General features: G+C 71.0%; 50 protein-coding genes and 2 tRNA genes (1 of these 52 only partly in view). 18 read left to right on the top strand and 34 right to left on the bottom strand.

Annotated features, from left to right (window positions below):
• From ACGFI1_RS43305 to ACGFI1_RS43250, 12 genes are all read right to left on the bottom strand, one after another.
• On the bottom strand, positions 1-2,230 hold the 5' portion of the coding sequence (locus ACGFI1_RS43305; protein WP_392793476.1) for an Rne/Rng family ribonuclease. 983 nt of this gene lie to the left of the window's left edge; the window shows 2,230 of its 3,213 coding nt (coding positions 1-2,230); it begins with the start codon at positions 2,228-2,230; its stop codon lies beyond the left edge, outside the window.
• A 207-nt stretch (positions 2,231-2,437) separates the two neighbouring features.
• Complete coding sequence (locus ACGFI1_RS43300; RefSeq protein WP_386875280.1) at positions 2,438-3,295, bottom strand: TIGR03936 family radical SAM-associated protein; 858 nt, start codon at positions 3,293-3,295, stop codon at positions 2,438-2,440.
• 190 nt (positions 3,296-3,485) lie between these two features.
• Positions 3,486-5,408 carry a TIGR03960 family B12-binding radical SAM protein gene (locus ACGFI1_RS43295; RefSeq protein WP_392733951.1) on the bottom strand — a complete coding sequence of 641 codons (1,923 nt, stop codon included), beginning with the start codon at positions 5,406-5,408 and terminating at the stop codon, positions 3,486-3,488.
• Positions 5,409-5,514: 106 nt separating this feature from the next.
• Positions 5,515-6,699, bottom strand: a complete 1,185-nt coding sequence (gene rodA / locus ACGFI1_RS43290; RefSeq protein WP_386875276.1) for a rod shape-determining protein RodA — start codon at positions 6,697-6,699, stop codon at positions 5,515-5,517.
• Positions 6,696-8,768 (bottom strand): penicillin-binding protein 2, encoded by a 2,073-nt coding sequence (mrdA, locus tag ACGFI1_RS43285; protein WP_386875275.1) that lies wholly within the window; start codon positions 8,766-8,768, stop codon positions 6,696-6,698. Before mrdA ends, rodA begins: the two co-directional genes overlap by 4 nt.
• Positions 8,765-9,364, bottom strand: a complete 600-nt coding sequence (gene mreD / locus ACGFI1_RS43280; RefSeq protein WP_138641146.1) for a rod shape-determining protein MreD — start codon at positions 9,362-9,364, stop codon at positions 8,765-8,767. The genes mrdA and mreD overlap by 4 nt, the downstream gene beginning before the upstream one ends.
• Before the next feature lie 3 nt (positions 9,365-9,367).
• The gene (gene mreC, locus ACGFI1_RS43275) at positions 9,368-10,381 is read right to left on the bottom strand and encodes a rod shape-determining protein MreC (RefSeq protein WP_392793475.1); all 1,014 of its coding nucleotides are present in this window, start codon (positions 10,379-10,381) and stop codon (positions 9,368-9,370) included.
• A gap of 83 nt (positions 10,382-10,464) precedes the next feature.
• The gene (locus ACGFI1_RS43270; protein ID WP_067794123.1) at positions 10,465-11,499 is read right to left on the bottom strand and encodes a rod shape-determining protein; all 1,035 of its coding nucleotides are present in this window, start codon (positions 11,497-11,499) and stop codon (positions 10,465-10,467) included.
• A gap of 196 nt (positions 11,500-11,695) precedes the next feature.
• Positions 11,696-12,106 carry a nucleoside-diphosphate kinase gene (ndk, locus tag ACGFI1_RS43265; protein WP_138642067.1) on the bottom strand — a complete coding sequence of 137 codons (411 nt, stop codon included), beginning with the start codon at positions 12,104-12,106 and terminating at the stop codon, positions 11,696-11,698.
• A 47-nt stretch (positions 12,107-12,153) separates the two neighbouring features.
• Positions 12,154-13,680: a hypothetical protein gene (locus ACGFI1_RS43260; protein WP_392793473.1), complete on the bottom strand. Its 1,527-nt coding sequence runs from the start codon at positions 13,678-13,680 to the stop codon at positions 12,154-12,156.
• A 128-nt stretch (positions 13,681-13,808) separates the two neighbouring features.
• Positions 13,809-14,153, bottom strand: coding sequence for a DUF4233 domain-containing protein (locus ACGFI1_RS43255; protein ID WP_138641300.1), 345 nt, complete (start codon positions 14,151-14,153; stop codon positions 13,809-13,811).
• Positions 14,150-15,523, bottom strand: coding sequence for a bifunctional folylpolyglutamate synthase/dihydrofolate synthase (locus ACGFI1_RS43250; RefSeq protein WP_392793484.1), 1,374 nt, complete (start codon positions 15,521-15,523; stop codon positions 14,150-14,152). Before ACGFI1_RS43250 ends, ACGFI1_RS43255 begins: the two co-directional genes overlap by 4 nt.
• Before the next feature lie 111 nt (positions 15,524-15,634).
• Here ACGFI1_RS43250 and ACGFI1_RS43245 point away from each other — a divergent pair, with 111 nt between their 5' ends.
• Positions 15,635-16,831 (top strand): hypothetical protein, encoded by a 1,197-nt coding sequence (locus tag ACGFI1_RS43245; RefSeq protein ID WP_392793472.1) that lies wholly within the window; start codon positions 15,635-15,637, stop codon positions 16,829-16,831.
• Here the strand turns inward: ACGFI1_RS43245 and ACGFI1_RS43240 are convergent.
• Positions 16,803-17,753, bottom strand: coding sequence for a hypothetical protein (locus ACGFI1_RS43240; RefSeq protein WP_392793470.1), 951 nt, complete (start codon positions 17,751-17,753; stop codon positions 16,803-16,805). The two genes, ACGFI1_RS43245 and ACGFI1_RS43240, sit on opposite strands and share 29 nt — an antisense overlap.
• Before the next feature lie 427 nt (positions 17,754-18,180).
• Positions 18,181-20,802 (bottom strand): valine--tRNA ligase, encoded by a 2,622-nt coding sequence (locus ACGFI1_RS43235; protein ID WP_392793468.1) that lies wholly within the window; start codon positions 20,800-20,802, stop codon positions 18,181-18,183.
• A gap of 256 nt (positions 20,803-21,058) precedes the next feature.
• On the opposite strand from ACGFI1_RS43235, the gene ACGFI1_RS43230 reads away from it, so the two are divergent.
• From ACGFI1_RS43230 to ACGFI1_RS43220, 3 genes are all read left to right on the top strand, one after another.
• Positions 21,059-21,724 carry a hypothetical protein gene (locus ACGFI1_RS43230; RefSeq protein WP_392793466.1) on the top strand — a complete coding sequence of 222 codons (666 nt, stop codon included), beginning with the start codon at positions 21,059-21,061 and terminating at the stop codon, positions 21,722-21,724.
• Between the two features lie 174 nt (positions 21,725-21,898).
• The gene (locus ACGFI1_RS43225; protein WP_138640817.1) at positions 21,899-22,699 is read left to right on the top strand and encodes a sensor histidine kinase; all 801 of its coding nucleotides are present in this window, start codon (positions 21,899-21,901) and stop codon (positions 22,697-22,699) included.
• Positions 22,700-23,356, top strand: coding sequence for a response regulator transcription factor (locus ACGFI1_RS43220; RefSeq protein ID WP_301178154.1), 657 nt, complete (start codon positions 22,700-22,702; stop codon positions 23,354-23,356).
• A gap of 201 nt (positions 23,357-23,557) precedes the next feature.
• Here the strand turns inward: ACGFI1_RS43220 and clpX are convergent, their stop codons facing one another.
• The 4 genes from clpX to tig form a co-directional block, all read right to left on the bottom strand.
• Positions 23,558-24,832, bottom strand: coding sequence for an ATP-dependent Clp protease ATP-binding subunit ClpX (gene clpX, locus ACGFI1_RS43215; protein WP_138640819.1), 1,275 nt, complete (start codon positions 24,830-24,832; stop codon positions 23,558-23,560).
• A 173-nt stretch (positions 24,833-25,005) separates the two neighbouring features.
• Entirely contained in the window at positions 25,006-25,689 is a 684-nt protein-coding gene (locus tag ACGFI1_RS43210) for an ATP-dependent Clp protease proteolytic subunit (RefSeq protein WP_138640820.1), read from the bottom strand.
• A 28-nt stretch (positions 25,690-25,717) separates the two neighbouring features.
• Positions 25,718-26,350: a ClpP family protease gene (locus tag ACGFI1_RS43205; RefSeq protein ID WP_138640823.1), complete on the bottom strand. Its 633-nt coding sequence runs from the start codon at positions 26,348-26,350 to the stop codon at positions 25,718-25,720.
• Positions 26,351-26,638: 288 nt separating this feature from the next.
• The gene (gene tig / locus ACGFI1_RS43200; protein ID WP_392793465.1) at positions 26,639-28,114 is read right to left on the bottom strand and encodes a trigger factor; all 1,476 of its coding nucleotides are present in this window, start codon (positions 28,112-28,114) and stop codon (positions 26,639-26,641) included.
• Between the two features lie 228 nt (positions 28,115-28,342).
• On the opposite strand from tig, the gene ACGFI1_RS43195 reads away from it, so the two are divergent.
• On the top strand, positions 28,343-29,554 hold the full coding sequence (locus ACGFI1_RS43195; protein ID WP_392793463.1) for a hypothetical protein: 1,212 nt from the start codon (positions 28,343-28,345) through the stop codon (positions 29,552-29,554).
• Between the two features lie 86 nt (positions 29,555-29,640).
• Here ACGFI1_RS43195 and ACGFI1_RS43190 read toward each other — a convergent pair whose 3' ends face one another.
• Positions 29,641-32,142 carry a Tex family protein gene (locus ACGFI1_RS43190; protein WP_392793462.1) on the bottom strand — a complete coding sequence of 834 codons (2,502 nt, stop codon included), beginning with the start codon at positions 32,140-32,142 and terminating at the stop codon, positions 29,641-29,643.
• A gap of 265 nt (positions 32,143-32,407) precedes the next feature.
• On the opposite strand from ACGFI1_RS43190, the gene ACGFI1_RS43185 reads away from it, so the two are divergent.
• Both ACGFI1_RS43185 and ACGFI1_RS43180 read left to right on the top strand, forming a co-directional pair.
• On the top strand, positions 32,408-33,715 hold the full coding sequence (locus ACGFI1_RS43185; protein WP_392793461.1) for a sensor histidine kinase: 1,308 nt from the start codon (positions 32,408-32,410) through the stop codon (positions 33,713-33,715).
• Positions 33,667-34,311 carry a LuxR C-terminal-related transcriptional regulator gene (locus tag ACGFI1_RS43180; protein ID WP_138632831.1) on the top strand — a complete coding sequence of 215 codons (645 nt, stop codon included), beginning with the start codon at positions 33,667-33,669 and terminating at the stop codon, positions 34,309-34,311. Before ACGFI1_RS43185 ends, ACGFI1_RS43180 begins: the two co-directional genes overlap by 49 nt.
• A 19-nt stretch (positions 34,312-34,330) precedes the next feature.
• On the opposite strand, the gene ACGFI1_RS43175 is transcribed toward ACGFI1_RS43180, so the two are convergent.
• On the bottom strand, positions 34,331-34,747 hold the full coding sequence (locus ACGFI1_RS43175; RefSeq protein WP_392793460.1) for a cupin domain-containing protein: 417 nt from the start codon (positions 34,745-34,747) through the stop codon (positions 34,331-34,333).
• 62 nt (positions 34,748-34,809) lie between these two features.
• Between ACGFI1_RS43175 and ACGFI1_RS43170 the strand changes: the two genes are divergently transcribed.
• A complete protein-coding gene (locus tag ACGFI1_RS43170) occupies positions 34,810-35,325 on the top strand; it encodes a MarR family winged helix-turn-helix transcriptional regulator (protein WP_392793458.1) in 516 nt (171 codons plus the stop codon).
• 192 nt (positions 35,326-35,517) lie between these two features.
• Complete coding sequence (locus ACGFI1_RS43165) at positions 35,518-37,350, top strand: glycosyl hydrolase family 18 protein (protein WP_364550219.1); 1,833 nt, start codon at positions 35,518-35,520, stop codon at positions 37,348-37,350.
• 131 nt (positions 37,351-37,481) lie between these two features.
• Here the strand turns inward: ACGFI1_RS43165 and ACGFI1_RS43160 are convergent, their stop codons facing one another.
• Complete coding sequence (locus tag ACGFI1_RS43160) at positions 37,482-38,294, bottom strand: SDR family oxidoreductase (RefSeq protein WP_392793457.1); 813 nt, start codon at positions 38,292-38,294, stop codon at positions 37,482-37,484.
• A gap of 84 nt (positions 38,295-38,378) precedes the next feature.
• Here ACGFI1_RS43160 and ACGFI1_RS43155 point away from each other — a divergent pair, with 84 nt between their 5' ends.
• Together ACGFI1_RS43155 and ACGFI1_RS43150 are read left to right on the top strand one after the other, a co-directional pair.
• A complete protein-coding gene (locus ACGFI1_RS43155; protein WP_392793456.1) occupies positions 38,379-38,993 on the top strand; it encodes a TetR family transcriptional regulator in 615 nt (204 codons plus the stop codon).
• On the top strand, positions 38,990-39,676 hold the full coding sequence (locus ACGFI1_RS43150) for an HAD family hydrolase (RefSeq protein WP_392793455.1): 687 nt from the start codon (positions 38,990-38,992) through the stop codon (positions 39,674-39,676). The genes ACGFI1_RS43155 and ACGFI1_RS43150 overlap by 4 nt, the downstream gene beginning before the upstream one ends.
• A gap of 9 nt (positions 39,677-39,685) precedes the next feature.
• On the opposite strand, the gene ACGFI1_RS43145 is transcribed toward ACGFI1_RS43150, so the two are convergent.
• Complete coding sequence (locus ACGFI1_RS43145; RefSeq protein ID WP_138632810.1) at positions 39,686-40,267, bottom strand: YceI family protein; 582 nt, start codon at positions 40,265-40,267, stop codon at positions 39,686-39,688.
• Positions 40,268-40,388: 121 nt separating this feature from the next.
• On the opposite strand from ACGFI1_RS43145, the gene ACGFI1_RS43140 reads away from it, so the two are divergent.
• A complete protein-coding gene (locus ACGFI1_RS43140) occupies positions 40,389-40,787 on the top strand; it encodes a winged helix-turn-helix transcriptional regulator (RefSeq protein WP_387072977.1) in 399 nt (132 codons plus the stop codon).
• Here the strand turns inward: ACGFI1_RS43140 and ACGFI1_RS43135 are convergent.
• Entirely contained in the window at positions 40,721-41,188 is a 468-nt protein-coding gene (locus ACGFI1_RS43135; protein ID WP_392793454.1) for a hypothetical protein, read from the bottom strand. The genes ACGFI1_RS43140 and ACGFI1_RS43135 overlap by 67 nt on opposite strands.
• A gap of 203 nt (positions 41,189-41,391) precedes the next feature.
• Here ACGFI1_RS43135 and alaS point away from each other — a divergent pair, with 203 nt between their 5' ends.
• The 3 genes from alaS to ACGFI1_RS43120 all read left to right on the top strand — a co-directional run bounded on the left by alaS (position 41,392) and on the right by ACGFI1_RS43120 (position 44,298).
• Complete coding sequence (gene alaS, locus ACGFI1_RS43130; RefSeq protein ID WP_392793452.1) at positions 41,392-43,989, top strand: alanine--tRNA ligase; 2,598 nt, start codon at positions 41,392-41,394, stop codon at positions 43,987-43,989.
• Positions 43,990-44,052: 63 nt separating this feature from the next.
• Positions 44,053-44,126: transfer RNA gene (locus ACGFI1_RS43125), tRNA-Pro, on the top strand.
• Positions 44,127-44,227: 101 nt separating this feature from the next.
• Positions 44,228-44,298, top strand: a tRNA-Gly gene (locus ACGFI1_RS43120).
• A 243-nt stretch (positions 44,299-44,541) separates the two neighbouring features.
• Here ACGFI1_RS43120 and ACGFI1_RS43115 read toward each other — a convergent pair.
• The 8 genes from ACGFI1_RS43115 to ACGFI1_RS43080 all read right to left on the bottom strand — a co-directional run bounded on the left by ACGFI1_RS43115 (position 44,542) and on the right by ACGFI1_RS43080 (position 52,427).
• Positions 44,542-44,739 (bottom strand): helix-turn-helix domain-containing protein, encoded by a 198-nt coding sequence (locus ACGFI1_RS43115; protein WP_392793483.1) that lies wholly within the window; start codon positions 44,737-44,739, stop codon positions 44,542-44,544.
• A 5-nt stretch (positions 44,740-44,744) separates the two neighbouring features.
• Positions 44,745-45,290, bottom strand: coding sequence for a hypothetical protein (locus tag ACGFI1_RS43110; RefSeq protein WP_392793450.1), 546 nt, complete (start codon positions 45,288-45,290; stop codon positions 44,745-44,747).
• Between the two features lie 195 nt (positions 45,291-45,485).
• On the bottom strand, positions 45,486-47,033 hold the full coding sequence (locus tag ACGFI1_RS43105) for a relaxase/mobilization nuclease domain-containing protein (protein ID WP_392793448.1): 1,548 nt from the start codon (positions 47,031-47,033) through the stop codon (positions 45,486-45,488).
• Complete coding sequence (locus tag ACGFI1_RS43100; RefSeq protein ID WP_392793446.1) at positions 47,030-47,449, bottom strand: plasmid mobilization protein; 420 nt, start codon at positions 47,447-47,449, stop codon at positions 47,030-47,032. Before ACGFI1_RS43100 ends, ACGFI1_RS43105 begins: the two co-directional genes overlap by 4 nt.
• A gap of 994 nt (positions 47,450-48,443) precedes the next feature.
• Positions 48,444-49,658 carry a Shedu anti-phage system protein SduA domain-containing protein gene (locus ACGFI1_RS43095; RefSeq protein ID WP_392793445.1) on the bottom strand — a complete coding sequence of 405 codons (1,215 nt, stop codon included), beginning with the start codon at positions 49,656-49,658 and terminating at the stop codon, positions 48,444-48,446.
• Between the two features lie 163 nt (positions 49,659-49,821).
• Positions 49,822-50,580, bottom strand: coding sequence for a hypothetical protein (locus ACGFI1_RS43090; protein ID WP_392793443.1), 759 nt, complete (start codon positions 50,578-50,580; stop codon positions 49,822-49,824).
• A 3-nt stretch (positions 50,581-50,583) separates the two neighbouring features.
• Positions 50,584-50,754 carry a hypothetical protein gene (locus tag ACGFI1_RS43085; RefSeq protein ID WP_392793441.1) on the bottom strand — a complete coding sequence of 57 codons (171 nt, stop codon included), beginning with the start codon at positions 50,752-50,754 and terminating at the stop codon, positions 50,584-50,586.
• Positions 50,755-50,969: 215 nt separating this feature from the next.
• Positions 50,970-52,427: a tyrosine-type recombinase/integrase gene (locus ACGFI1_RS43080; protein ID WP_392793439.1), complete on the bottom strand. Its 1,458-nt coding sequence runs from the start codon at positions 52,425-52,427 to the stop codon at positions 50,970-50,972.
• Positions 52,428-52,935: 508 nt separating this feature from the next.
• Between ACGFI1_RS43080 and ACGFI1_RS43075 the strand changes: the two genes are divergently transcribed.
• Entirely contained in the window at positions 52,936-53,100 is a 165-nt protein-coding gene (locus ACGFI1_RS43075; protein ID WP_392733871.1) for a hypothetical protein, read from the top strand.
• A 102-nt stretch (positions 53,101-53,202) separates the two neighbouring features.
• Here the strand turns inward: ACGFI1_RS43075 and ACGFI1_RS43070 are convergent, their stop codons facing one another.
• Positions 53,203-53,949 (bottom strand): TetR/AcrR family transcriptional regulator, encoded by a 747-nt coding sequence (locus ACGFI1_RS43070; protein WP_392793437.1) that lies wholly within the window; start codon positions 53,947-53,949, stop codon positions 53,203-53,205.
• 110 nt (positions 53,950-54,059) lie between these two features.
• Between ACGFI1_RS43070 and ACGFI1_RS43065 the strand changes: the two genes are divergently transcribed.
• A complete protein-coding gene (locus ACGFI1_RS43065) occupies positions 54,060-55,139 on the top strand; it encodes an alpha/beta fold hydrolase (RefSeq protein WP_392793435.1) in 1,080 nt (359 codons plus the stop codon).
• 140 nt (positions 55,140-55,279) lie between these two features.
• A complete protein-coding gene (locus tag ACGFI1_RS43060) occupies positions 55,280-55,483 on the top strand; it encodes a hypothetical protein (RefSeq protein ID WP_392793433.1) in 204 nt (67 codons plus the stop codon).
• Positions 55,484-55,812: 329 nt separating this feature from the next.
• Here the strand turns inward: ACGFI1_RS43060 and ACGFI1_RS43055 are convergent, their stop codons facing one another.
• Entirely contained in the window at positions 55,813-56,064 is a 252-nt protein-coding gene (locus tag ACGFI1_RS43055; protein ID WP_392793432.1) for a hypothetical protein, read from the bottom strand.
• A 552-nt stretch (positions 56,065-56,616) separates the two neighbouring features.
• Positions 56,617-56,808 carry a DUF397 domain-containing protein gene (locus tag ACGFI1_RS43050; RefSeq protein ID WP_392793431.1) on the bottom strand — a complete coding sequence of 64 codons (192 nt, stop codon included), beginning with the start codon at positions 56,806-56,808 and terminating at the stop codon, positions 56,617-56,619.
• Positions 56,809-57,045 lie beyond the last annotated feature (237 nt).

Genomic DNA, 57,045 nt, shown 5'->3' with positions numbered 1-57,045 from the left:
CCTTGGCGATCTGCTCGTCGATGCGGAACGCCGACAGGGCGTCCTGGTCGCCCGTCCAGCGCTCGACGCGGTCGGCGAGGTGCGGGGCCACGTACTCGACGTACTCGGAGACGGTGTCCCACGCCTCGGCGCCGGACACGACCAGCTTGGAGAAGTCCTCGTTGAAGATGTCGCGCACGACCCGGATCGTCAGGTCGGGCTCGCCGTAGAGCAGCGACGGCGCCGAGGCCGTCTTCACCTTCTTCTGGATGCTCTCCCACTGGGCCGCCAGGCGCGACACGTCGCGGGAGAGCTCCTCCTCCGTGGCGCCCTCCGCGGCGGTGCGGACGATCACGCCGGCGTTGTCCGGCATGACCTTCTTCAGGATCGACTTGAGGCGGCTGCGCTCCTTGTCGGGGAGCTTGCGGCTGATGCCGGTCATCGAGCCGTCCGGCACGTACACGAGGTAGCGGCCGGGCAGCGAGACCTGGCTGGTGAGCCGGGCGCCCTTGTGGCCGAGCGGGTCCTTGGTGACCTGGACGAGCACCGACTGGCCCGACTTCAGCGCCGACTCGATGCGGCGCGGCTGGCCCTCCAGCCCGGAGGCGTCCCAGTTGACCTCGCCCGCGTACAGGACGGCGTTGCGGCCCTTGCCGATGTCGACGAACGCCGCCTCCATAGACGGCAGGACGTTCTGGACCTTGCCCAGGTAGACGTTGCCCACGTACGACTGGTGCGTTGCGCGGTTGACGTAGTGCTCGACGAGGACGTCGTCCTCCAGGACGGCGATCTGGGTGCGCTCGCCCTCCTGCCGGACGACCATGACCCGCTCGACCGACTCGCGGCGGGCCAGGAACTCCGCCTCGGTGATCACCGGCGGGCGGCGGCGGCCCTGCTCGCGGCCCTCGCGGCGGCGCTGCTTCTTGGCCTCCAGCCGGGTCGAGCCCCGCACGGACCGCACCTCGTCCTCGGCGGCGGCGCGCTCCTCGCGGGCCGTGCGGACGTGCACGACGGTGTTCGGCGGGTCGTCGGTGTCGGCGCCGTTCTCGCCGTCGGTGCCGGAGCGGCGCCTGCGGCGGCGCCGGCGGCGGCTGGTGCCGGACTGGGCGTCGCCGTCGTCCTCGTCGTCGGCCTCCTGCTCGGCCTCCTCCGCCTTGGGCTCCTTGTCCGCGTCCTTCTTGGCGGCGTCCTTCTTGGCCGCCTTGCTCGACCTGGTGCTCTTGGCGGCCTTGCCGGACTTGGGCTGCTCGTCCTTGGCCGGCTCCTCGGCCTCGGCCTCCTCGGCCGGCGCCTCGTCGTCGGCGCCGTCCCTGCCCCGGCCGCGGCCCCGGCCGCCGCGGCGGCGGCGCCGCCGGGACGGGCGGTCCTCGGAGTCGTCCTCGTCGGCCGGGCCGTGGTCGTGATCGTGGTCGTCGTCGCCGGTGTCGCGCTCGGCGGCCGGCTGCTCCGGCTCGTCCTTGGGACGGGCGGGCGCCTCGGCCTTCGGCTGCGGCGGCTGGAAGACGACCATGGGGGGCTGGAACGTGACGCCGGGGATGCCGACGCCGCTCGCGGGCTCGGTCTCCGACACCTGCTCGGGGGTGACCTCGGCGCCCGCGACCGGCACGGCGGGGATCTCCGGCACCGGCGGGACGGCGGGCGGCTCGGCGGCCGCGGCCGTGCGGCGGCGGGCACGGGTGCGCGTGCGGGGGGCGGGGGCCTCCTCGGCGTCCGCCTCGGGCTCGGGGGAGGTCTCGGGGGAGGTCTCGGCGCCGGTCATGGGGACGGGCGCGGGCGTCTCGGCGGCGGCCTTGGCGCCGCGGGCGCGGGTACGGGTGCGGGTGGCCCGCTTCGGCGGCTCGGGCGCCTCCTCGGCGGCCGGCTCCGCGGTCTCGGGCTCAGGCGCGGCCTCGGGCTCGGGCGCGGCCTGGGTCTCGGGCGCGGTCTCCTCGGCCGCGGGCTCCGCGACCTCGGCCCCGGCTTCGGTCTCCTTCGCCTCGGCCTCCGCCGTCTCGGCCTCCGCCGTCTCGGCCTCCGCAGTCTCGGCCTCTTCGGCCTCCTCGGTCTCGGCTTCGCCGGCCTCGGCGGCGGGGGGCTCCGCGGGGGCGTCGTCCACCTCGGGCGGCGGGCCGGCGGGCCGGCTCGCCCGGCGCGGGCGCGAGGTCACGCCCGTGCCCTGCTCCGCCGCACTCCCGTTCGCGCCGCTCGCGGTCTCGGTCGTCTCTTCTTCGGTGCCGTCGGCCGCGGCCGAATCGACTTCGTTCTCAAGCATCCGGGCAATCTCCCGTCAGGCTCCCGGGCGCGTCCGCCCGTCCCGCCCGGGGGCGGATCGGTGCGGTGCGCCGCGCGGGAGCACCTCGTCAGTCATCGGCGTCGTCATGGCCGGACGGTGGTCCGGCCGCGACGACGAAGTCGTCGGGGGCGCGCCAGCCGTACCCTGCGGAACCGGTTCCGTGCTCCCACGGCTTCGGTCCCCCGGTCAGGCGCTGACGGCATCCTCGCTCGCGGCGTCCCCGGGCTGCGGCCGCACAGGGCCGCGGGCCGTCTCGGCGTCGTCGCCGGACGGCAGGCCGGTCTCCCGGTCGGGATCCAGGGGATCCGCGAGGCCACCGGTGTCCGCGTCGAGGGGCCCCTGCGCCAGCCTGGTCACCAGCGGCGGTGACGGCGGCGCGAGGTCGGCGACCTGGCGCAGTCCGGTGAGGATGTCGTCGGGTCGTACGGCCGGTGTGGAATGCCGAACAACCATTCGAAGTATCGCACAAGGGGCATCCGCCGCCTCCGCGGCGCGCCGGTCCAGCTCACACGCGGACACGGCGGCGCGCACGTCGAAACGGCGCCGTCCCTTCTTGGTGAGGCGTTCCACCTCGATGACCGGGGCGGCCATGAAGGCGGCCACGGCGGCGGCGGCGTCGCCCTCGGGCACGCCGTCCAGCCTGATCCGCCATTCGGACGCCTGGAGCCGATCGGCGAACGCGCCCGGCTTGACCGGTGCGTCGCCGCGGCCCGCCCGGACCGGCACGACATCGACGATGTCGAGCCCGGGGGGCAGAGCCGCGTCCAGATCGGCCCGGACCCGCGCAGGATCGCGGGTCTCGGTGAGCCCGATCTCGAGGTATTCGGCCTCACTGGCCACCCCTGTCGCCGCCGCACCCGCGTACGAGATCTTCGGGTGGGGGGTGAATCCGCCGCTGAACGCGACAGGGATCCCGGCGCGCCTGACGGCGCGTTCCACGGCCCGGGAAATGTCGCGGTGGCTCGTGAACCGCAGCCTGCCCCGCTTGGCGTAGCGGACGCGCAGTCGCTGGGTCACGGGGGCCGGCGCCGGACCCTCCGGCATGGGTGCCAGGGTTCTGGTCCTTCCTACTCGTGTCGAGTCGAAAAACTAGGTCTCCCTATAGAGTACGGGTCCCCGAGCATCGTTCGGCCAAGCGCGGGTGCCGCGAGGCCCGGACCGCCGCTGCTCAGGCCGATCCCGCAACCGCTTCCGGACACCCGGACTCCCGCGCGGGTCGCCGCCCGGGGCCTCCTCAGACCACGGAGAGCGGGAGCAGCTTCTTGCCGGTGGGGCCGATCTGGATCTCGGTGCCCATCGTGGGGCACACGCCGCAGTCGTAGCAGGGCGTCCAGCGGCAGTCCTCGACCTCGGTCTCGTCGACGGCGTCCTGCCAGTCCTGCCAGAGCCACTCGCGGTCGAGCCCGGCGTCGAGGTGGTCCCAGGGCAGGACCTCGACCTCGTCGCGCTCCCGGACGGTGTACCAGGCGAGGTCGACCGGCTCGCCGGCGAACGCCTCCTCGGCGCAGGACGTCCAGCGCTCGTAGGAGAAGTGCTCGCTCCAGCCGTCGAAGCGGCCGCCGTCCTCCCAGACGGCGCGGATGACCTTGCCGACCCGCCGGTCGCCGCGCGACAGCAGGCCCTCGATGATGGACGGCTGCCCGTCGTGGTAGCGCAGGCCGATGGCGCGGCCGTACTCCTTGTCGCCGCGCAGGGCGTCCTTGAGGGCGTGCAGGCGCCGGTCGACGGTCTCGTGGTCGCACTGCGCGGCCCACTGGAACGGGGTGTGCGGCTTGGGCACGAACCCGCCGATGGACACGGTGCAGCGGATGTCCTTGCGGCCGGTGGCCTCCCGCCCGGCCTGGATGACCCGCTTGGCCATGCCGGCGATCGCGAGGACGTCCTCGTCCTCCTCGGTGGGCAGACCGCACATGAAGTACAGCTTCACCTGCCGCCAGCCGTTCTCGTAGGCGGTGCTGACGGTGCGGATCAGGTCGTCCTCGGTGACCATCTTGTTGATCACCTTGCGCATCCGCTCGGAGCCGCCCTCCGGCGCGAACGTCAGGCCGGAGCGCCGGCCGCCGCGGGAGAACTCGTTGGCGAGCGTGATGTTGAAGGCGTCCACCCGGGTGGACGGCAGCGACAGCGAGGTGTTGGTGCCCTCGTAGCGGTCGGCGAGGCCCTTGGCGACGTCGCCGATCTCGCTGTGGTCGGCGCTGGACAGGCTGAGCAGCCCGACCTCCTGGAAGCCGGACTCCTTCAGGCCCTGCTCCACCATGTTGCCGATCGTGGTGATCGACCGCTCCCGCACCGGGCGGGTGATCATCCCGGCCTGGCAGAACCGGCAGCCGCGGGTGCAGCCGCGGAAGATCTCCACGCTGAACCGCTCGTGCACGGTCTCGGCGAGCGGGACGAGCGGCTTCTTCGGGTAGGGCCACTGGTCGAGGTCCATGACGGTGTGCTTCTCGATCCGCCACGGGACGCCCGGGCGGTTCGGCGCGACCCGCTGGATGCGGCCGTCGGGCAGGTACGTCACGTCGTAGAAGCGGGGCACGTACACGCCGCCGGTCGCGGCGAGCCGCATGAGCAGCTCGTCCCGGCCGCCGGGGGCGCCCTCGGCCTTCCACTCGCGGATGATCTCGGTGATGCCGAGCGCGATCTCCTCGCCGTCGCCGAGCACGGCGGCGTCGACGAAGTCGGCGATCGGCTCGGGGTTGAACGCCGCGTGCCCGCCCGCGATCACGATCGGGTGGTCGTCGCCGCGGTCGGCGGCCTCCAGCGGGATGCCCGCGAGGTCGAGCGCCGTGAGCAGGTTGGTGTAGCCGAGCTCGGTGGAGAACGACACGCCGAGCACGTCGAACGCGGCGACCGGGCGGTGCGCGTCGACCGTGAACTGCGGGATGCCGTGCTCGCGCATGACGGCCTCCATGTCGGGCCAGACCGAGTAGGTCCGCTCCGCGAGGACGCCGTCGCGCTCGTTCAGGATCTCGTAAAGGATCTGGACGCCCTGGTTCGGCTGGCCGACCTCGTAGGCGTCGGGGTACATCAGCGCCCAGCGGACGTCCGCCTCGTCCCAGTCCTTGAGCTGGGAGTTCAGCTCGCCGCCAACGTACTGAATCGGCTTCTGCACGCTCGGGAGCAGCGGCTCCAGGCGCGGGAAGAGCGACTCGACCGGCATGACGGAATCCTCCGTGCTGGGGACGTGGGGATGAGCGTCCAGCCTACGCGTTGGCGGCGCCCTAATCGAACGCGCCGACGATCAGCCGGACCTCTGCCGACCGAGGCTAGTCGAACGCCCTGCGGCGCACGTGGACGGCCTGCAGCAGACCGAACGCGATCATGTTGGCGAAGGTGGCGGACCCGCCGTAGGACACGAACGGCAGCGGCAGCCCGGTGATCGGCATGATCCCGATCGTCATGCCGATGTTCTCGAACGCCTGGAACCCGAGCCAGCACACGACGCCCGTCGCGACGAGCGTGCCGAACAGGTCGGCGGCCTGGGTGGCGATGCGCAGCCCGCGCCACAGCACCACGCCGAGCAGCGCGACGATGATCGCGGCGCCGACGAAGCCGAGCTCCTCCCCCGCGACCGTGAAGATGAAGTCGGTCTGCTGCTCGGGGACGAAGTGGCCGCCGGTCTGCTCGCCCTGGAACAGACCCTTGCCGAACGCGCCGCCCGACCCGATCGCGATCCGGGCCTGCTGGGCGTTGTAGCCGGCGCCGCGCGGGTCGGCCTCCGGGTTCATAAACGCGGTGAACCGGGCGATCTGGTAGTCCTGCAGCAGGCCGAAGAAGAACACGGCGGCGGCCGCGGCGACCCCGCCGCCGACGAGCCCGAACAGCCAGCGCTTCTGCGCCCCGGAGATCGCCAGCATGCCGAGCACGACCGCGATGAACACCAGCGTGGTGCCGAGGTCCGGCTGGAGCATGATCAGCACGCCGGGCAGCCCGGCGAGGGCGAGCGCGAGCAGCACGTCCCGGCGGCCCGGCCCGATCTCGCCGTCGCGCGGCTCGCCGAGGATCATCGCGAGCAGCACCACGAGCCCGACCTTCGCGAACTCCGACGGCTGCACCTGGAACCCGCCGCCGAGCACGATCCACGAGTGCGACCCGTTGATCGTCGAGCCGAGCGGGGTCAGCACGACGAGCAGCCCGACGCACGCCACCCCGTACAGGATGGGGACGTAGGCGCGCAGGAGCCGGTAGTCGAGGACGGTGACGACGCCGCCGAGCACGAACCCGATGATCAGGTTCAGCACGTGCCGCTTGAGGAAGCTCTCGGGGTCCTTGCCCTGCTCGGTGAGCAGGTGGAACGTGGCCGAGCGCACCAGCAGCGCGCCGACCAGCGACAGGGCCAGCACGGCGAGGAACAGCGGCCAGTCGAGGCGGCGCAGCCCGGCCAGGCGGGTCTGCCACGTCCGCCGCGCGGCGTACGCCTCGACGCTCCCGACCCCGGAACCGGTGATCACGGGGCGGCTCCCGTGTTCGGCGTCTTCGGCAGCTCGGACGGGAGCTTGCCATCATTGAGCAGCGGCTTCTTGTCCTTCGTCCCGTACATGGCCTCCCAGATCTCGCGGACGGCCGGGGCCGACGTCGAGGCGCCGAAGCCACCCTGCGAGACCATCGCGACGACCGCGAAGCGCGGGTCCTTCACCGGGCCGAACGAGGCGAACCAGGAGGAGTCCTGCTTGCCGTAGACCTCCGCGGTACCGGTCTTGCCGCCCACGTCGACGCGCTTGAAGTCGAACCCGTTGAAAGCGCCCGCCGCGGTGCCGTCCTTGGTCACGTCGGCGAGGGCGTCGCGGATGTACTTCAGCACCTTCGGGTCGACCGGCAGCTTCTTCGGCTCCGGGGCCTCGATCCGGCGGACGACCGTGCCGTCCGGCCGCACGACCGCGACCCCGAGCCGCGGCACGACGAGCTTGCCGCCGTTGGCGACCGCCGCGTACGCGCGGACCAGCTGGAGCGGCGTCACGAGGACGTTGCCCTGCCCGACCGAGAAGTTCGCCGCGTCACCGGGCCGCCACACGTACCCCTCGGTGCAGTTCTCCGTCGCGACCGCCTTCAGGTAGGCGGCGCGCGCCGGGTCGGTCTTCGCGACCTGCGGGTAGCCCTCCTTGGCGCCCTTGCAGTTGCCGGCCTTGGTGGCCTCCCAGTAGTCCTTCTTCCACTTGCGGTCCGGGATGCGGCCGCTGCTCTCGCTGGGGAGGTCGATGCCGGTCCTGGTCCCGAAGCCGTACTCGCGGGCCATGTCCACCATCGAGTCGGTGACGTTCTTCTTCGGGTGCATGCCGCCGTCGCGCTGCCACTCCAGGTAGGCGAACCGGTAGAACACCGTGTCGCACGACTTCACCAGCGCGGTGTGCAGCGTCATCGGGCCGTACCCGGTGCCTCCGGCGTTGCTGAACGCGCGGTTCCCGACGTTGTAGGAGCCGGGGCACGGGTAGATGCCCTTCAGGCTGGCCCCCTCCTTCACGGCGGCGGACACCGAGGAGATCTTGAAGGTGGAGCCGGGGGCGAACTGGCCCTGGGTGACCCGGGAGATCAGCGGCTCGCCGTTCTTCTTGCCGAGCAGCGCGTCGTACTTCTCCTGCGAGATGCCGCCGGTCCAGATCGACGGGTCGTAGGTCGGGTAGCTGGCCATCGCGACCATGCGGCCGGTGCGGACGTCCATCACGACCGCGGCGCCGGCGTCGGCCGGGTGGCCGCCCCTGCGCGCGTTGTCGATCGCGTGCTTGAGCGCCTTCTCCGCCGCGCCCTGCACCCCGGCGTCGATACTGGTGACGAGGTTGTTGCCGGCCACCGCCTGCTGCTCCTCCGCGGTGCCGGTGACGCGCCCCTGGCTGTCGACGAGGACCCGGCGGAACCCGGGCTCGCCGCTCAGCACCGCGTCGTACTGCGCCTCCAGCCCGGCGCGCCCGACGAGGTCGACGCCGCTGTACCCGGTGACCTTCAGGCCCTTGCGCTTGTCCAGCTCCTCCTGCGTGACGGGCTGGAGGTAGCCGAGGACCTGCGCGGCGCTCGCCCCGTCCGGCTCCGGGTACTCGCGGACGGCCTGGATCTGCGCGGTGACGCCGGGGAAGTCCTCCTGCCGCTCCATGATCTGGAGGGCGCGCTTCGGGTCGACGTGGTCCTCGACGGGGATCGGCTGGTACGGGGAGCCGGGCCAGCAGGGCCGCTTGACGGTCGGCGAGCACAGCCGGATCCGCTTGGACATCTCGTCGTGGCTCGTCCCGAGGACGGCGGCGAGCCGCTTCAGGACGGCCTCGCCGCCGTCCTTCTGCCGCGACAGCGTGGTGCGGTTGACCGACACGACGAGCGCGCTGCGGTTGCGGACGAGCGGCTTGCCCCGGTCGTCCATGATCACGCCGCGGACGGCGGGGACGACGATGTCGCGGGTGCGGTTCTGGGCGGCGATGCCCCGGTAGTGCTCGCCCTCCAGCACCTGCAGCGTCCACATGCGACCGACCAGGACGAGCAGCAGCGCGCCGACGAGCACGTACAGGACGACGAGGCGGAAATGGGTCCTGGGGTTCACAGGGCCCCGCCCCGCCCGGACATCGCGCGGTACCGGGCGGCGGGCACGGCGAGGCCGTCGCCGCGCGACCGCTCGCCGCTCTCGTAGCGTCTGGTGGCGCGCAGCACCGCCCAGACGACGAACGGGCTGGCGATGATGTCGTAGAGGACCTGCAGCGGGACCATGCGCGACACGGTCCCCCACTCGGCGCGCGGGTCGCCGAGGATCATCCCGGTCGCCGCGTACAGCACGGTCCCGGCGAGGGCGCCGGCGGCGACGGCGAAGAACGGGACGACGGACTGGCGGTCCATCTCGGCGGACGCGACGCCGCACAGGTAGCCGATGAGGCAGTAGACGAGCGCGTACCGGCCGATGGTGTGGTCGGCGGGCGGGATGATGTCGGCGGCGAGGCCGGCGAGGAACCCGGTGACCATGCCGGTCATCGACCCGGCGACCAGCGCCAGCGCCACGACGGCCAGCAGCACCAGGTCGGGCTGCACGCCGCCGGGCAGCGGCAGCCGGTTCGCCACCGACACCTGCAGGATCAGCGTCACGGCGATCACCACCGCGGCCACCGCGCTGCGGCCGGCCGGCGACGCCTCGGGTGGGTTCAGCAACGTTCAGTCCCCCGCGCTCGGTTCTGTGGACGGGCTCGCGGAGCCGCTCGGCCGCGCGTCGCCGCTCTCGCGCGCCTTCGGGCTCTTGGTCGCCTTCGGGCTCTTGCTGGGGGGCGGGGTGGGGGTCACCGGCGGTTTCGGCTTCGGCGGGAGCACCGCGTCCCGCGGGTCGGTCTTCGGCGGGGCGACCACGACGGCGACGACGTCCAGGCTGGTGAACTTCACGAACGGCCGGACGTAGGCGGTGCGGGTCAGCCCGCTGGTGGACTTCTCGATGCGGGCGACCTCGCCGATCGGGACGCCGGGCACGTACGGGCGCTGGCCCTGCGACCCGAGCGTCACGATCCGCTGGCCGACCTGGATCGGCGCGGAGGCGTCCAGCAGCTGGAAGCGCAGCGGCGTGGCGCCGCCCCCGCCGAGGCCGCGGCGGCCCCGGCCCTGGGTGATGCCGATCTCCTTGGACGCCTCCAGCCGGGAGCCGATGGAGGAGGTCTGGTCGGTGGCGAGCAGCACGGTCGAGGTCGCGGGCCCGACCCGGGTGACCCGGCCGACGAGCCCGGCGGCGCTGATCACGGTCATGTCGGGCTTGATGCCGCTGCGGCTGCCGACGTCGATGGTGACGGTGTCCTCGAAGCCCTGCCCGGCGGAGATCACCTGCGCGGCGTGGATCGTGTAGCCGCCCATTCCCGCGGTGCCGAGCAGCCGCTGCAGCTGCGCGGACCGCTCCGTGTCGAGCCGGGCGGAGCGCAGCTGCTCGCGCAGCCGCTGGTTCTGCCGCGCCAGCTGGTCGGCGCGGCGCCGCTCGCCGGGCGCGTCGGTGATCGTGTCGAAGGTGTCGCCCACCGGGCGGACGACGGACGCGGACGCCCGCTCGACCGGCCCGAACACGCTCGCGCCCAGGTCGCGCAGTCCGCGCAGCGGCGACTGCGCGCCACCGCGGTAGTCCACAGTGATCATCGTGAGCGCCACGACGAGCAGCCCGCCGAGCACCATGCGGGTGCGCCGGGTGTCCTTCACGCACCGACCTCCGGTTTCCTCAGTCCCCCGGGTGCACTGCCAATGGCGGGCGAACCCGTCCTACGGCGGGCGGACCCGTCCGATCAATGCCGCGGCTCCGGCACGAGGACCTGGCGGAGCGACTCGAAGTCCTCGACGCACTTGCCGGTGCCGAGCACCACCGAGTCGAGCGGGTTGTCCACCAGGTGGATGGGCATCCCGGTCTCCTCGCGGAGCCGTTCGTCGAGGTTCTTCAGCAGCGCGCCGCCGCCGGTGAGCGCGATCCCGCGGTCCATGATGTCGCCCGACAGCTCGGGCGGGCACTTGTCCAGCGTGGTCTTCACCGCGTCCACCACGGCGTTGACCGGTTCCTCGATCGCCCGCCGCACCTCCTCGGCGGAGATCACGACGGTCTTCGGCAGCCCGCTCACGAGGTCGCGGCCCCGGATCTCGGCGTGCGGCTCCTCGTCGCCGCCGGGATAGGCCGAACCGATGGCCATCTTGATCTCCTCGGCGGTCCGTTCCCCGAGCATCAGCGAGTATTCCTTCTTGGAGAAGGAGATCACCGCCTGGTCGAGTTCGTCGCCGCCGACGCGGACGGACTGGCTGGTGACGATGCCGCCGAGGGAGATGATCGCGACCTCGGTGGTGCCGCCTCCTATGTCGACGACCATGTTGCCGGTCGGCTCGTAGACGGGCAGCCCGGCGCCGATCGCGGCGGCCATCGGCTCCTCGATGATGTACACGCGGCGGGCGCCGGCCTGGTAGCCGGCCTCCTTCACCGCGCGCTGCTCCACCCCGGTGATCCCGCTCGGCACGGCCACCACGATCCGCGGCTTGGCGAAGTGCCGGCGCTTGTGGACCTTCTGGATGAAGTAGCGCAGCATGCGCTCGGTGACGTCGAAGTCGGCGATGACGCCGTCCTTCAGCGGGCGGACGGCCACGATGTTGCCGGGCGTGCGGCCGATCATCCGCTTCGCCTCGATGCCCACCGCGACGATCTTTCCGGTGTTGGTATTGATCGCCACCACGGAGGGTTCGTTCAGGACGATGCCACGCCCGCGCACGTACACCAGTGTGTTGGCGGTACCAAGATCGACGGCCATGTCCCGGCCAAGAAACGACAGCTTGTTACCCATGAAGAAAGGGAGCCCTTCATGATTGACGGGCGTGTATAGCGGCGCGTCCATCGTAACGTGCGCCCCCGTCCGCGGGCAGTCACCCCGCCGCCGCGCGTCGCGGAAAAAACGCGTCCTGACCAGCTCGGTTTTCGCTAAAGAAGACGCGGGCCGGAAGATCCGGCCCGCGCTCGAACGGCGCCCTCGCTGGCGCCTCTCAGCCCAGTTCGGGGAAGAAGAGCTTGATCTCGCGCTCGGCGGAGTAGGTGGAGTCGGAGCCGTGCACGATGTTCTCGCCGATCTCCAGGGCGAAGTCGCCGCGGATGGTCCCGGGGGCGGCGCTGACCGGGTCGGTGGCGCCGGCCAGCGAGCGGAACGCCTCGATGGCGCGCGGGCCCTCGACGACCATGGCGACGAGCGGGCCGCCGGTGATGAACTCGACCAGCTCGCCGAAGAACGGCTTGCTCGCGTGCTCCTCATAGTGGGACTCGGCGGTCTCGCGGGCGAGGGTGCGCAGTTCCAGCGCGACGAGCTTCAGGCCCTTGCGCTCGATCCGGGAGATGACCTCGCCGATGACACCGCGGCGGACGCCGTCGGGCTTGACCAGGACGAGAGTGCGCTCGGACACGAGTGGTTCTCCTTGCGGAATTTTCGGTTTCGGTAAGCGCGCGAATACTACCCGCCCCGCGGGCCGGAAGCGGCATTACGGCGGCGCGCCGCCGCGACGGCGGTGGCGGCGGCGAGCGGCACGGCCGCCATTCCGGCGGCGATGAGCCAGTCGTGGTAGCCGGCCAGCAGGGCGTGGACCTGCTCGGCGCCGGTCGCCGGACGGGCCCGTCCCAGCCGCGCCGCCTGCAGGGACAGGACGAGGAGCTGCCCGGCGAGCACGGCGGGGAAGCACAGCGACAGGCCGAACAGGGCCGCGCCGGGTGCCGCGCCGCGCAGCGAGGCGGCGAGGGCCAGCCCGGCGCCGGCGCCGAGCGGGACGAGCGGGATCAGCAGCGCCCACTGCCCGCCGGGCCCCGCGCCGATGTCGACGGCGAGGCCGAGCGGAAGTGCCAGGACCAGCAGCAGGAACCCGGCGGGCACCGCGCCGCGGGCGGACGCGCGGGTCGCGGCGAGCGCGGCGGCCAACGCGGCGGCGGCCGCCGCGGCGAACGGGAGCAGCGGGACGCCGGCGCCGCGCGCGTGGGCGGTGGCGGCGGCGAGGCCGGCCAGCGGCGCGGCGACCGGGTAGCCGAGCAGGCCGACGGCGATCATGGCGATGGCGCAGCCGTGCGGGCTGCCCGCCGGAGCGCGCCGCCCGGCGGCGGCGGCGAGCCCGAGCAGGGCGGGCACGGCGAGGCCCGCGAGCACGACCCGCGCGCCGGGCGACCATTCGTGGGCGGCGGCGACGGCGAGGAACCCGAAACCGGCCGCCGGGGCCAGCGGCAGGAGGAGCAGGCTGCGTTCGCCGTGCCCGCCCGTGGGCAGCGCCCACCGGACGCGGCCTCGCAGGAGCGGGCGCAGTAGCGCGGCGCCGACGGCGGCGACGGCGAACCAGGGGAACGGCGCGAGGGCGGCACGCCAGCCGGCTCCCACCGCGCCGACTGGGCCGGGGGCGGCCGCCAGCGCCAGCGGCATCGCCAGGACGAGCATGCCCGCGAGCACGCCCGCCCAGACGGCGGTGAGTCGCCGGTCGCGGCGCTCCAAGACGAGCACGAGCGAGGCGGGCAGGACGATGCCGGCACCGGCGCCCTGGGCCGTGCGGGCCAAGGCGATCAGCGGCAGCGACGGGACCGCGCGGGCGGCGCCGAGACCGGCCAGCAGCACGGCCAGGCCGGTCGCGAGGACCGTCCACGCGGGGAACCGGCGGGCGGCCGCGGCGGCGAGCGGCACGGCGAGCAGCAGCGCGGGCAGCGACAGGCCGGTGGCCTGCAGCAGCCGGGGGACGCCGGAGTCGCCGAGGCCGAGGTCGCCCAGCGCGGCGGGCAGCACGTCCGCGGAGGCGTCGGGCACGGTCAGCACGGCGGCGGGCAGCGCGGTGCCGGTCAGCAGCAGCGCGCCGAGCCCCGCCAGCCTGCGGCGCCCCGCGCGTTCGGCGGGGGCACCGGCCGCGGCGGGGGCACCGGGCGCGGCACCGGGCGCGGCGGGGTGCTCGGCCGTCAGGGGCGGGGCGGGAGGCGGGTGCGCTGCGTCGCCGGACAGTGCGTTGCCGGACACGGCCTGCTCCTTCGGAGGTCGTCATCCGCCGCAGCGCGCATTTCCGAAAAAGGAAGGATGTCCAAATTGGGACGATTAATCTAATTCGCGGTATTCGGCGGGATGAGTGGCTGCCGTCCCCGCAGAACTTAGCGCGGCTGCGCGCTCGCCGCCTTGCGTCCCAGCCAAATGGCCGTCCACCAGAGCGCCCCGAAAACGACGCCGAGGAAGAACATGACCGGCACCATGAACCCGGTCGCGATGAGCAGCACCTGCAGCACGGTGCCCGCCGGAACCGCCCACGGGCGGCGCAGCAGCCCCGCCAGCACCAGGCAGGCGAGCGCGAGGCTCCCGCACACGCCGCCGGCGACCGCGCCGTCCACGTCCAGCACCGCCACGGCCACCGGGATCGCCAGCGCGATCACGATCGCCTCGCAGGCCAGCACGGTGGCGAACAGCCTGCGCGCCGGGTTGTCCGCGACCTGGGTGCTCATGACCGTCCCTCCGCGACGCGCAGCAGTGTGCGGGCGTCGCCCGCGGTGACCACCGACCCGGTGATCAGAACTCCGGCGCCCCGGTACTCGCCGGTCTCCTCGGCGAGGCCGATCGCCCGGTCGATCGCGTCGTCCAGCCGCTCGGCGACATGGACGCGCTCGGGGCCGAAGATGCCCTCGGCGATCTCGGCCAGCTCCTCGGGCGGCATCGAGCGCGGCGAGGAGTTGCGGGTCACCACCAGCTCGGTCAGCACGGGTTCGAGCTGGTCCAGCACGCCCGCGACGTCCTTGTCGGCGGAGATGGCGAGCACCCCGGCGAGCCGGGTGAAGCCGAACGACTCGGTGACGGTCTGCACCGTCGCTGCCATCCCGGCCGGGTTGTGCGCGGCGTCCAGCAGGACGGTCGGGCCCGTCCGCGCGACCTCCAGCCGGCCCGGCGAGGCCGACTGGGCGAAGCCGCTGCGCACCAGCGACGGGTCGAGCTGCCCCTCCTCGCCGCCGAGGTAGGCCTCGCCCGCCGCGATGCGGGTCGCGGCCTCCAGGTTGGCCTCCCCGCGGGTCGGCGCGCCGCCCGCGAACGCCTCCACGGCGGCCAGGGCCGTCGCGGCGTTGCCCGCCTGGTGCTCGCCGAACAGCGGCAGGAAGATCTCGTCGTAGACGCCGTGCAGGCCCTGGAGCCGGAGTTGCTGGCCGCCGACCGCGACGTCGCGGCTCAGCACCCCGTACTCGATGCCCTCGCGCGCCGCGGTCGCGCCGATCTCCGCGACCCGGCGCAGCAGCACCTCGGCCGCCTCGACCGGCTGCTGCGCCAGCACCGCGACCGCGCCCGGCTTGATGATCCCGGCCTTCTCGCCGGCGATCTCCTCCAGCGTGTCGCCGAGGTAGCGGGTGTGGTCGAGCCCGATCGGGGTGAGCACGGCGACCACGCCGTCCGCGACGTTCGTGGCGTCCCAGGCGCCGCCCATGCCGGTCTCGACCACGGCCACGTCGACCGGCGCGTCCGCGAACGCGGCGAACGCCATCGCGGTCAGCACCTCGAAGAACGACAGCCGGGACGGGTGCTTGCCGTCGACCAGCTCGACGTAGGGCAGGACGTCCTCGAAGGCCGCGACGAAGCGCTCCTCGCCGATCGGCTCCCCGTCGATCGCGATGCGCTCGCGCAGCGTGGTCAGCTCGGGGCTGGTGTACAGGCCGGTCCGCAGGCCGCGCTCGCGCAGCAGCGCCTCGATGAGCCGGGCGGTGCTGGTCTTGCCGTTCGTCCCGGCGATGTGGATCACCGGGTACGCGCGGTGCGGCTCCCCCAGGACGTCGACCAGGTCGCGGACGCGGTCGAGGGTGGGGTCGATCTCCCACTCGACCCCGCGCGCCATGATCGCGGCGACGGTCGCCCGGTAGCCGGCCGGTTCGGTTCGCTGACTCACGGCTCGAGCCTACTCGGCGGCGCGCCGCACTCCGTCCGGGCCCACACTGGAGGAGTGGACGTGTTCTTCCGGGAATGGGAGCGCCGCGCTCCGGGCGAGACCCGCGACGTCGAGCGGGCCCGCGCCCTCGCCGGGGCCCTGGGCGTCCTGGGCCCGTCCGCGCCCGTCCTGACGGTCGTCGGCTCCAAGGGGAAGGGCACGGCGGCGACTTATGCCTCGGCCTTTCTCGCCGCCGCCGGCTTTCGCGTGTGCACCGTCACCAGCCCCGGCCTCCGCACCGATCGCGACCGGATCCGGATCGACGGACGCGCCGTTTCCAGCGAGGAACTGGCCATTCTCGCTGCCGACCTCGATACGGCCGTCCGCGCGCTCCCGCCGCCCTCGGACGGGTACCTCTCGCCGTCCGGGCTCTTCCTGCTCGCCGGCGTCCTGCACGCGCGCCGGGCGGGCGCGGACGCGCTCGTCCTGGAGGCCGGCATGGGCGGGCGGTCGGACGAGGTCGCCCTGTTCCCGCCGGACGTCGCCGCGATCACCCCGGTCTTCCTGGAGCACGCCGGCGTCCTCGGCGACACCGAGGCCGAGATCGCCCGCGAGAAGCTCGGCGTGGCGGCGCCGGGGACGGTCGTGCTGTCGGCGCCGCAGTCCGCACCGGTCGCCGAGGTGCTGCGGGGCGTGGAGGTCGTCGGCCCCGGCGGCGCGGGCCTGCCCGCCGACCTGCTGCCCGCCGGCCTCGGACGCGCCGGAGCCGAACTCGGCGTCGCCGCCGCCCGCCGCCTGCCGGGCGCCGCCGAACCCCCGGCGGCGGCGCTGCGCGAGGTGCTGGCGTCGGTCGTCCTCCCCGGGCGGATGTCCCGGCACGCGGTGCCGGGGTCCGCGACGGAGGTGCTCGTCGACGCCGCCATCGACGGCGCCGGGGTCACCGCCGCGCTGGCCGCCGCGCGGGACGCCTGGGGCACGGTCGACCACGCCGTCGTCTGCCTCCCCGACCACAAGGACCTGGACGGCGCCGTCGCCGCGCTGGTCGGCCTGCCCGTGACGTTCGTCCGGCTGCCGCTGCCGCACCTGCGCTTCACCCGCCCGCTACCGGACGGCTGGGACGTCGTCGACGCCGACGCGATCACGCCGGAGTCGCTGGCGACGCTCGGGCACCGCGTCGCCGTCCTCGGCACCGGCTACTTCACCGGGCGCGTGCTGGACGTCCTCGGCGCCGACACCGAGCGGCTCTTCGTCACTTCGGCTTCTCGACGTCCTTCCTGATGCGCCCCATCACGTCGGTCATCAGCGGGAACTGCGGGTTCACCGTCGGACGGTTCGCCGCGACGATGCCGTAAGAGTCCCGGGTCGCCCACGCGCAGTAGGTGTGGGTCTCGGCCAGCACGGCGAACGTGCCGCAGAACGCCTTCGCGCCCTTGCCGCCCAACGGGACGTCCTGGCCCCAGATGAACGTGGTGGGACGCGTCTTGCGCAGGAACGCCGCCGGATCGCCGACCGCGCCCGTCCCGCCCATGAACAGGACGTTCAGCTTTCGCACTGGCTCCGCGGTGTAGACGGCCGTGCCGTGCTGCGCGGCCGGGACGCCGCCCGCCTCGACGGCGCGCGCGACGAACGGGTACGCCGCGCTCGCCTGCGGCGCCGTCAGCGCGTCCTTGTGCAGCCCGCCGGCCGCCGCGCCCGCCGTGATCACCTTCTTGGGCGCGGGGAGCGCCGCCGTGGGCGCGTCCTGCACGCCGCCGCCGCCCGTCCGGAACGCCAGCGCCCCCGCCATCAGCGCGACCCCGGCGACCACGGCGGCGCCGGCGACGAGCAGCAGCCGGGGGACGCGCCGCCGCCGTCCGGCGGCCGGTGCGGCGGGGACGGGCGGCAGCGGGCCGGTGCCGTCCCTGACCACCGGATGGCCGCCGGTACCGACGGCGGGATGCCCACCGGTGCCCACGGCGGGGTGCCCGCCGGTGCCGACCACGGGATGCCCGCCGGTGCCCACCCGCGGGAAGGCGCCCGAACCGCCCACCATCGGGTGCCCGCCCGTGCCCAGCGACGACAGCGGCCCCGTCCCGCCGGAGTCGGCCGACCACCACGGGCGCTTCCCGCCCCAAGGCGCCGGATCGGCGCCCCCTTGCGCGACTCCTTCGGCGCCGCCCCGAGCCGAGTCCGCCTCATCGCCGGACATGTAGTCCGGCATGCCGGGCTGGCCCTCGGCGGGGGGAACACCCGCACCCCCCTCAGAGACCGGCCGGTCCGGCTCCCTACGCTCCGCATGCGCTCCGCTCCGGGAACCGGACTGACCCTCAGTGGGGGAAACCCCCACACCCCCCTCAGAGAGCAGCCGGTCCGGCTCCCTACGCTCCGCATGCGCTCCGCTCCGGGAACCGGACTGACCCACTGTGGGGGGAACCCCCACACCCCCCTCAGAGAGCAGCCGGTCCGGCTCCCTACGCTCCGCTTGCGCTCCGCTCCGGGAACCGGACCAGCGGGGTGACTCCGCCATTGCACTCCTGATGGTTCACCTAGCACCAAAAGCCCGCAGGCCCACCCGGATCGTAACGGCGGCGGGCCCGCCGCGCCGACGGTTCGCGCGGTCGCGTCCGTTCGCTTCCGGGGTTCGCGCGTCAGCCCGCGGGCAGCGCCGCCAGCTGCGACTCCAGCCGGGTGATGTCGGCCTCCGCCTGGGCGAGCCGGTCGCGGTTCTTCGCGACGACGGCCTCGGGCGCCTTCGCCATGAACGCCTCGTTGCCGAGCTTGCGCCGCGCCTGCTCGACCTCCTTGCGGGCGGCCGCGAGGTCCTTCTCCAGGCGCTTGCGCTCGGCGGCGACGTCGATCGCGCCGGCGGTGTCGAGCCGTACCGCGACGCCCTCGACGGGCAGGGACGCGGTCGCGGCGAACCCGTCGCCGGGCGCGGTGAGGCGCAACAGCGCGCGCACGCCCTCCTCGTGCGCGGCCAGCGGCGACCCGCCCCACTCCAGCGCCGCCGCGACCCGCTGGCCCGGCTTCAGGCCCTGGTCGGCGCGGAACCGGCGGACCTCCGTCACGAGCCGCTGCAGCGACTCGATCTCGGCCTCGGCCGCCCGGTCGGCGCGGGCGGGCTCGGCGGCCGGCCACGGCGCGGTGACGATCGTGCCGCCGCCGGTCAGGGACGTCCACAGCTCCTCGGTCACGAACGGGATGACCGGGTGCAGCAGCCGCAGCAGCTTGTCGAGGACCTCGCCGAGGACGCGCCGCGTCGCCTCGGCCCGCTCGTCGGCGAGCTGCACCTTGGCGAGCTCCACGTACCAGTCGCAGACCTCGTCCCACGCGAAGTGGTAGAGCGCCTCGCACGCCTTCGCGAAGTCGTAGGACTCCAGGTGCTCGTCGACCTCGGCGATGACCGTCTGGAGGCGCGACAGGATCCACGCGTCGACGGTCGTCACCTCGGCGGGCATGTCGCCGCGGACGTGCGCGCCGTTGATGAGCGCGAACCGCGTCGCGTTCCACAGCTTGTTGCAGAAGTTGCGCGAGCCCTGCGCCCACTGCTCGGCCACCGGGACGTCGCCGCCCGGGTTCGCGCCGCGCAGCAGCGTGAAGCGGGTCGCGTCGGCGCCGTACGCGTCCACCCAGTCGAGCGGGTCGATGACGTTCCCGAACGACTTGGACATCTTCTTGCCGTACTGGTCGCGGACCATGCCGTGCAGGGCGATGGTGTGGAACGGCTGGACGCCGTCCATCGCGTACAGGCCGAACATCATCATGCGGGCGACCCAGAAGAACAGGATGTCGTAGCCCGTCACCAGCACCGACGTCGGGTAGAACCGCTGCAGCTCGGGCGTCTTGTCAGGCCAGCCGAGCGTGGAGAACGGCCACAGCGCCGAGGAGAACCAGGTGTCGAGGACGTCGCCGTCCTGCGTCCAGCCGGCGGGCGGCTCCTCGTCCGGGCCCGGGCACGCGACCTCGCCGTCCGGCCCGTACCAGACCGGGATGCGGTGCCCCCACCACAGCTGCCGGCTGATGCACCAGTCGTGCATGTTGTCGACCCACTCGAAGTAGCGGGACGCCATCTCCGGCGGGTGGATCGCCACGCGGCCGTCGCGGACGGCGTCGCCGGCGGCCCGCGCCAGCGACTCCACCTTCACGAACCACTGCAGCGACACGCGCGGCTCGACGACCGTGGAGCAGCGCTGGCAGTGCCCGACCGAGTGCTTGTAGGGGCGGACCTCCTGGACGATCCGGCCCTGCTCGCGCAGCGCCGCGACGACCGCCGGGCGCGCCTCGAACCGGTCGAGGCCCTCGAACGGGCCGGACGCGGTGACGACGCCGCGCTCGTCCATCACCGACATCGACGCCAGGTCGTGCCGGCGGCCGATCTCGAAGTCGTTCGGGTCGTGCGCCGGGGTCACCTTGACCGCGCCCGTCCCGAATGCGGGGTCCACGTGCGCGTCCGCGACGACCGGGATGCGGCGGCCGGTCAGCGGAAGCTCGATCTCCCGCCCGACCATGTGCGCGTAGCGCTCGTCGTCCGGGTGGACGGCCACGGCGGTGTCGCCGAGCATCGTCTCCGCCCGGGTGGTCGCGACGACCAGCTCGTCCTCGCCGGAGCCGTACCGGATCGAGACCAGCTCGCCGTCGACCTCCTCGTGCTCGACCTCGATGTCCGACAGGGCCGTCAGGCAGCGCGGGCACCAGTTGATGATGCGCTCAGCGCGGTAGATCAGGCCGTCGTCGAACAGCCGCTTGAAGATCGTCCGGACGGCGCGGGCGCGGTCGTCGTCCATCGTGAACGCCTCGCGCGTCCAGTCGACGCTGTCGCCGAGCCGGCGCATCTGCCCGAGGATCCGGCCGCCGGACTCGGCCTTCCACTGCCAGACCCGCTCGACGAACGCCTCGCGGCCGAGGTCGTGGCGCGACAGGCCCTCCTTGGCCAGCTCGCGCTCCACCACGTTCTGGGTGGCGATGCCGGCATGGTCCATGCCCGGCACCCACACCGCCTCGTGGCCCTGCATGCGCCGCCGCCGGACGAGGGTGTCCTGGATGGAGTGGTCGAGGGCGTGCCCCATGTGCAGCGAACCGGTGACGTTCGGCGGCGGGATCACGATCGAGTACGCGGGACGCTCCGGCGCGCGCTCGGGGTCGGCGGTGAACAGCCCCGCCGATACCCACCGCTCGTAGAGCCGGCCCTCTACATCGGCCGGTCGGTACTGGGTGGGCAGGTCGACGTCCGCGGCGGCCCCCTGGCCGCGCTCACTGCTGGGCTGTGTCACGGCTGACGATTCTACGGGGACGACAGGGGTGAGGCGCCCCGGGGACGTGCGCGTGTGCGCGACAATCGGCACCGGCGAGCACCCCGCCGAGCCGCCTCGCCGTTCCGGCTCCTGGAAAGGACTCAAGTTGAGCGGTTGGAACCCCCCTCCCCCGCCCGGCGGCGCCCCTCAAGGTCAGCCCGTCCCCCCGCCTCCCGGCGCCCCGGTTCCGCCCGGCGGCGGCGTTCCCCCGGGCCCGCCCATGCCCGGTACGCCCATGCCCGGTGGGCCGGTGCCGCCCGGCGGGCCCTTCCCGGGGGCGCCCTACGGGCCGCCGCGGCGCCGCGGGGGCGGCGGCAAGGCCCTCGGCTGCCTGATCGGGGGCTTCGTCGTGTTCCTCCTACTGTGCGCGGGCGGGTACGGCATCTACCTGCAGCAGACGTCCCACACGCTGACCGCGCCGTCGTCGGCCGGCGGCATGAGCCGCGACACCGCCACCGAGGCCAAGGCCGACGACGCCGTGAACCGGCTGAGCCGGATCCTCAGCGACGCGAGCGACTACAAGGTCCACCGGACCGTCAGCGCGGTGTACGGCCTCGGCAAGGAGAAGTACCTGTTCGTCGGGGGCACCGGCGACCACCGGCTGAAGTACCCCGAGCAGGACTTCAACAGCGCCGTCAGCAGCGCTTTCACCGGCATCGACAACACGGTCTACTCGCCCAGCACGGTGAAGCTGTCGGACGCGGGCGGTGACGGCGTCGGCCTGTCCACCACCATCCAGGTCTCGATCATCACCTCCGCGGGGACGCGGAACACCACCGGCTACATGGCGTCCTGGTCCACCCGGACCACCATGGGCATCGTCATGCAGATCGGCGAGCCGTCCGAGAGCATCGACCTTCCGAGCGTCATGCGCCGCATCCGCGCGGACGTGGAGGACTGAGCACGGATCCGGATGACTGAGCGCGGGCGCGGAGGAGCGGGCCGCCTCCCCGTCCGTCCGGCTGAGAGCGTTTTCCCGCCGAGGTCGGGACACAGGTCACCTGACACCGGGTCGCCCCGCCCGAAAAGGTGGTGCCCTGAGGTCCGCGACACCGGGCGGAGAGAGAGGGACGGGATGCGAGCGGTACTGGCACGCGCCGCCGTGCTGGCCGGCGCGTTCACAGCGGGGGCCGTGGCGGCACGTGCCGCGACCATCCCTCACCTCCGCCGGCTCACCGCGGACCTGCAGCGCTCCCGGGAGCGGATCCTCGCCAGCCGGGAGGAGGAGCGGCGGCGGCTGCGGCACGACCTGCACGACGGGCTCGGGCCGACCCTCGCCAGCCTCGCCATGTCGCTGGACGCCGCCCGCATCACGCTCGCCTGCGAGCCGGAGCGGGCCGACCCGCTGCTCGCCGACGTCCGGGACCGGCTGGCCAGCGCCGTCGGCGAGATCCGCGACCTCGCGCACGGGCTGCGGCCGCCCGCGCTGGACGACCTCGGCCTCGTCGCCGCCATCGAGTCGTTCGCGGACGGCTGCTGCGAGCGGGTCGACGTCCGGTTCGACGGCGAGCCCGCCGGGCTGCCCGCCGCGGTGGAGGTGGCCGCGTACCGGATCGCGCAGGAGGCGCTGACGAACGTCCGGCTGCACGCGCCGGCGAGCTGCGCGTCCGTCCGGCTGAAGCGCGACACCGACCTGCACCTGGTGGTGGCCGACAGCGGGCCCGGGCTGACCGACGCCGCGCGCGGCGGCGGCCGGCCGCGGCCCGCGCGGGGCCTCGCCGCGATGCGGGAGTGGGCCGCCGAGGTCGGCGGCAGCTGCGAGATCACCTCCCGCAGCGGCGGCGGCACCCTCGTCGCGGTCCGGCTGCCGCTCGGCGCCGCGGAGACCGCCGCCGGGTATCATCAACGTCCCTCGGTCGGGAGAAAGCGGGCGTAGATGTCGGAGACCATCCGGGTCCTCATCACCGACGACCACCCGGTGTTCCGGCAGGGCCTGAAGGGCCTCCTGCAGGCGCTGGGCGTCGAGGTCGTCGGCGAGGCCGAGAACGGGCCGGAGGCCGTGCGGATGGCGGCCGAACTGCAGCCCGACGTCGTCGTGATGGACCTGCACATGCCCGGCGGCAACGGCATCGAGGCCACCCGCACCATCACCCGCACGAGCCCGCGCATCGGCGTCCTGGTGCTCACCATGTTCCGCGACGACGACTCGGTGTTCGCGGCGATGCGCGCCGGCGCCCGCGGCTACCTGCTGAAGGAGTCGGGCGCCGAGGAGATCGCGCGCGCCGTCCGGGCGGTCGCGGCGGGCGAGGCCATCTACGGCCCGGAGATCGCGCGCCGCGTGCTCACCTACTTCACCGACATGCCCGACCCGCGGCAGGCCGCGTTCCCGCAGCTGACCGAGCGGGAGCGGGAGGTCCTCGAACTGATCGCGCAGGCCCGCAGCAACGCCGAGATCGCCGCGACGCTCTTCCTCAGCCAGAAGACCGTCCGCAACCACGTCTCGAACATCTTCATGAAGCTGCACGTCGCCGACCGCGCCCAGGCCATCGTCCTCGCCCGCGAGGCCGGGCTCGGCGAGTCCGCCCCCCGCTGAACCCCGCGCGCCGGGACGAGTCGTCCGCGCACCGCCGCATTCCAAGGCACGGCCGCCCGAGCGTCCGTGCCTCCGGTGCCCGTGCCTCCGGTGTTCGTGCCTCAGGTATCCGTGCGTCCGGGTCCGGGCCGTCGCCCCCGGAAAGGCGGAACGCCCCCGGTCGGTGTGACCGGGGGCGTCCCTGGGTGTCTCTCGCTCGCCCTACGCGCTCTTCTCGCGCGGTTCGCGCTTGGGGCGGTCGCGCGGGACGAGGGTCGGGTTGACGTGCTCCAGCACGGCCTCCCGGGTGATCACGACGCGGGCGACGTCCTGCCGGCTCGGGACCTCGTACATCACGGAGAGGAGGACCTCCTCCATGATGGCGCGCAGGCCGCGGGCGCCGGTGCCGCGGAGGATGGCCTGGTCGGCGATCGCCTCCAGGGCGTCGTCGGTGAACTCCAGGTCGACCCCGTCGAGTTCGAAGAGGCGGTGGTACTGGCGCACCAGCGCGTTCTTCGGCTCGGTGAGGATGTTGATCAGGGCCTCGCGGTCCAGGTTGTGCACGGAGGTGATCACCGGGAGCCGGCCGATGAACTCGGGGATCATCCCGAACTTCAGCAGGTCCTCCGGCATCACGTCGCCGAGCACGGCCGACGACTCCTCGAAGTCGGACTTGGAGCGGATCTGCGCGCCGAACCCCATGCCCTGCTTGCCGACCCGGGACTCGACGATCTTCTCCAGCCCGGCGAAGGCGCCACCGCAGATGAACAGCACGTTCGTGGTGTCGATCTGGATGAACTCCTGGTGCGGGTGCTTGCGGCCGCCCTGCGGCGGGACGCTCGCGGTGGTGCCCTCCAGGATCTTCAGCAGCGCCTGCTGGACGCCCTCACCCGAGACGTCCCGGGTGATCGACGGGTTCTCGCTCTTGCGCGCGACCTTGTCGACCTCGTCGATGTAGATGATCCCGGTCTCGGCCTTCTTCACGTCGTAGTCGGCCGCCTGGATCAGTTTGAGGAGGATGTTCTCGACGTCCTCCCCGACGTATCCGGCCTCCGTCAGCGCCGTTGCGTCCGCGATCGCGAACGGGACGTTGAGGAGTTTGGCGAGCGTCTGCGCGAGTAGCGTCTTGCCGGATCCGGTGGGGCCGAGCAGCAGGATGTTCGACTTGCCGATCTCGACCGGGTCGTCTCTGCCGCTGTCACCCGACTGGATTCGCTTGTAGTGGTTGTAGACGGCGACGGAGAGCGCCTTCTTCGCCGTCTCCTGCCCGATCACGTAGGAGTCGAGGAACTCGTAGATCTCCCGCGGCTTGGGCAGGTTGTCCCACTTGAGGTCGGAGGTCTCGGAGAGCTCCTCCTCGATGATCTCGTTGCAGAGATCGATGCACTCGTCGCAGATGTACACGCCCGGACCCGCGATGAGCTTCTTGACCTGCTTCTGGCTCTTCCCGCAGAACGAGCACTTGAGCAGGTCACCACCGTCGCCGATGCGTGCCACCCAACTGTCTCCTTTTCGTGGGGCCGCCCGCCTTGGAGGATGCGGCGCAGCTCGGTTGCGTCCCGAAGGCTCTCGACGTTGGACTCGACGTTACCGCCTCCGACGGACTTGGAAAGCCCCTCGCCCGGAAGTGTGGCGCCCGGGCTCGGGGACTCTCCCGTCCTTGTGCCGTCTCAGGACGACACTACCTCGGCTTTCCGCTTCCTGCTGGCGAAGACGTCGTCGATGAGGCCGTAGTCCTTGGCCTCGTCCGCCGTCAGGATCTTGTCGCGCTCGATGTCGTGGCGCACTTCGTCGATGCTCCGGCCGCTGTGCTCGGCCAGGATGCTCTCCAGCAGCTCGCGGATCCGCATGATCTCGCGCGCCTGGATCTCTATGTCGCTCGACTGCCCGTAGGTGCCCTCGGTCGCGGGCTGGTGGATCAGTATCCGCGAGTTGGGCAGCGCGGCCCGCTTGCCGGGCGTGCCGGCGGCGAGCAGCACCGCGGCGGCCGACGCGGCCTGCCCGATGCAGACCGTCTGGATGTCCGGCTTGACGAACTGCATCGTGTCGTAGATCGCCGTCATGGCGGTGAAGGACCCGCCCGGCGAGTTGATGTAGATGCTGATGTCGCGGTCCGGGTCGATGGACTCCAGCGTGATCAGCTGGGCCATCACGTCGTTCGCGGAGGCGTCGTCGATCTGCACGCCGAGGAAGATGATGCGCTCCTCGAACAGCTTGTTGTACGGGTTCATCTCCTTGACCCCGTACGTGGTGCGCTCGACGAACGACGGAATGATGTAGCGGTTGTCGACCGGCATCGGGCCGGCGCCCGGCCGGACGATATCGGCGAAACCGGGACGGTACAGGTCGCTCATGGTGGGCCTCCGATCAGTGGTCAGGTCGTCAGGAGACGGTGCCCTCGGAGGGCACCTGGGTGGCACTGAGCACCACGTGGTCGACGAACCCGTAGTCCTTCGCCTCGTCGGCGGTGAACCAGCGGTCCCGGTCGGAGTCGCGCTCGATCTGGTCGAGCGCCTGGCCCGTGTGCACGGCGATCTTCTCGGCGAGCGTCTTCTTCACGTAGAGCATCTGCTCGGCCTGGATCTTGATGTCGGAGGCCGTGCCGCCGATGCCGCCGGACGGCTGGTGCATCATGATCCGCGCGTGCGGCAGGGCGTAGCGCTTGCCGCGGGTTCCGGCGCACAGCAGGAACTGCCCCATCGACGCGGCGAGGCCCATGCCCACCGTGACGATGTCGTTCGGGACGTACTGCATGATGTCGTAGATCGCCATGCCGGCGGTGACGGAGCCACCTGGCGAGTTGATGTAGAGCGTGATGTCGCGGCGGCCGTCCTCGGCCGACAGCAGCAGGAGCTCGGCGCAGATGCGGTTGGCGATGTCGTCGTCGACCTGCTGGCCGAGGAAGACGATGCGCTCGCGCAGCAGCCGCTGGAACAGCTGGTCGCCCAGAGGCAGCAGGGGCGCCTCGGCGACCCGTGCCTGGATCCGCGACGACTCGTCGAAAGTCGGAGGCATGCTCACCGGGTGTTCCTCCGGTCCTTTTAATCGGTTCGGATGCTTGGACATTAACGCGCTCCCGGGCCCGCTTAAGCCCGGGGGGCCGCCTTTTCGCCAGGGGCGTACCCGCGTGCGGCCGGATGTCCCGCGCGTTCCGGACGATCTTCGCCAACGCGGCGCCCCGTCCCCGGCCGGAACGGGACACGCCCCGCACCCGGTGGTCGGGTGCGGGGCGTGTCCGCGGTGCGCCGGGGACGTCCCGGAGGCGTGCGGCCGCCCCGGAGCGGGGCGAAGCCGTCAGAAGCCTCAGGCGTCCTTGTCCTTGGCGTCCTTCTCGTCCTGCGCCTCGGCGGCCGGGGCCTCCTCAGCGGCGGCCTCAGCGGTCTCCGCGGGCGCCTCCTCCGCGGCGGCGGCGTCCTCGCCCTCCTCCTCGGCCTGGACGGTCTCGCCCGTCTCGCCGTTCAGCTCGCGCTGCACGGCCTCGACGTCGATCTCGTTGCCCGACTCGTCCTTGACGGTGACGTGCTCGACGACGAGGTTCAGCGCCTTGCTGCGCAGCACCTCGGAGACGATCGCCGGAAGCTGGTTGTTCTGCGTCAGGTACTCGGCGAGCTGCTGCGGCTGCACGCCCATCTGCATCGCCTGCGTGACGACGTACTCGCTCAGCTCCTCGTTCTCGACGCCCAGCTCCTCCTGGACGGCGAGCTGGTCGAGGACGAACCCGCCCTTGACCGCGAGGCGGGCGGCGTCGGCGACCTCGGCGTCGAACTCCTCGGCGGACTTCTCCTCGTCCTTGAGGTAGTCCTCCTTGGTCATGCCGGCCATCTGGAGTTGCTGCTCCAGCTGCTGGTTGCGGCGGCCGATCTCCTCTTCCACGACCTTCTCGGGAAGCGGGATGTCGACCTTCTCCAGCAGCGCCTCGAGGGCCTTGTCGCGCGCCTCGGACAGCTGCTGCAGCTTCACCTGCCGGCCGAGCCGGGTCCGGACGTCCTCGCGCAGCTCCTCGATGGTGTCGAACTCGCTGGCGAGCTGGGCGAACTCGTCGTCCAGGTCGGGCAGGTTCTTCACCTTGACGCTCTGCACGGTGACGGTGATCTCGGCCTCCTCGCCGGCGTGCTCGCCGCCGACCAGGGTGCCGGTGAACGTCGCGTCCTCGCCGGCGGCCAGGCCGGTCAGCGCCTCGTCCAGCCCCTCGATGGCCGAGTTGCTGCCGACCTCGTAGGAGTAGCCGGTGGTGGAGGCGTCCTCGATCTCCTCGCCGTCGATGCGGGCGACCAGGTCGATGGAGGCGAAGTCGCCCTCCTCGGCGGCGCGCTCGGCATTGGTGAGGGAGGCGAACCGCTCGCGCAGGTTGCCGAGGGTCTCCTCGACCTGCTCGTCGGTGACCTCGGCGTCGTCCACCACGACCTCGAGGCCGTCGTAGTCGGGCACCTCGAACTTCGGCCGGATGTCGACCTCGGCGGTGAACGCGAACTGGGTGCCGTCGTCCAGCTCGGTCACCTCGACGTCGGGCTGGCCGAGCACGAAGATCTCGGTCTCCTCGACGGCGCGGCCGTACAGCTCCGGAAGGGCGTCGTTGACGGCCTCCTGCAGGACCGCACCCCGGCCGACGTACTTGTCGATCAGCGGGGCGGGGACCTTGCCGGGCCGGAAGCCCTTGATCCGCACCTGCTGCGAGATCTCCTTGTACGCCTTGTCGAGGTTCGGCTTGAGCTCGTCGAACGGAACCTCGACGGTGAGCTTGACCCGGGTGGGGGTCAGCTCCTCGACATCGGTCTTCACTGGGGTTGGTCTCCTTGATCGGGCGCTGTCTCGGCCGCGGCGTTCGACGCGTGCTCAACTCGAGGGGCGCGGCCACGCCGAAAGCCGGCTCCGCGCCTTCGCGCGCTCAAGTGTATGGGGTCACGGCGCCGGCTGCGGACATCGGAGGCCCGCAACACCGGCGAACACCTGTCAACGATGCCGCACAGGCAGTGACATACGTGCCCCGAACCTCCATACTCGTCCGGGATGAACGGGATAGCCGCGGCCTTCAGTGCGACCGGTCTCTACTACCTCGGGTTCGCCGTGTTCAAGCTGGCGGCGGACCGGATGCCCGCGCTGCGGGGCAACCGCATCCCGCACATGATCTGGACGATCGTGAGCAACTGGATCTTCCTGATCGCGCTCTCGGTCGTGCTCGGCGGGCTCACCCTGCAGATCATCGCCCTCCGGAACCTGCCGCTGTCCACCGCCGTGCCGATCTTCATGTCCGGCATCGTCCCGCTGCTGCTGATCGCGCTCGTGTTCTTCGGCGAGCGGCTCACCGCGCGCGAGTGGCTGAGCCTGCTGCTGACCGGCGCGGCGATCCTGCTGCTGACCGCGTCCCTGAGCGGGGACGAGCCGATCGGCTCGGCGGACGCCCCGCTGTGGAAGATCGCGGTCGTGGTGGCCCCGGCGGTGGCGGTGCCCGTGCTCATCCTGGTCCTCGGCGACTACCGGCCGGACGGCCGGCACGCCCGCCCGGTCACCGGCATCGCCTACGGGCTCAGCGCCGGCTTCCCGGTCGGCACCGCCGAGCTGGCGATCAAGGGGTGGAGCGACGACCCGCACGCCGCCGGAGCCGGCATCCTCGCGACGCCGTGGCCGTACCTGACGGTGGTGGCGGCCGGCATCGGGTTCGGGATCATGGTGACGGCGTTCCAGCGCTGCCGGGTCTCGATCGTGGCGACGGTCATGACGGTCGCCGCCAAGTCCTACCTGCTGGCGATGGGCTCGTTCATGTACGGGGAGCCGTGGCCGCAGGACGCCGCCCGCTCGGCGATGCGGCTCGGCGCGCTGGCGCTGGGCGCGGTCGCCGTCCTGCAGTTCCCCCGGCACCGGCCGGTCGAGGAGGAGCCGGACGGGGCGTCCGGCGGGGCCGCGGCCCGGGAGGACGCGGCCGCCGCGCGCGACCCGTTCGGCGGGGCGGCGGTCGGCGGCCCGGTGCTGGGCGGGCCGGTGCTGGGCGGGCCGCGGCTCGGCGAGGTGTACGGGGCTCCGGTGCCGCCGCCGCGCTCCCCCTACGCGCAGGACCCGCTCGGCCAGGGCCCGTACAACCCGCCGGAGGGATACGAGCGGCCGGAGGCGCAGGCCCCGCAGGAAGGACCCTCGCGGGAGGGAGCGCCGCCGCGCCGGCCGATCCGTCCGCAGAGCCCGACCGAGACCGGGTCAGACGGGCGCTGGCGCGGCTTCAACGAGTGAGCCCCCGGCCCGCCCGCGCCGGTGGGCGGCCTGTTCCGGACGCGACGGTCCCCGGCCTCCGCTGAGAGGCCGGGGACCGGTTCGTCTCAGCGGCGCTTGGAGTCGCCGCCCGGGAGGCCCTTGTCGAGGCCGGCCCGGCGGAGGGCGTCGGCCATGGCGCCGCCGCCTCCCTGGCCGCCGCGCTGGTTCTGACCGCCGCGGCCCTGCCCGCCGCGCCCGCCGCCGCGCTGGTTCTGGCCGCCGCGGTTCTGCCGCCCGCCGCCGTCGCGCTGCTGCTCCCGGCCCTGCCGCGGGCCGCCCTGGCGCCCGCCGCCCTGCTTGGCGCCGCCGCCCTGCTTACCGCCGCCCTGCTTGCCACCACCGGACTTGCCGCCACCGGGCTCGTCGTCCAGGCGGAGGGTGAGCGAGATGCGCTTGCGCTGCAGGTCGACGTCCAGGACTTTCACGCGGACGATGTCGCCGGGCTTGGCGACGTCGCGCGGGTCCTCGACGAACTTGTCGGACATCGCGGAGATGTGCACGAGCCCGTCCTGGTGGACGCCGACGTCGACGAACGCGCCGAACGCGGCGACGTTGGTGACGACGCCCTCCAGCAGCATCCCGGGTTCGAGGTCGGAGAGCTTGTCGACGCCCTCCTTGAACACGGCGGTCTTGAACGCCGGGCGGGGGTCGCGGCCGGGCTTCTCCAGCTCGGCGAGGATGTCGGTGACGGTCGGCAGCCCGAACGTGTCGTCGACGAAGTCGCCGGGCTTGAGCGCGCGCAGCGCGGCGGTGTTGCCGATGAGGCCCTTGATGTCATCGCCGGCCGCGTCCAGGATCCGGCGGACGACGGGGTACGCCTCCGGGTGCACGCTGGAGGCGTCCAGCGGGTCGTCGCCGCCGGGGATGCGCAGGAAGCCCGCGCACTGCTCGAACGCCTTCGGCCCGAGGCGGGGCACCTCCTTCAGCCCGGCGCGGCTGCGGAACGGCCCGTTGGCGTCGCGGTGCGCGACGATGTTCTCCGCGAGGCCCTCGCCGATGCCGGACACGCGGGTGAGCAGCGGCGCGGACGCGGTGTTGACGTCCACCCCGACGGCGTTCACGCAGTCCTCGACGACGGCGTCCAGGGAGCGGGACAGCTTCACCTCGGAGACGTCGTGCTGGTACTGGCCGACGCCGATCGACTTGGGGTCGATCTTGACCAGCTCGGCGAGCGGGTCCTGCAGCCGGCGGGCGATGGACACCGCGCCGCGCAGCGAGACGTCCATGCCGGGCAGCTCGCGGCCCGCGTACTCCGACGCCGAGTACACCGACGCGCCCGCCTCCGACACCATGATCTTGGTGAGCCCGAGGTCGGGGTGCCGGGCGATCAGCTCGGCGGCGAGCTTGTCGGTCTCCCGCGACGCGGTGCCGTTGCCGATCGAGACGAGGTCGACCTTGTGCTCGCGGGCGAGCCGCGCGAGCGTCTCGATCGACTCGTCCCACTTGCGGCGCGGCTCGTGCGGGTAGATCGTGTCGGTCGCGACGACCTTGCCGGTGGCGTCCACGACGGCGACCTTGACGCCGGTGCGCAGGCCCGGGTCCAGGCCCATGGTGGCGCGGGTGCCGGCGGGCGCGGCGAGCAGCAGGTCGCGCAGGTTGGCGGCGAACACGCGGACCGCCTCGTCCTCGGCCTCCTGCCGCAGCCGGGTGCGCAGGTCGATGCCGAGGTGGACGAGGATCCGGGTGCGCCAGGCCCAGCGGACGGCGTCGGCCAGCCACGGGTCGCCGGGGCGGCCCTGGTCGGAGATCTGGAACCGGCGCGCGATCTCCGCCTCGTAGGAGCTGCGCGGCGCGGAGTCGTCGGCCTCCTCGGGCTCCAGGTCGAGGTCGAGGACCTCTTCCTTCTCGCCGCGGAACAGCGCGAGGACGCGGTGCGAGGGCAGCTTGGCGAACGGCTCGGCGAACTCGAAGTAGTCGGAGAACTTGGCGCCGCTCTCCTCCTTGCCCTCGCGGACCCGGGAGACCATCCGGCCCTGGTTCCACATGCGCTCGCGGAGCGCGCCGATGAGGTCGGCGTCCTCGGCGAAGCGCTCGACGAGGATCGCGCGGGCGCCCTCCAGCGCGGCGGCCGCGTCCGCGACGCCCTTCTCGGCGTCGACGTAGCCGGCGGCCTCGGCGTGCGGGTCGCGGGACGGGTCGCCCAGCAGCGTCTCGGCGAGCGGTTCGAGGCCGGCCTCGCGGGCGATCTGCGCCTTGGTGCGCCGCTTGGGCTTGTACGGGAGGTAGATGTCCTCCAGCCGCGCCTTGGACTCGGCGGCCATGATCTGGGCGCGGAGCTCGTCGGTGAGCTTGCCCTGCGACTCGACCGACTCCAGGATGGCGGCGCGCCGCTCGTCCAGCTCGCGCAGGTAGCGCAGCCGCTCCTCCACGGCGCGGAGCTGCGCGTCGTCGAGCGTTCCGGTGGCCTCCTTGCGGTACCGGGCGATGAACGGGACGGTCGCCCCGCCGTCGAGCAAGTCCACCGCGACCCGCACCTGCCCCTCGCGGACGCCGATCTCCTCGGCGATGCGCTGGGTGATGGTCGGCGTGGTCTGGCCGGTGGACGTCTGGCTGATGGTCGCTGTCACAGCTTGGATTCGCTTTCTCCCCTGGGTGTCGCCTGTGCATTGTCCAGGGAACGGGGCCGGTTGTCTTGTCACCGCTCGAATGACGGACCGGTCGGCGACCGGCCGTCCCGCTCACTCCGCCAGAGGGTAGGGCTAACTCCCCCATGATCCGCCCCGGTTCGGGGGCTTAGGCCCACTGGGCGGCGGGGCGTCCGGCGACACAATGGTGGGACCGGGAGCCCGGCGCGGCGGGCTGCCCCAGGACCTCGGATCCCTTGGAGGACGGGTGGACGGCAGGAAGCGCCTCATCGACCGGATGAGGGAGATCGCCCGGGGGACGTTCCTCAACGTCCTCCGCTCGGTGGTCCAGATCGTCCTGGCCTACACGGTGAACCTCCCGCTGTTCATCCTCGCCGTGCTGGCGATCGCCTTCATCCCGCTGGGGGTGGGGATCGTGCTGGCGCCGGCGGTGCTGCTGGCGATCCGGGCGGTGGCGAACCTGCAGCGGACCCTGGCCGCGGACTGGCAGGGCGTGTCGATCCCGGAGCCGTACCGGCCGGAGCCGGCCGGGGCGTCCGGTCCGATCGGGCGCTTGAAGTGGGTGCTCGGCGATCCGGCGACGTGGCGGGACCTGCTGTGGTCGCTGCTGAACGTGCCGGTCGCGCTCGTGCTCGGGGTGCTGGCCGGGGGCATGACGGTGTACGGGCTTGAGGGCTTGTTCGTGGCGTGGTGGGTCGCGCTGCTGACGAACTACGGCTGGGGCCCGTTCTGGATGCTCGACGACTTCGGCGTGGTCGGGTACGTGGGGACGGCCGTCGGCGGCGCCCTTCTGCTGGTGCTGTCGGTTCCGGCGGGCGGGGCGATCTTGAAGGCGCACGCGCAGTTCAGCCGGTCGCTGCTGGCGCCGACGCGGAGCGCGCTGGCGGAGCGCGTGCGGCGGCTGACCGAGACGCGGGCGGAGACGGTGGACGCCTCGGCCGCCGAGCTGCGCCGCATCGAGCGGGACCTGCACGACGGCGCGCAGGCCCGGCTGGTCGCGCTGAGCATGAACATCGGCCTGGCCGAGGAGATGATGAAGCACGACCCGGAGACCGCGCAGCAGCTGCTCGCGGAGGCGCGGGAGGCGAGCGGGACGGCGCTGACGGAGCTGCGCGACCTGGTGCGCGGCATCCACCCGCCGGTGCTGGCCGAGCGCGGGCTGGACGGGGCGGTGCGGGCGCTGGCGCTGACCCTGCCGCTGCCCGTGGACGTCCACGTCGACCTGCCGGGCCGCGCCGATGCGCCGGTCGAGTCGGCGGCGTACTTCGCGGTCGCGGAGATGCTCGCCAACGTCGTCAAGCACTCCGCCGCGCGGCGGGCCTGGATCCAGGTCGAGCACTCCGGCGGCCGGCTGCTGATGATCGTCGGGGACGACGGGACGGGCGGCGCCGACCCCGCCGCCGGCAGCGGGATGCGCGGTATCGAGCGCAGGCTCGCGGCGTTCGATGGGACGATGGCGGTGACGAGCCCGCCCGGCGGGCCGACCGTCGTCACCATGGAGCTGCCGTGCGCGTTGTCATCGCCGAAGATCTCGCCCTCCTCCGGGACGGGCTGATCCGCCTGCTCGGCGCGTTCGGCTTCGAGGTCGTCGAGGCGGTGGACAACGGGCCGTCGCTGCTGCGGGCGCTGACCGCGCACCGCCCGGACGTCGCGGTGGTGGACGTGCGGCTCCCGCCGACGTTCACCGACGAGGGGCTGCGGGCGGCGCTGGAGGCCCGCAAGGAGATCCCCGGCCTGCCGGTGCTGGTGCTGTCGCAGCACGTGGAGCAGCTGTACGCGCGGGAGCTGCTGTCCGACAGCAGCGGCGGCATCGGCTACCTGCTGAAGGACCGCGTGTCCGACGTCAAGGTGTTCGTGGAGGCGGTGCGCCGGGTCGCGGACGGCGGCACCGCCCTCGACCCGGACGTGGTGGCGCAGCTGCTCACCCGGCACGCCCGCGAGGAGCCGCTGCAGCGGCTGACTCCGCGCGAGCGCGAGGTGCTCGGGCTGATGGCGGAGGGGCGCTCGAACGCCGCCATCGCGGCGAAGCTGTTCGTCACCGAGAAGGCGATCAGCAAGCACACCAACAGCATCTTCGGCAAGCTCGGGCTGCCGCCGTCCGAGGACGACAACCGCCGGGTGCTGGCCGTCCTCGCCTACCTGGGCGCCTGAGCCTCCCCCTCGGCGCGGGCTACCGGGCCCACGGCGGGACGATCCGCTCGGCGCCCTGCGGGGCGATCGCGCACTTGGTGTCGTCCACCAGCTCGTCGGGGTCGTAGGCGAGGCAGCCGGCGTGGGCGGCGACGACCGCGGTGAAGCCGGTGTCGCCGGTCGTCATCTGCCGGGGCACGTCGGCCGCGAGGACGATGGTGTCGCCCGGCCCGGCCTCCATCGTGCGGCCGTCGAGGTCGATGGTCGCGGCGCCGTCCAGGAACGTCCACACCTGTTCGGTGTCGAAGGCGTGCAGCGGGCCGGTCCTGCCGGGGAGCATGTCGACGCGCCAGACGGCGATGCCCTCGGTGCCGCCCTGGGTGGGCGTCGCGAACGTGGTCATGGTGCCGTTCGGCGTCTCGGTGCGGCGGCCGTCGGCGTTGCGGATGAGCGTCACGGGTCCTGATCCCCTAGATTTGGACAACATGGTTGTCCATATAGTCAACGAGGTTGTCTTTCATGTCAAGCGACGGCACGGCACCTGACGGTGTGGCATCCGGCGGCGGGCCCCCGGACGCGCCCGGCTTCGAGCTTCCGCTGCGGCTCTTCCTCGCCTTCCGCGTGATCGTCGACGAGGTGCACGCCGAACTGGCGCGCGAGGGGCATCCCGAACTGCGCCCGATGCACGGCTTCGTCTTCCAGGCCATCGGCCCGGACGGCACGACGGCCGTGGAGCTCGGCCACCGGCTCGGGGTGTCCAAGCAGGCCGCGGGCAAGATGGTCACGTCGCTGGAACGCGCCGGGTACGTCGAGCGCGGCACCGACCCGCGGGACGCCCGGCGCAAGATCGTCCGGCTGACCGCGCGCGGGATCGACTCGCTCGACCGCTCCGCGCTGGCCTTCGAGCGGATCCGGGCCGACTGGGTCCGGGCGCTCGGCGCGGACCGCGTCCGGGCCCTGGAGCACGACCTGCGCCGCATGACCCCCGCCGACCTGTGGCGGCTCGACATGCCGGGCTGGTTCGGATCCGGCTGAACTTTTTCGCGGTCGGTGACCGTACGGGTCCAGGCAGTCGCTTAGACCACTCGCGGCGGGGCCCGCGGGGTTGCCGCAGGCCCTTGAACGCGCCGTTCCGCCCGGTTACCATCCTCCCAATTCTTAGGAAACTTTCCTAAGAGTTGAGCGGGGATTCCTGTTTGATTCGGGGGCCGGACCGAACGGAGAATCATGTCAAGACCGGGCGGACGGCGGGCCATCGCGCTCGCCGGCGCAGCGACACTGGCGGTGGCCACCGCCCTGCTCACGGCGCCACCGGCGTCGTCGGCGGGGACCGTCACCGCCACCTGCAAGAAGGGTTCCGACTGGGGCACCGGCTTCGACGGGACCTGCACCATCACCAACGGGAGCGGCGCCGCCGTCACCGGCTGGAAGCTCGAAGCGGACCTGCCGTCCGGGACGTCCATCGGCAACGTGTGGAACGCGACCAAGACCGTCTCCGGGAACCACTACACCTTCACCAACGCGGGCTGGAACGGCACGATCGCGGCCGGCGCCACCGCCAGCTTCGGGTTCGGCGGCAGCGGCTCCGGGTGGTTCACCAACTGCACGGTCAACGGCGCGTCCTGCGACGGCTCGGGCAACCCCGGCGACGACACCGAGGCCCCGACCGCCCCGTCCGGCCTCACGGTCACCGGCAAGACCGCCACCAGCGTGACGCTGTCCTGGACCGCCTCGACCGACAACGTCGGCGTGAAGGGCTACGACGTCTACAACGGCAACACCAAGGCCGCCTCGACGACCGGCACGAGCACCACCGTCGGCGGGCTGTCCGCCAAGACCGCCTACACCTTCAGCGTCAAGGCCACGGACGCCGCCGGGAACACCTCCCCCGCCTCGGCCTCCGTGTCGGTCACCACCGACGACGGCGGCGGCGGCAACCCCGGCGCCGGCGACAAGGTCATCGGCTACTTCGCCGAGTGGGGCGTCTACCAGCGGAACTACCACGTCAAGAACATCCAGACGAGCGGCTCCGCCGACAAGCTGACCCACATCAACTACGCGTTCGGCAACGTCACCGGCGGCCGGTGCGCGATCGGCGACTCCTACGCCGACTACGAGAAGGCCTACACCGCCGACCAGAGCGTCGACGGCGTCGCCGACACCTGGGACCAGCCGCTGCGCGGCAGCTTCAACCAGCTCCGCAAGCTGAAGAAGCTGCACCCGAACCTGAAGATCCTCTGGTCGTTCGGCGGCTGGACGTGGTCCGGCGGCTTCACCCAGGCCGCGCAGAACCCGGCCGCGTTCGCCGAGTCCTGCTACAACCTGGTCGAGGACCCGCGCTGGGCCGACGTGTTCGACGGCATCGACATCGACTGGGAGTACCCGAACGCCTGCGGGCTGACCTGCGACACCAGCGGGCCGGACGCGTTCAAGAAGCTGATGAGCGCGGTGCGGGCCAAGTTCGGCTCCGGCAACCTCGTGACGGCCGCGATCACCGCCGACGCCAGTGACGGCGGCAAGATGGACGTGACCGACTACGCGGGCGCCGCCCAGTACGTCGACTGGTACAACCCGATGACCTACGACTACTTCGGCGCCTGGGACGCCAAGGGACCGACGGCGCCGCACTCGCCGCTCACGTCCTACCCGGGCATCCCGCACGCCGGGTTCAACTCCACCGACACCATCGCCAAGCTCCGGGCCAAGGGCGTCCCGGCGAGCAAGCTGCTGCTCGGCATCGGCTTCTACGGCCGCGGCTGGACGGGCGTCACCCAGTCCGAGCCCGGCGGCACCGCCACCGGCGCCGCGCCCGGCACCTACGAGGCCGGCATCGAGGACTACAAGGTCCTCAAGGGCAAGTGCCCCGCCACCGGCACCGTCGCCGGCACGGCCTACGCCAAGTGCGGCAGCGAGTGGTGGAGCTACGACACCCCGTCCACCATCCGGGGGAAGATGTCCTTCGCCAAGGACCAGGGCCTGGCGGGCGCCTTCTTCTGGGAGCTCAGCGGCGACACCGCGAACGGCGAGCTGATCGCCGCGATGCGCGGCGGACTCGGCTGAGCGCGATGAGCCGTCTCGGCTGAGCTGTTCGCAGGAAGGGGTACTCCCAGCCCCTCAGCAGGCCGAGACATCCGGGCCCCCGACCAGACGGACGCCGGTCGGGGGCCCGCCCCTTTTCCTGTGGGGCGAGTTCAGGCGAGGGACTGGCCGCCGTCCACCGTGAGGACCTCGCCGCTCATGTAGGGGTTGGCCATCAGGAACACGGCGGCGGAGGCGGCCTCCTCGGCCGTCCCGAACCGTCCGAGCGGCATGGCGGCGCCCGCCTCGGCGATCGCCGCGTCGCCCTCCGCGCCGTCGGCTCCGTAGCGGCTGCGCAGCAGGGGCGTGTCGATGGCGCCGTAGCGGATCGCGTTGGCCCGCAGCCGGGCCGGCGCCAGCTCGACCGCCAGCGCGCGGGCGAGCGTCTCGACGGCGCCGGCCGCCGCGACCGGCGCGGCCATGCCCGGACGCGGGCGGGCCACGAGGATGCCCGAACTGAGCGTGATCGAGCCGCCCGGCTCCATGCGGGGGACGGCGGCGCGCACGATGTCGAGGACCGCCCCCACCGGTGCCGCGACGGCGTCCCGCGCGGCGTCCCGGCCGAGTTCGGTGACCGGGCCGATTCCCGCGGGGTGCCCGGCCGTCATCAGGACGTGGTCGACGGCGCCGGCGCGTGCGAACACCTCCTCCATCGCGTCATCGTCGGTGACATCGGCGGGCATCCCGTGCACCTCGGCGGGGGCGCCGGTTCCGGCGGCGGTCACGCGGGCGACGGCGGACTCCAGCCGCTCCTCGTCGCGGCCGACGAGCAGGATGCGCGCGCCGACCGAGGCGAGCAGCCCGGCGGCGGCCAGGCCGATGCCCGAGCTGCCGCCGAGGACCACCGCCGTCCGTCCGGCCAGGCTCGACGGGAGCGGCGAGCGGACGGGGACGGGCGCCGGTACGGGTGCGGCGGTCGTGGCCATGGGATCCTCCTAAATAAACCATCTGGTTGTTTTAGTGTGATCCCGCGGCCGGGCCCAAGTCAACCGGATGGTTTAATTGCGGCCATGGGCTACGACGCCGAGGCGACCCGCCGGCGGATCTTCGAGGCCGCCGCCGCCGAGTTCGCCGCGCGCGGGCTCGCGGGCGCCCGGATCGAGCGCATCGCCACCGAGGCGCGGGCCAACAAGCAGGCCATCTACCTCTACTTCGGCAGCAAGGAGAAGCTTTTCGGCGCCGTGGTGCGGGCCGCGATGGAGGAGATCGGGAAGACGACCGAGATCGATCCCGCCCGCCTGACCGAGTCCGTGGGCCGGCTCTTCGACTGGTACCAGGAGCATCCGGAGCTGATCAGGCTCCTGCTCTGGGAGGCACTGGAGACGCGGGGCGAGGTCCAGGGCGAGGACGAGCGGCGCGAGGCGTTCCGGCGGAAGGCCGACCGCTTCGCCGGCGCGGCCGGCGGCAGCGCGGAGCCGGGCGCCGGCTCGCCGGAGGTCGGGGACCTGATGTTCACCGTCTTCGGCCTCATCGCGTGGAACTTCGCCGTCCCGCAGCTGCGGCGGCTGATCCTGGACGAGGACGACGAGGCCGCCGCCCTGGCGCGCCGCCGCGCGGCCGTCCTGGAGGCGGCCCGCGTCCTCGCCGCAGCGCACGGGTCCGGCGGGGGCGGTACAACGCGATGATCAGCGCGGTGCTGTTCGACCTCGACGAGACGCTCCTCGACCACGAAGGCGCGGCGGGCGAGGCGGTCGCCCGCCTGTTCCCGGACGTGGACGAGGAGTGGCTCGTCCGGCGCTGGCACGAACTGACCGAGGAGGCCGTCGACCGGTACCTGGCGGGCGAGCTGGACTTCACCGGCCAGCGCCGCGCCCGGATCCTCCGGCTCGCCCCGGAGCTGGGTCTCGGCGACTGGGACGACGCCCGCGCCGACGCCTGGATCGCCCGGTACGTGGCGCTGTACGAGGCGGCGTGGCGCCCGTTCCCCGAGGCGCGGCGCGTCCTGGACGTCCTGGCGGCCCGCGGCCTGCGGCTCGGCGTGATCACGAACGGGGACGCCGAGCAGCAGCGCAAGAAGATACGCGCGATCGGCCTGGCGGACGTCCTGCCGTACGTCGTGGCGTCCAGCGAGGCCGGCTCCGCCAAGCCGGACCCCGCGATCTTCCGGACGGCCTGCGCGGGCCTCGGCGTCCCCCCGGAGTGCGCCGCCTACGTCGGGGACCGGCTCGTCACGGACGCGCAGGGCGCCGCCGCGGCCGGGCTCACGGGCGTGTGGCTCGACCGCGCCGGCGGCCCCGCGCCGGGCGAGCCGCCCGTCCCGCGCATCACGACGCTGGAGGCGCTGCCCCGGCTGCTCGCCGGCCGCTGACGCCGGGGGTCAGCCGGTCTGCAGGACGGCCTCGATCTCCAGGATGATCTGGACCTTCTCCCCCAGCCCGAGGCCGCCGCCGCCCGGGACCTTGGCGGTGTCGCCGACCCCGAACTCCAGGCGGCTGATCTCGCCCGTCGCGGTGAACCCGGCGCGGGCGCCCTTGAACGGGTCGTCCTCCCGGAACGGGTCCGGGCCGAACCCCTCGATCTCCAGCCGCAGCGGGACCTGCCTGGTCAGGCCGCGCAGCGTCAGCTCGCCGTCCAGGACGAAGCCGTCGCCGTCCCGCCGCACCCCCGTGGAGCGGTAGGTCATCGCTGGGTACTTCGCGACGTCCAGGAAGTCGGCGGACCGGACGTGCTCGTCCCGCGTGGCGTTGCCGGTGTCGACGGAGGAGAGGTCGATGGTCGCGGTCACCGACGAGTCCAGCGGGTCGTCGCCGGTCACGATCGTCCCCTCGAACGTGCCGAACCGGCCGCGGACCTTGCTGACCATCAGGTGCCTGATCGTGAAGCCGACGCCGGAGTGGAGGGGGTCGATGGCCCAGGTGCCGGCGACGTAGCCGGGGACCTCGACAAGCTCGGCGGTCATGGTGTCTCCTAGGTTATGAATGGTAAGGCGGTTCCGATCGGTAACCGCTCCCATAGTGCGGAGACCCCCGCGGTCGGCACAAGAAGGCACTTTTTTCTGCCCCGGTAACCTGGAGGGAACCATGGAGCACCACCCGGACCAGTGCCGGGCCCGCGAGATCCTCGACCGGGTCGGCGACAAGTGGTCGCTGCAGGTGATCGCGCTGCTCGGCGAGGGGACCAAGCGGTTCACCGAGCTCAAGCGCGAGATCGAGGGCATCAGCCAGCGGATGCTCACCGTCACGCTGCGCGGCCTCGAACGCGACGGCATCGTCACGCGGACCGTGTACCCCGTCGTGCCGCCCCGTGTGGAGTACTCCCTCACCTCGCTCGGCGCCACCCTGATGGACGCGGCCGAGACCCTCGTCATGTGGGCGGCGACCCACATCGACCAGATCGACAGCGCACGCGCCGACTACGACGCACGCGCCGCCGCGGAGGCGTCCCTCGTGAGATCCGCGTCGCAGAACACGCAGACGTAGTGCTCGTCTTTCACGACGTTGAGCTCCCCGCATTCGGCGCAATGCCGGAAAACGAACAAGGCCGTGAATCCCTCGGGCCGCTGAAACCCCGCGCGGTCCAGCGCGGCGGCGACGGCGGGCCAGGATTCCTCCCCCGGGCAATACCCGGTCGACTGGTTGCTGACCTCGGTGACCACCGCGCCATCGAAGGCGATCTCACCCGCTGCCAGGACGTCGCGTCCGCCGGCGCACACCACGTGCTCACTGCGGCGCGGCGCAATGCGCAGAACCCCGTCGAGAGTGACGACAAAGGTGAACGGCTCGTCCTGGGCTTCCACGTCGGAAGCCGACCTGACGGGCTCACCCGCCGTTCCGGAACGGACCAGCGCCCGCAACTCCGGCGGCCCCACATAGGCGTACACATCGCCACCGTAGGATCGTCCGCCGCTCAGCGCACCCGAAAAACCATGTGCCGCTCCTCAGACCGCGGAGGTACGGTGGGCGGCGATGGTCATTCACGAGGTGGGACGGCGAGCTAGCCGCGCCGAGCTGGGGAACGAGCAGTCGTGCCCGGCCCGGCTCGGCGGTGTGCGCCGTCATCCCATCGACCTCGTGAGGCCGTCCCATGCGCTCTTCTGACATCCGCTCGACCTTTCTCGGCTTCTTCCAGGAACGCGACCACCGCGTCGTGCCGTCGAGCCCGCTCGTCCCGTCCGATCCGACGCTGCTGCTGACGAACGCGGGCATGAACCAGTTCAAGCCGTACTTCCTCGGCGAGACCACGCCCGAGCATCCCCGCGCGGTATCGGCGCAGCGGTGCGCGCGCACGTCCGACATCGAGAACGTGGGCCGCACCACCCGGCACGCGACGTTCTTCGAAATGCTCGGCAACTTCTCCTTCGGCGATTACTTCAAAGAAGAGGCGATCACCTGGGCGTGGGAACTGTTCACACGCCACTACAACCTCGACCCGGAACGCCTCTGGGTCACCGTCTACCGCGACGACGACGAAGCGCACCGCCTGTGGCGGCGCATCGGCGTCCCGTCCGACCGAATCCAGCGGCTGGGCATGGAGGACAACTACTGGTCGATGGGCATACCGGGCCCGTGTGGACCGTCGTCCGAACTCCACTACGACCGGGGCCCGTCCTTCGGCCGCGAAGGCGGCCCGGCCGTGGACGGCGAGCGCTACCAGGAACTCTGGAACCTGGTCTTCATGCAGAACCTCCGCGGCGAAGGATCGGGTAAGGACGATTACCCGATCCTGGGCGAACTCCCGGCGCGGAACATCGACACCGGCCTCGGCCTCGACCGCCTCGCCGCGATATTGCAGGGCGTCGACACCGTCTGCGAAACCGACCTCCTTTCGCCGACCCTCCACCTCGTCCAGGAAAGGGCGGGGCTCGCCTACCCCGGCCGCGACGGAAGCGACGACTCGACGTCCTTCCGCGTCGTCACCGAGCACTCCCGCTCGATCGCGTTCCTCATCGCGGACGGCGTCCTGCCCGCCCGCGACGGCCGCGGCTACGTCCTGCGCCGCCTGATGCGCCGCGCGATCCGGCACGCGCGCCGCCTCGGCATCGACCCCGCGCTCCCGGACCTGACGTCCAGCGTCGTCGGCACCTACCCGGAACTGGCGCCGCAGTCGGACCTCATCCGCCAGGTGGTCACCTCCGAGGAAGAGGCGTTCGGCCGCACGCTCCGCCAGGGCACCCGCCTCCTCGACACGGCGATCAGCCGCGCGACGTCCACGATCTCCGGCCGCACGGCGTTCGAACTGCACGACACCTACGGCTTCCCGATCGACCTGACCATCGACGCGGCGCGCTCCGCAGGCCTCACCGTCGACGAGGACGAGTTCGCCGAACTCCTCGACCGGCAGCGCCGCAAGGGGCACCGGGTCAACCAGGACCGCAAGGGCGACGCGGTCGCACGCCAGGACCACTACCGCCGCATCACCGCGCGCCACGGCCTCACGGACTTCGTCGGCCACCACACCGAAACAGCGGAAACACGCATCACCGCGCTCCTCGGCCCCAGCGGGGAACTCCCGAGCGCGCACGAGGGCGACGAGATCGACGTGATCCTGACCCGCAGCCCGTTCTACGCGGAGTCGGGCGGCCAGGTCGGCGACACCGGAACGATCCGCACCACCGGCGCGACCCTGCACGTCCTCGACACCCAACTCGGGCTGGACGGCCTCCACGTCCACACCGTCCGCGTCCTGGACGGCGAGCTGCGCCCCGGCGACGAGGCGGAGGCGTCCATCGACGGCGACCGGCGCGCGGCCACCGCGCGCTCCCACAGCGCGACCCACGTCCTGCACGCGATGCTGCGCCGCCTCCTCGGCGACCACGCGACCCAGCGCGGCTCCCGCGTCGAACCAGGCCGCCTGCGCTTCGACTTCGCGCACTTCTCCCCCGTCGACACCGTCGCCGTCCAGACCCTCGTCAACGACTACCTCCTGGACGACCCCGAAGTGCGCGTCTGGGAAACCAGCCGCTCCTCGGCGGAAAAGGCAGGAGCGCTGGCGATGTTCGGCGAGAAGTACAACGACGACGTCCGCGTGGTCGACATCGGTGACGCGTCCCGCGAACTGTGCGGCGGCACCCACGTCGGCCACGGCTCGCAGGCGGGCCCCGTCCACATCGTCGGCGAGTCGTCCATAGGCACGGGCCTGCGCCGCATCGAAGCGCTCACCGGCCCCGACGCCCTCCGCCACTACGACCAGCAGACGCACCTGCTCAACGAACTGGCGGCACTCCTGAACGTCCACCCCAACGAAGCACCAGACCGCCTCCGCCAGCGCCTGGAAACCCTCACGGCGACCCAACGCGAACTAGAGGAACTCCACAGAACGAACCTGCGCGTCCAGGCCCAGCACCTCTCCCCCCAGAAGGAACCTCACCCCAACGGTTGGCTCCTGGCCCAAGCGATCCCCGGCCTAACCCCCAGCGACCTCCGCACCATCGCGACCGACGTCCTCACCCCGCGCGGCGTAGTGATCCTTGGCACCACCGCCAACGACAAAACCGCACTGGTCGCCGCAGTGGGCACAGACCTCGACATCACGGCACGCGACCTCCTGACCCGCGCCGCCCAAGAGCTGGGCGGCGGCGCCGGCGGCAAGGGCAGGATCGCGAACGCGGGCGGCCGCCACCCCGAGAAGCTCCCGCACGCGATCGCCACGGCCGCGACCGAAGCCCGTGCCCTCCTCGGCTAGGCGAGCGACCAGGGTCTGATCAGGACTAGACTTCTCCCCGTCATCGCGATCAGCGGTGATGTGCGGGCTGTAGCGCAGTTTGGTAGCGCACTGGCTTTGGGTGCCAGGGGTCGTGGGTTCGAATCCCGCCAGCCCGACCGGGGAGACCGTCCGGCGGCCGACCACCGTCTCCACCCGTCCCCGAAACCCTGTACGCTACGGGTTGGCGATCGAGACCCCCGAGGCTCTCCATCCGCCCGCGGGCGTAGCTCAATGGTAGAGCCCCAGTCTTCCAAACTGGCTACGCGGGTTCGATTCCCGTCGCCCGCTCTCCTATTTCCCCAGGTCAGAGCCCTGTGGGGCGATCTTGAGAGCACCTTCCAAGATCATTTGTCACCCATTTGTCACTGGGATCTGGCACGTCTGAGCGGCATCCTGGTTCAACTGCGAACCTTCGTGATCATGGTCTGACCGTCTCTGGCGGAGATCAGCACGGTGACGGATCTTGCGCCCTCAACGCGGAAGGTCCGGCTCCCGGAGAGGGAACCGGACCTTCGTTCGTTGGACGGCTCGCTAGCTCGGCTCGATGCCGAGGAGTCGGCGGAGGTCGACCGTCACGATGCGGTAGCTCGTGCCGATGCGGATCACCTTGCAGGGGAACTGGCCTTGTCGGGCGAGCTGGTAGGCGCGTGTTCGTCCGAGCCCGATGGCACGAGCGGCAGTTTCCACGCTGATCGTGGTGGGGAGGGCGAGCAACTCGTCCTGGCTCATCTGCTTCACGCTCCAGCCCCTCTCCGCGGGTTGCCGAACCATCTCGTGCGCAGCCGCCCGTTCTCGGGATGTCTCGCTCGTGGCTCGGCTCGTCGGAGCGTGGCCGCAGGTGCCGGTTCGGTGACGGGGTTGGGGGACGGTGTCGCGCCGCCTCCGGGCGACAGACCGCTGCTGTGAACGTGGTTGATCGCGCTCCGGGCCTGGTCGACCGCCTCGCTGCATCCCGCGCCCTGGTGGCGGGCGTGGAGGATGGCGCGACTGAAGGCATCGAGTGCTTCGTCGAGGCTCGCACCGTGGTCACGAACGAGTCGTCCGTCCATGTGCTGACGCATGAGGAAGCGTTCGAGTTGGAGGAGAAGTTGGTCGAAGCCGGAGGCGGCTGCGTGGACGGCGTCCAGCACCGCGTAGACGGTCGCCGGCCCGGCAAGGCCTTGCGGTTGACCGACCGCCCGCTTCAGCGCGCGGACGGCGCCCTCCAACTCGTAGGCGGACTGTTCTGTCTCGTCATCGGTCTGGACGTCACGACTGGGCTGGGTGTGGTCGAAGGTCATGAGTGCACTCCTGAAGGTGCAGACCCTCTGTGGGAGGGCCAGAGTTGATCGTGGACATGACCCTTCCTTCCTGATGGGGAGCGGCAGGCAAACGCTCTGCCACTCCATGACGTTGTTTACGCTCCGTCATTGTGCACGTACCGTGATCACGACTCCACCATTGCGAACGCATCGGCAAGTCGCCCCTACCCCTGGTCAGCGCCTGGGTGCACCCTTTCGATGCGAGGGCCTCTCAGACGGACGAGCTGCGCGGGTGCCCGTGGACCTCAACCCGTCGACCAACGGCACAGGGAAGGACTCGGCCACGAGACGTGCCATCACCCGCCCCTCTTCAAGGGTCTCCGCGACTTGCGGCGGCACGGAGGTAGCTTGCCGGGGCTCCGTCCGTCGGACGACGTGCAGCCGCCCGGCGGCCCGGCGTGCGGCATCGGCTTGGGCAAGGCGCTGCTGAGCAAGACGATGCTCCGCTACCGATTCGATGAGGTCTGCAATGTTCGCGATGAGGAACAGCAGATCAACCGTGAGATCCCGCTTCTGCTCGCGTCGATCTCCCCAGCAGACGTTGGTGATCGCAAGCGCCCGTGCTGCCGCGCGCAGGGCGCTTCCGTACGGCGTGACTGGTGGTGGACGGCCGAATGGTTCTCGGGCCGCGCGGTCGTAGGCGTCGGCGGCCTTGGCCAGTTCGCGGTTGCCGGTGATGTCCGCCGTGACGTGCAGGACGTCAGCGGCCGCGGCTGCGAGGTCAGCACGGACACCTGGATCATGAAAAACTCGCATCTGCCAAGCCGCTGTCCCGGCTACTCGGGCGGCCTCCTGGTAGGCGGCAACGCGCACCTCGTGGTCGGTGGACGAGCCCGTCGTCCACCTTTGCGACCGGGCCACCGGTCGGCGGACCTCGCTGTCCGTCCACTTATGGCGCAGCTTGGGCAAGGTGAGGTCGGTGGCAAGCTTGCCACCGGAGAAGAAGATCGGTTCACCCTCCGAGTTGGTGTACTCGGGCATCGCGACGGCGTAGCCAGTGACCTCACCGGGCGTCCGGACGCTGAATCTCAGCCGTACCGCCAGCCCGCGCTCGCGCAGGCCGGCGAAGAACGCCTCCTCGCTGCCGGACGATGCGGCGACGGCGGCCACGTGCCGCCGCAACGCAACACGAGGCGGCTCCTCCAACCCGGCGCGCTGGGCCCGCTCCAGCTCAGCCCGCGAAGGACGCGGCGCCGCCGTCCGATCCGCGGGCGCGGTCCGGCACAGCCCATACCGTTGCTCGACGACCTGGCACGCTGTGCGGGCCTTGAGGTAGTCGCGGGTGATGTTGGGTCTGCGGCCGTCCTCTCGCGCGAGTGTGGCCACGACATGGATGTGATCGTCCGCGTGGCGCACGGCGATCCACCGGCACGCCTCGGGATCGCCGCGTGGTGCGATGCCGGTCTGGTGCATCAGCTCCTCGGCGACGTCGGCCCACTCCTCATCGGTCAGGGGACGATCGGTCCGGGCGGTCCGGAGCGAGCACTGCCAGACCGACTCAGCGGGCCAGCTCCGCCGCATCGTCTCCAGCGGAGAGCGCAGCGCCTCGGCCAGCGGCCGGAGATCACGCTTCCCGTCCGCGCGCCGTGTGGGCTCCAGGACGGCCGGGTGCCGGTATCCGGCAACGATGTGCGGATCGGCATGCTCGTTCCGCTTGCCCGGCCCGTACAGATAGCGCAGCAGATTCCCGACATCGGCGCCGCGAGTGACCTTCGCAATCACGGTAGACGTCGACCAAGTTCGACGATGACGGCCTCGGTCCGCCGCACCACCTGGAAGCAGTACGCCGCCAGCCACGTCACCGATTCCGGGACCTGGCCGTGGGCGTTGGCATGGCGCACGAGCTGGTTGAGATTGACACCGACCGCGTTGATCTGACGGCTGGCATTGCACAGTTCGGCATGCAATGCGACGAGCGCCCCGTCCACAGGCCGCTGCTCTCGAATCGCAGTCCGAACCATCTTCACAACGAAGGCGCTGCAGGCGAGTCCGGCACGCGTCGCCGCTTCGTGGATCTCTTCGTACTCTTGGTCGCCGACCCGGATTCTCAACTCCCGCTCTCGCCGCCGCCCTCCGCCGAGCTTCGCTCGACGCTGCAGCGGCTCCGAGCCGTCGCTGCCTCGTTTGGATGTCGTCATGTACCTCCGCTCCTGGCTTTCTGAGGGACCGCGCTCGGTCCCCTACCTGGCCAGTGTGATCTTCCGAGCGGAAGTTATCCACAACAGGTAGTGCTCTACCAGCTATCTTGCATCCCGCACTGAGTTGATTATGCGTCAGGTTAAGAAACTCAGTTCATGTCAATTGACGAGCCGATCCTGTCGCTCGCTGCCGGGTACTACTGCAGCGTTCACCTTGCTGACGAAATCCTCACTACCCGCTCTGCGCGACAAGAACACGAATCGCCGAGAACGTCTTCGGTGTCGGATTTGGCTTCGACCAAGCCGCGGCTGTCATCCAGGGGCATCCATTCGATCCGCTCGGCCTCCCAACCCTCGGTAGGCGGTCCGAAGTGAGTGGCGCCCTCCGCCCAGAAGACGTGGTACTGCGAGTCAGACATTTCTGGGGTCGGGTGGGCAACGGCGAGAGGACGCATCGGCCCCGCCGCCACCCGGTCGCTTCCTCAACCTCGCGGTCGGCTGCACCGCCAGGTTCCTCCCCGTCGCGGCTATCGCCGAAGAGCACACGACACCGATCGTCCACCACTACCTCGCCAGCGCAGCCGGCTCGGGATCGGATGATGCGCTGCTCCAGATGATGGCCGCCGGTGATCTCGGGTGAACGTGGCGCTTGAACACCCGAATGCCTCGGCTCGCGGGGTCCACGAGGCGGCCGCAACTCCCTGCTTCGAACTAGCTCAACCATCTGATTACAAGCGAGATCAGAACCGTCCAGCGCTGCCCCACACGTCTCCTGACCAGCGGTGCGACATCCCGCACGCCGACACCCGTCAGAGGTCATCCGACTCCGTTGTAGCAACCACACCCGGTCCCGGAGAGTGCGCCTACGCGAGCGACGAGGCGGTGTGAACAGCCGGTTTCGAGCGGGTCCTCCCTCCTGTCCGCCAGGGGGCTGGTGGCCTGAGGGCGTGAGGTCCCCGATTTAATCACACCCCCTCTGAAGATCCCTCTTCGGTCAGCTTTCACCGGCGGCGCCAATTGAGCGTTCTGCGTTGTCGATCAGCTCTTTGTAGGTGAGGACTTCGACGCGGCCAAGGTGCGTGTTGAGCGTACGGAAGGCTTCGTGGATCGCGACCTCGGGCACGCTCGGCTGCGCTGCAGGATGGCCGATCAAGACAGTCGCGCTCGCACGCCGTGTCTCGATACCGATTTCATTGCGGATCCTAAACCGATGTTCATCGAGCCCGACGAGGTAAGCGATAGCCTGACTCACGGCGTCGTTGACCGCCGACGCCGCGACCCAAGAGCCGCGATGTTTTTTCACCAATGGATTCCGCAAGCCCATAGCCAGTTTAAGTTCCACAATCTGGAGCGCTCCGTCGGCGCGAACCAATGGAATGTCGTACTCATCGCCCGGCACTAGTCTTCGGTATGTCTTTTCGTCGTCAACGTAGCGCCCACCGAAGATCCAGTATTGTCCGTTGAGCGCTTGCTGGATTTGGTGTTCGGTTGCTTGAGGATCCTCAACCACCGTCCGCAGAGCGGTAAGGCCAGCCGCCCGACGCTGAAGTTCGGCTGCCCGCAGCAGAGTCTCCCCAGTATCATCAGCAGCCAACAGAGCGAGGGCCTGGGGGGTCATCACGAGCCGGCGTGCCTCCTCCCGGGCGTCCTCCACGTCTATGCGATTCCGAAGCACCCTCTCTATCCAGAGCGCATGCTCGGCTCGCCCTCGCGGAATCCGGTAACGCCCCGGACGGCCCTCCGGAGCCTCAATGAACGCAGCGTCTTGAGCAAGGGACTCGACATGCTCCAGCAACTCAGGCAGCGCGGCACCTGGACGCTCCGCCAAAAACTCTTGGCCGACTTCGGCGAAGAATTTCAAGCTCGCTGCAGAAATTCCCGCAACGAACTTACGATTCGTCTCACTCCGCAAACCGTCCTGGAACAGCCGGTACTGTTCCTCCAAGACAGGCCTGAGTATTCGCCCTTCAGCGTAGTCGATCGAGTCCTGCACGAGCCGCACCACGTGCCACTCGTCATAGTCCGCCGCCCTCTGCCGCGCTTCAGCCAGCAGCGCCACCAGCTCCGCACCGCCGCGGCGGTGCCCACCGGTTCCTCCAGCCATGTGGGTGATCGCACGATGGATCCATTCCTTCACACGTGGCTCAACTGCGTGTTCGTCAACCTGCCTGAGCTGACGCTCTAACGCCCAATCGGCGCGAATGTCCATCCCCAAAGTATGCAGCCAACTTCACCATGGGGCCGCACTTCGCGACATCGTGCATGTGGCGGTTGCGGTTGATTCATTTCCCACGCCATCGTCCGGCTGGGCCGCAGGGACCATCAAGAGCGACTTACCCGGTGAAGGTTCATCCGTGGAGCGTCCGGCTGGGTCAGACGTCCTCTTCTAGGAGTTGGGCGGCAGCCTTTGGTTCCATGACGTTGAACCAGGCCTGTTCGGGACCAAAAAGACTTCGCTCTGGGAGCCTGACTGCGGTGTCCCAGAGTTCCGGGTCGCAGCCGGGAACGTGCCGCAGGATCACAGCGACCAGATCGCCGGGGACAGAGCCGGTGATCTTCACGGCGACATAGGTCTCGTTTCCGTCGTCAGCACGGACGACGATGCCCAACCGGAAGCCGGGCAGATCGGCAGCATGCTCGTGACCGTCGTGCAGAGACCCGCGCGCCAACTCGCGGATCACCCTGATCAGTCGGCGGACCAGGCGGGTGCCTGCTTCCAGATGATGGCGCTTGTGGTCGTCGTCGGTCGGCAGCAGATGACCGATATAGGTTCTGCCGCCAAGCGGTTTGGCGTTCTCAGCGTTGTAGCGCGCACGAGCCGCCTGGGCGTCACGCGTGAGGGCCTGGTAGAAGTCGTCGCCGGAGCCGTCCTCACGTATGCCGGCGGCGATCAGCCAGGGCATGTTCGTATCGGGCCAGACGGCGCCGCGCCAGCGCTGGACCTTGACCTTGAAGACGACCTTGTCGTCTATCGCGCGGATCCGTTCGTGGCCGACCTCGTCTGCCGCGAACTGGGCGCGGGCCTTTGCCAGCAGGGGATGGTCTATCTCTTCTAAAGTCTGATCAAGCGGAGGCAGCGGGAGGCCGAGGTCCTCCAGGAGCGCCCGCAGCGTCGGTCGAGTCGGTTCCATCGATCAGGTGTCCTCGCTGATCCCGCCGAGTCGTTCGATGTCCTCGGCTGGGATGTCGGTCAGGAGGGAGACGCTGGAGGCGGCCGACCCGTCAAGCTTGCGGAGCTTGTCGAGCATGGCCTGACGCATCTCCTCGCGGCGGGACGCCAGGTAGGCCCGGACAGCCTCACCCACCAGATCCTTCTTGGTCATCCCGAGGAAGTGGGCACCGTCAGTGATCAACTCATCTGTGTCCAGGTCAACCTTGAGCGGCGCGGCGGCCCGTCCCGCCGTGGGCTTTGCGGCAGCCACACGATCACCTCCCAGTACCTTGGTACCCCATGGTACTTCGGTACCACGTGGATGTGGGATCGGCAGGTGGAGGAACCGCGGCCCCGGGCAGCGCGGGGTTACACAGAGCGCAGGTTCGGCCACGTCTCAGTGTGCTGGGCGACTATCTGGTCAGCGAGGACGGCCTGTAGTTGGCTGATCTTCGCTTGGGCTTCGGTGAGCTGAGCTTCGAGGTCTGAGGCTGTGTCCTGGCTCCCCTGCTGGGTGGCGCGGATCTTGGCTAGGGCTTCTAGGGCGGTTTCGTCGGCTGTGGGGAGGGTGTGGAGGTAGCGCTCCGTCGTGGAGATCTTGCGGTGGCCGAGGCGTTCTTTGACGACCTGGAGGTCGGCGCCGCCGGCTAGGAGCCAGGAGGCGTGGGCGTGGCGGAGGTCGTGGATGCGGGGTGACCATCCGAGGTCGGCGGCGTCTCGGGCCGGGTGCCAGCAGTGGGTTCGGAACCAGTTGGCGGAGATGTGGGGGGCGTCGTCGATGACGCGGGGGTTGCGGGGGTTGTCCTTGCCCTGGGCACGGCACTTGGCGCGGTAGGCGGCGTAGGCGGCTCGGCAGTGGTGACATTTGCACTTGCCGAGGCTGTACGCCGTGATCGTTCCGTGGGTGTAGGTCCGGCCGTTCGGGGCTTCGAAGGTGAGGGTGTCGGGGTCTAGGAGTTCGAGTTTGGGCGGCTCATCTCGGCGGCGACTGAAGAAGAGGTCATCGGGGGAGAGGTTGTTGGCTTCTGCATGGGCCTTGAGCTTGACGACGATCTGGGGGCTGAGTTTGAAGCGGCGCCAGCGCTTGCCCTTGGGGTAGTCCTTGACCAGGAAGCGGCGGCCTTCGGGGTGAAACCTGGGGACGAGTTCGACGACCGAGCGACTGACGGTGAGGATGCCGGTAGCGAAGTCGAGGTCCTTGACACGGAGTTCGGTCAGTTCGCCCCAGCGGAGGCCGCTTTCTATGTCGGTCTCGACCAGGAGCTTGGCAGTCGCGTCTGGGAGGGCCTCGTAGATGCGGGCGAACTGTTCTGCGGTGATGATCTGGCGCGGCTTCTCGGGGACGGGATCGGTCTTCACGCCGCGGCTGGGGTGGTAGACGAGGACGCCGTCGTTGACCGCGGTCGTGAAGATGGCGTTGAGGATCGCGGTCTTGCAGTACTTGATGCTGTAGGCCGAGGCGCCCTGCTTCTTGAGGTGCGTGATCCACTCGCGGACGGTCTCTGAGGTGATGTCCTGCAGCTTCATGTCGCCGAAGTACGGCATGACGTGGGCGGCGAGGGCGTAGGCGTAGTCCTGGCGGGTTGAAGCCTCGATGCGGTGGTTCGGGAACCAGCGTTCCTCTACATAGGTGCGGAAGGTCTGGCGGGCGCGACGGGGGTCGCCGGCCTTGCCTTCGGCGATGCGCGACTCGGCTCGTTGCCAGGCGCGGTCTGCCTCCTTGCGGGTGCCGAAGGTGCCGGCCGTCTGGCGGACGCCCCGTGCGTCGTCGTAGAGCGCCTGGTATCGGGTTCCCTCTGGACCCTTGCGCTTGCGTGTGAAACCCATGGCCCCCCGACCAAGATCATTTGTCACTGGATCATGGAAATCCGAGCGATACCGACGAGTACAGGATGGCACACGAAACTGCCTCTGACCTGCAGTTTAATGGGTTTTCCATGATCATCGAAAGGGTGATCGGCGCCGCTTCCAAACTGGCTACGCGGGTTCGATTCCCGTCGCCCGCTCCACCATTTTCCCAGGTCAGGGGCCACATCACGGCGATCTTGGAGTGACTCCAAGATTTTCTATCACTGGTTCTATCACTGCACCTGTGCGTGATCATGGTGGATCCCGTCATCCGGACCGGCACCGCATAGCACTCCCTCGGCCCGCCGATTGGACACCGCCTCGCCCTCAGCGGACTGGACATCACGGACAAATCGTCCACGTTCGGGGCCCTCCGGCTCGTCGCCGAGCAGCGGGCACGGGCGGCGACGAGAAAGACGAACCTCGTCACCCTCCGCCCCACGCCCTGGCATCGCGCAAGAGGCCATCAAAGGACACAAGGGGAACTGTGACCGCGTACGCCTTCGACGAGGATCGCCACGCACTCATCGCCCTCTGGGACAACAGATCGAGCCACGTCGCCTCCACCTGCGCCGTACTCCCCCGCGACATCCCCGCCGGCGCGGTCCAGCATCTCGCTCAGACTCTGACCTGGTTTTCCGCCCTGGCCTGACGGACCTACACCCACCCGGCCTCCGCATCGGACGAGCAAGAGGTGAACACCGAAGGCTGGCAACGCGAAGAAGACCGGAAAGCGTTCACGACAGTGGCGCAGCTAAGCGCGGTCGATGAGCGCTTGGACGCCGTCGAGGATGCGATCAAGGCCGAAGTCGAGTGGATCGAGCTCCGTGGAGGTGAATACGCCGTCGGCGATCGCCTTGGTCAAGGCGGGGAAGCGATCGCGGTGGCGGTTGAGTAGTTCGCCGGTCAGGCGGCCCCATTCGCGGTTGTGGTCCTCGTCGAAGTCGGCCAGTTGCTGGGCGAGGTTGCGTACCTGCCCGGCGATCAGGAGGAAGACCTGGTGGCGTTGGCCAGTGGTCAGGCCGGTCGGTTCCAGGGCGGCGAGTGCGGTGTCCATCCAGGCGAGCTGGTGGGGGCCCATGATCTGTCGGCGCATGGCGGTGGCGGCCAATAGCCAGGGGTGGGCCTGGTAGACCTCCCACTGGCAATGGGCCCACGCGGAAAGCCGAGGTCGCCAGCCGGAGCCGGCGGCCGACAGGTCGGGAGGCTCGGCGAGAACGGCCTCGACCATCAATTCGACGAGTTCGGCCTTGCCCGGCACGTAGCGGTACAGGGCCATGGCCGAGACGCCGAATTGGGCGGCGACCTTGTTCATGGAGACGGTCTCCAGCCCTTCGGCGTCGGCGAGGGTCACGGCGGCCTCGGCGATACGCCGGGGGGTGAGGCTGGGCTTGGGGCCACGGGCTGGTTGGTCCTGCTCGCCCCACAGCAGCGCGATGCCCGTCGGCAGGTCGCGCACCTTCTTGTCTTTGTTCTCCCGCCGCTTGGCCGCCTTGGCCATGGTCGCTCCCCTCGGTGAGGTCGTTCGGGAGGGGCGGTTGACACCCTCCCGCAACTGTATATAGCGTAAACTCGCTGGTTGCTACCATAAACAGTTTAGAGGAGTAACAGATGCTCGGCATCGCCATCGCCGCAACCGTCACCGTGGTCATCGCCGTCCCCGCCGCAGGCCTGCTCGGCTACCGTCAGCTCAGGCGCACCGCCCATGCCAAACGACTGCGCATCACCAGCCCGCACGGCATCGAGGAATCCGGCTTCGTCCGCATCGGTGGCATCGACCAGTGGATCTCCATCCGGGGCGAAGATCACCACAACCCGGTGATCCTGGAACTCCACGGCGGCCCCGGCGCCACCAACCTGATCTTCACCTCGCGCACCCGCGCCTGGGAACGGCACTTCACCATCGTGCGGTGGGACATGCGCGGCGCCGGCAAGACCTTCGGCCACAGCGGCCCCGACGATCAGGGCGACCTGAGCCTGCAGCGACTCGAGCGCGACGCCCTGGAGGTCACCCACCACATCCGCGCCCGCCTCGGCGTGGACAAAGTCGTGCTGCTCGCCTGCTCCTTCGGCTCCTTCGTCGGGCTGCGCCTGGCCCGCAACCACCCGGAGCTGTACTGCGCCTACGTCGGCACCGACCAGAACGTCAACGCCGGCGGCCGCGACCACACCGCCTACCGCGCGCTGCTGGACCGGCTCGGCACGGCCGGCAAGCGTAAAGAACTGGCCGCCGTCACCACGATGGGCCCGGACAAATCCACCTGGAGCATCGAGGACTGGTCACAGTACAACAAGCACACCGTCGGCTCCGACCCGCTCACCTTCGACACCATCAAGACCGTCGTGATCGGCTCCCTGCTGTCCTCCCCCCTGCACTCCCTGCGAGAACTGCCTGCCTACACGAAGGCCATGAGCTTCTCCCAGCGCGTCGCGCCCGAATCCGCGACCATCGATGAATGGGCCGAAGGAACCACGTTCACCATCCCGTTCTTTATCTTCCAGGGCGAGCGCGACGTCATCACCCCGCCCGAGCCGGTCCGGCGGTTCTTCAACGACGTCACCGCCCCGGCCAAGGACTTCGCCCTCATCCAGGACGCGAGCCACTTCGCCTCCTTCCGCCACCCCGACCAGTTCCTCGACCTGATGCTCACCAAAGTCCGGCCCCTGCTCACCAGCCAACCGAACACCTGATGAAGCGCCCCAACCCTTGCCATCACAAACCCGTCGGACCGGCGACCGGACATCGGAGCCGCTGCCCGGGTTCGGCCACCGACACCTCAGGCCACAACCGGCGATAGCGGGCCACTGCTCGGTTGAGGAAATCCACAGTCATGAGCAGGCACGTTAGGGCGACGACCACCTCGGACGACCCCGTCCCGCCGAAGGACGAGCCCACCGACGCCGAACTGGACACCACCCCCGCCGCCTCCGACGCCCACCTGGTCGACCATGCGCACGCACACGCGGGCCCAGCGGCCGCGCTGGCCGCCCTGCTCAGCGACACTTCACAGTTAAGGCTTCAATCGCAGCCATAGGGGCTTTTGTTGGCTTTGCATCAATTACTATCTCGACCGTCGCAAGCAGCGCCGAGAGCCACTTAAAAAAATATCCCGTGAGGCGGTCGGGAGCGGGGTGCCACGGTCGCTTGCGGATAGTGGGACATGGCCGCTGAGCTGCGTTGACGCTGGTTTCAAGATCAGGAACCGACACGATGCCCGCGTCCAGGTCAAGAGACGGCGCGTGGGCCGCTGGCGTCGGCCCCGCGTCTGGCCGCCCGGAGCGTGTGCGGCGGGGGTGCCGTCAGCGGACGGACGCGCTGGGCCGCGCATCGTGACGCGTCCGCCCGTCCGCCGGCGAACCGAAGTCACGGGGTCGCGCCGCCGCCCGCCTCGAAAGCCCGTGCCACCGTCTCGCGGACCTGATGCCACAGGTCGTCGTGAAGTGATGCGTCCAGCCCCTCGGCTCGAAAGACCGCCTCTGTGAACGAATCCACGTCCAAGGGTGGCGATGCACAAAGCGCCGCCTGATCTGCTGGGGACAGACAGAACCCCAGGCGGACGCACAGGTCACGCAGTAGGAAGCCCACATCCTCAGGGGCAAGCTCGGGAACGGTCACACCCACCATGCTCGGCCACCGACACAGCTAGGACCAACCGGGTTTCCCCGGCGGGTGAGCGGATGTTGCGGGCTGGCCTGGAAGGGTGCTCCATTCAGGGCGTGGTCTGCTGGTCCTGTGGGGGGGCGTCTCGCAGACCCGTCGTGCGTTCACCGCTCGCTCCACGTCCCGTGGTTGCCTTGCGCGTTGGAAGCAGCGGCGGGTCACGCTGCGGATGCTGGGCGTGCTGCGCACGAAGGTCTGCCAGAACGAGGCCGTGGCGTCGGTGCCAGTGCCGGGATCATCGGCTCCTTGAGCATCGACTCTGGTCTGGCTGGCCGCACACCGGTGGCCGGCCCGCGGCTACGAAACGCCATACCGCCACCAGTGCAGCCATGATCCGCTGGGCCGCCTTCGGCCTCATGGCCCTCTGCCTGATCCGCGGCGGACGACCCTCCGTCCGCCAAGACCCCTCACATACCTATAACGAGATCATTTTCGAACGCGCACTTTGAGAGCCCCGGCCGTACCGCTCGGCTCAGGGGCTCTCGTCGTGATGCGCATGATGGGGTGTCAGGGGAGGTCGTGTGCTCCGCGCTTGATGTCGGCGGCCAGGCAGCGGAAGCGCTCGACCGGGAGTGTGATGCGGGGGCCGCTCGGGTCCTTGCTGTCACGCACGCCGACGTCACCAGAGAGATTCGCAACCTCCACGCAGTTGGACTGACCGCCTGTACCGCTGCGGCTCGACTTGCGCCACTGGGTCATGTGAACTTCTCCAGTTCAGCCTCCAGCAAGGCCCGACTTGGGCCGACTGGGGCGGCTATGTCGCTCATCAAGTCGTACCTTACTGCCACTTCCTGCACATCGAACGGGTCCATGAGGAAGCAGCCACGCGTCGCCGCTTCGGTGAGCCTTTTCCACCAGCGCTTGTTGGTTGGTGATCACAGCACGATCGCTGGCGGCGTGGCGGGTCCTGAAACGTGAAGAAGCCCTGGTAGGACG

Origin of the sequence: Actinomadura geliboluensis, from assembly GCF_043197915.1 — a bacterium.
Lineage (GTDB): Bacteria > Actinomycetota > Actinomycetes > Streptosporangiales > Streptosporangiaceae > Spirillospora > Spirillospora geliboluensis.
This window is presented reverse-complemented; position numbering and strand designations above follow the sequence as displayed.

Excerpts from the sequence above, each read along its gene's own strand:
- ACGFI1_RS43300 (WP_386875280.1), bottom strand. The coding sequence starts at position 3,295 with ATGCCGGAGGGTCCGGCGCCGGCCCCCGTGACCCAGCGACTGCGCGTC.
- ACGFI1_RS43295 (WP_392733951.1), bottom strand. The coding sequence starts at position 5,408 with ATGCCGGTCGAGTCGCTCTTCCCGCGCCTGGAGCCGCTGCTCCCGAGC.
- ACGFI1_RS43270 (WP_067794123.1), bottom strand. The coding sequence starts at position 11,499 with ATGGGTAACAAGCTGTCGTTTCTTGGCCGGGACATGGCCGTCGATCTT.
- ACGFI1_RS43255 (WP_138641300.1), bottom strand. The coding sequence starts at position 14,153 with ATGAGCACCCAGGTCGCGGACAACCCGGCGCGCAGGCTGTTCGCCACC.
- ACGFI1_RS43250 (WP_392793484.1), bottom strand. The coding sequence starts at position 15,523 with ATGGCGCGCGGGGTCGAGTGGGAGATCGACCCCACCCTCGACCGCGTC.
- ACGFI1_RS43240 (WP_392793470.1), bottom strand. The coding sequence starts at position 17,753 with ATGCCGGACTACATGTCCGGCGATGAGGCGGACTCGGCTCGGGGCGGC.
- ACGFI1_RS43230 (WP_392793466.1), top strand. The coding sequence starts at position 21,059 with ATGCCCGGTGGGCCGGTGCCGCCCGGCGGGCCCTTCCCGGGGGCGCCC.
- ACGFI1_RS43225 (WP_138640817.1), top strand. The coding sequence starts at position 21,899 with ATGCGAGCGGTACTGGCACGCGCCGCCGTGCTGGCCGGCGCGTTCACA.
- ACGFI1_RS43220 (WP_301178154.1), top strand. The coding sequence starts at position 22,700 with ATGTCGGAGACCATCCGGGTCCTCATCACCGACGACCACCCGGTGTTC.
- ACGFI1_RS43210 (WP_138640820.1), bottom strand. The coding sequence starts at position 25,689 with ATGAGCGACCTGTACCGTCCCGGTTTCGCCGATATCGTCCGGCCGGGC.
- ACGFI1_RS43205 (WP_138640823.1), bottom strand. The coding sequence starts at position 26,350 with ATGCCTCCGACTTTCGACGAGTCGTCGCGGATCCAGGCACGGGTCGCC.
- ACGFI1_RS43195 (WP_392793463.1), top strand. The coding sequence starts at position 28,343 with ATGAACGGGATAGCCGCGGCCTTCAGTGCGACCGGTCTCTACTACCTC.
- ACGFI1_RS43170 (WP_392793458.1), top strand. The coding sequence starts at position 34,810 with ATGTCAAGCGACGGCACGGCACCTGACGGTGTGGCATCCGGCGGCGGG.
- ACGFI1_RS43165 (WP_364550219.1), top strand. The coding sequence starts at position 35,518 with ATGTCAAGACCGGGCGGACGGCGGGCCATCGCGCTCGCCGGCGCAGCG.
- ACGFI1_RS43160 (WP_392793457.1), bottom strand. The coding sequence starts at position 38,294 with ATGGCCACGACCGCCGCACCCGTACCGGCGCCCGTCCCCGTCCGCTCG.
- ACGFI1_RS43155 (WP_392793456.1), top strand. The coding sequence starts at position 38,379 with ATGGGCTACGACGCCGAGGCGACCCGCCGGCGGATCTTCGAGGCCGCC.
- ACGFI1_RS43150 (WP_392793455.1), top strand. The coding sequence starts at position 38,990 with ATGATCAGCGCGGTGCTGTTCGACCTCGACGAGACGCTCCTCGACCAC.
- ACGFI1_RS43145 (WP_138632810.1), bottom strand. The coding sequence starts at position 40,267 with ATGACCGCCGAGCTTGTCGAGGTCCCCGGCTACGTCGCCGGCACCTGG.
- ACGFI1_RS43140 (WP_387072977.1), top strand. The coding sequence starts at position 40,389 with ATGGAGCACCACCCGGACCAGTGCCGGGCCCGCGAGATCCTCGACCGG.
- alaS (WP_392793452.1), top strand. The coding sequence starts at position 41,392 with ATGCGCTCTTCTGACATCCGCTCGACCTTTCTCGGCTTCTTCCAGGAA.
- ACGFI1_RS43115 (WP_392793483.1), bottom strand. The coding sequence starts at position 44,739 with ATGAGCCAGGACGAGTTGCTCGCCCTCCCCACCACGATCAGCGTGGAA.
- ACGFI1_RS43110 (WP_392793450.1), bottom strand. The coding sequence starts at position 45,290 with ATGACCTTCGACCACACCCAGCCCAGTCGTGACGTCCAGACCGATGAC.
- ACGFI1_RS43100 (WP_392793446.1), bottom strand. The coding sequence starts at position 47,449 with ATGACGACATCCAAACGAGGCAGCGACGGCTCGGAGCCGCTGCAGCGT.
- ACGFI1_RS43095 (WP_392793445.1), bottom strand. The coding sequence starts at position 49,658 with ATGGACATTCGCGCCGATTGGGCGTTAGAGCGTCAGCTCAGGCAGGTT.
- ACGFI1_RS43090 (WP_392793443.1), bottom strand. The coding sequence starts at position 50,580 with ATGGAACCGACTCGACCGACGCTGCGGGCGCTCCTGGAGGACCTCGGC.
- ACGFI1_RS43080 (WP_392793439.1), bottom strand. The coding sequence starts at position 52,427 with ATGGGTTTCACACGCAAGCGCAAGGGTCCAGAGGGAACCCGATACCAG.
- ACGFI1_RS43070 (WP_392793437.1), bottom strand. The coding sequence starts at position 53,949 with ATGGCCAAGGCGGCCAAGCGGCGGGAGAACAAAGACAAGAAGGTGCGC.
- ACGFI1_RS43065 (WP_392793435.1), top strand. The coding sequence starts at position 54,060 with ATGCTCGGCATCGCCATCGCCGCAACCGTCACCGTGGTCATCGCCGTC.
- ACGFI1_RS43060 (WP_392793433.1), top strand. The coding sequence starts at position 55,280 with ATGAGCAGGCACGTTAGGGCGACGACCACCTCGGACGACCCCGTCCCG.
- ACGFI1_RS43050 (WP_392793431.1), bottom strand. The coding sequence starts at position 56,808 with ATGACCCAGTGGCGCAAGTCGAGCCGCAGCGGTACAGGCGGTCAGTCC.